Source organism: Corynebacterium sp. HMSC036D03 (assembly GCF_001836185.1).
Lineage (GTDB): Bacteria > Actinomycetota > Actinomycetes > Mycobacteriales > Mycobacteriaceae > Corynebacterium > Corynebacterium simulans.
The window spans coordinates 113,709-169,430 of sequence record NZ_KV827737.1; the positions used below are offsets into that span (position 1 = coordinate 113,709).

The window sequence follows — 55,722 nt, forward strand, 5'->3', positions numbered from 1 at the left end:
TAAGGCCACCGATGCCGTACATCGCGCCGCGCTGGGCGATGGCGGTTTCTAGGACCTCGTTGATGGTGCCGCCAAGGTCACCGGATACGGAGTCGGAAATGTAATCCTGGACCTGCTGCATGAGGTCAGGGCGGCTCGCCAAGACCGTTGCGGCAACTGCCACCGTAAGCATGAATAGCGGGAAGACTGCCAGCACCGAGAAATAGGTGATGCCGGCGGCGAACTGGTTGCCGCCGTTTTCGCCGTAGCGGCCCAGCATGCGCATGATGTGGTCGATGAAAGGCGACTTATCCCGCACCTTGTCTACCGGACTTGGGTCATCAGCGTAGGCGCGTTCGATGCCGTAGTCGTCCGTCTTGGAAGAGTCTGTTTGGGTGGTGGTAGCCACGGGCAACATGTCCTTTTCACGTATGAGTTTTCACATATAAGTTCAGACTACCCAGGTTAGCGTGTCATACCACCACCGCGCAGAATTGCTGGCTTTTACTTACGCAGTCGGGGGAGGAATCCGACTGCCTCGTAAACCTTCTCCACGAGCGGTTCTGCAATCTCCGAAGCCGCCTCTGCGCCTTTAGCCAGCAGGCGTTCCAGCTCGCCGCGGTCCGCCATGAGCTCGTCGTAGCGCGACTTCAAAGGAGTAGTAAACGCCTCCAGCGCATCGGCGGTATCCACCTTGAGGTGGCCATAGCCCTTATCGGCGTACTTCTCCACCAGCGCATCAATCTTCTCGCCCGTGAGCGCAGACTGGATGACCAGCAAATTAGACACGCCCGGCTGCTTTTCGCGGTCGAAGGCCACAACGCCCAAGTCATCGGTGACCGCAGACTTGATGCGCTTCGCGGAAGTCTTAGGCGGATCCAGCAGGTTAATAAGGCCCTTTGGGTTATCTCCCGACTTCGACATCTTCGAAGTCGGCTCCTGCAGGTCATAGATCTTCGCAGCGCCTTCCGGAATGAATGGTTCCGGAACGCGGAAAACCTCGCCGTATTTGTTGTTAAAGCGCTCCGCCAGGTTGCGGGTTAGCTCCAGGTGCTGGCGCTGGTCCTCGCCCACCGGCACGTAGTCCGGGGAGTACAGGAGGATATCGGCTGCCATCAGCATTGGGTAAGTAAACAGGCCAACCGTTGTGCGATCCGAGCCGTGCTTTGCAGACTTATCCTTGAACTGGGTCATGCGGGAGGCCTCGCCGAAACCGGTCAGGCACTGCAGCACCCAAGTCAGCTCCGTATGTGCCGGAACGTGGGACTGAACAAAAAGCGTGGACTTTTCCGGGTCAATGCCCAGCGCAATAAGCTGTGCGGCACCCGCGACGGTGCGGTTGCGCAACTCCTCCGGATTCTGCTCGACGGTAATCGCGTGCAGATCAGGGATGAAGTAGAAGGCCTCGTAGCCGTTTTGCAGATCGATCCACTGCTTCAGCGCTCCCAAGTAGTTACCCAGGTGATAGGAATCAGCCGTGGGTTGGATACCGGACAGTACGCGGGATGGATTCTGCTCATTCATGGTTATTCACTCTACCCCGGCAGCTGCAGCGCGCACCCAAGAGATCAAAAATGCCCCTTCCCCAAAGGCAGGAAAGAGGCATCAAAGATGCGCAGGCTTTAAAGCTTGCGGGAGGTTGGCGCATGAACGTCGAGCATAACTGCCCAACCAGCGACCATGAACGCGCCGCCGACGCCCTGGAGGATAATAGGAGCCAGGAAGGCGAAGGACGGACCTACGATGGTCCACCACCAAATACCCAGGCCGAGCAGTACGGCGCCGAGCACGAAGTAAATAATTGCGCGGGTCATTAGGTTCTCCGTATACGAACTTAAGGGTTTAAAGACTGATCCAGTTTAACACCGCTTAGCGATACTGCACCAGCAAAGGGGAATGATCGGACCACCGCTCCTCCACGCTTGGTGCTTTTTCCACCCAGCTTTTTTCTACACGGGAGAGCAAGTCCTTGGTCGCCGCCTGATAATCGATGCGCCAGCCTGCGTCATTATTAAAAGCCTGGCCGCGATAGGTCCACCAGGTATATGGACCATCAGCCTCTGGCGCCAAGCGCCTTGCAACGTCGTACCATTTGACGTCTTCCTCCCCCGGCACGCGGGTGGACCAGTCAGTCTTGGTCGCATACTCCACGACGCCCAGGTAATCGCCCAACCCCTTCTTCGGTTGCGGCGCGTCGTCCGGGAAGGTGCCAAAGACGTGATCCATGAAAGCGCGCTCTTCCGGCAGGTGGCCCGACTTCTTCTCGTTGGCCTTGTTGTTTTTCAGATCCTGCGCGCGATGGCAGATATTCCAGTCACCGCCGATAACTGCCTGCGGGTAAGCCTCTGCCAGCTCAGACAACACGCCTGAGAACTCGTCGAGGAAAAGGTACTTTTCATCGAGCTTTGGCGAATCCGTATCGCCCGAAGGCAGGTACAGCGACGCCACTCGAACGTCCTTGCCCTCTGGGTCCTTAACGGTAGCCGCAATGAAGCGACCGGCATCGAGGAAGGAACCGAAGCCAACGGTGACGTCGCTAAGCGGCGTGCGCGACAAGATTCCCACGCCCGCGCGCCCCTTAGCGGCAGCCTCTGCCTGCTCGAGGTGCCAGCCGGCCTCCAAAGCTGGGGCAAGCGCCTTCTCCGTCTCCTTCGGATTCGCGCGGACTTCCTGCATGAGGACAACGTCCGCCGCAGTCTCAGCAAGCCACGCATTCATGCCTGGGTTGTTTTCATTGCGCTGCCTGCAGGCGGCGCGAATTCCGTTGACGTTAACGCTTGCGATAGTAAAAGTCATGCGCGCCAGTCTACTTACGCGCGAGCAGACAAACCGCAACCGCCACCGCGGCTAGTGCCGTGCCCGCCAGCGCCGGTGGATGCCTGAGAGCTCATAGCCTCTCTAGCTTTGTTCGATGATCTTGCTATAAACACCGCTTCGCTTGGCGGTTACCTGCGTGATGAACCAGACGACGATACCGCCCGATGCGAGCACCGCACCGACAAGCGAGGTGGCGTTGTAGTCAAAGCCCACACCGACGACGAGTCCGCCCAAAGCCGCGCCCGAGGCGTTCGCGATGTTCAACGCGGACTGGTTGAACGCGGAAGCCAGGGTCTGAGCATCGCCGGCAACAATCATGAGGCGCAGCTGCAGCGATGGGATAAGGACGGAGCCGAAGAAGGCTAGGAAACCGAACGCGGTGGCGGCCACCCACAGACTATGGGCGCCGAAGAAGAAGATAAGGGAGGTCGCAACCAAGCAGAGGAGGGCGAAGACGATAGAGTATTCGGTGTTGCGGTCAGCAAGCGCGCCGCCAACCGCGTTGCCGATGGTCATTCCGATGCCGTAAATCATCAGCACCGCCCAGGTCCAGTGCTCTGGCATTCCCGCAACTTCGGTCATCGTCCAGGTGATGTAGGTGTAGACGGCGAACATGCCGCCGAAGCCGACGATGCCCATGATGACAGAAAGCCATACCTGCAGGTTCTTCAAAGCGCCCAGCTCAGTGGAGATATCCGTCGAAGGCATCTGGGTCATGTGTGGGAAAAGGAAAAACAGCAGAATCATCGTCGCCAGCGCGAGCAGGACGACGAGGAAGTAAGCCGCGTGCCAACCCAAGCTCTGGCCCAGCGCCTGGGCTGCTGGCACGCCGACGACCGTGGCAACGGCCAAACCCATGCCGATTGCGGCCATCGCCTTACCGCGAGCGCCTTTCGGCGCCATCGCCGCAGCCGAGAGGTTGGCCACGGAGAAATAAGCGCCGTGCGGCAAGCCTGCGATAAAACGGGCAATAAGTAACGTCGCCAGGTTCGGCGCCAGTGCCGTCAGTAGGTTGCCAATCAGAAGAAATGCGATCAGCAAAATGATCAGTCGACGGCGCGGGAATTTGCCCGTTACCGCAGAAATCACCGGCGCACCGACCACAACGCCGAGCGCGTAGACCGAAATCAGCGTCGAGGCAGCGTCCTCCGTAATGCCGAAGTCACCTGCGATAAGCGGCAGCAAGCCCATCGACACGAACTCGGTGGTGCCAATCGAAAACGCACCCAGCGCAAGGGCGAGGGTAACCAGCATACGGCGGGCATTGGAAATCTCGGTTTGGCGGGGGACGCGGGGCTTGGGTGCGGCGTCGGCAAGCAAGGCATCGGCACGCGAAGCATCGGCAGGCGAAGCATCGGCACGCGAAGCGTCGGGACGCGAACTATCGGCGGACGCGGCGGTAGAAGAAACAGGTTTCACGTGCGGAGACCTTAGCGCGGGGCAGACAGTGTGCGTAAGTCGGAAAGACTGAACTGGGTTATTCCCACACCGTCGGACTTTTGTGTCAAAGCTCATACCGAAGAAATTGCGCAACATAGTCGTTGCATAATAGGCTTGCCTGAGTTAGAACAGGATTACCTTATCCAGTAATTACTGCTGATCCACCAAGCAAGGAGATCTCCCCCTCGTACGTGCACAAAGCATCATCGCCTCCGTCGCAGCGGCAGCCACGCTATTCAGCGTCACCGCCTGCTCGTCCGAAGAATCGACCAGCAACGAGTCTGTCTCCTCTGCAGACAACGCGAACTCGGCCGCTTTCCCCGTCACCATCGAGCACGCTTTCAGTGAGACCACTATCGAGAAGGCGCCTGAGCGCGTAGCCACCGTTGGCTGGGCCAACCACGAGGTCCCCCTTGCCCTTGGCGTTGCACCAGTGGGCATGTCCAAGTCCACCTGGGGCGATGACAACGGCAACGGCATCATGCCGTGGACCGAAGAAAAGCTAAAGGAGCTCGGTGCTGAAACCCCGACGCTTTTCGATGAAACCGACGGCATCCCCTTCGAGCAGGTCGCCGATACCCAGCCGGACGTCATTCTGGCCTCCTACTCTGGCTTGACGCAAGAGGACTACGACACGCTGTCCAAGATCGCTCCCGTCGTGGCCTACCCCGATGTTCCATGGGCTACGTCCATGGAAGAGATGGTGGAGATGAACGCTGAGGCCATCGGCAAGGAAGACGAAGGCAAAAAGCTTGTCGACGACCTCGATAAACAAACCGAAAAGGCCCTGAGCAAATATCCAGACTTAAAGGACAAGAAGCTCCTGTTCACCGCATTCGGCGGCACCACTGACGCCTCCAAGATTGGTTTCTTTACCACTGAGGATCCGCGCATGGGCTTCCTTGCTGAACACGGTCTCGGAACCCCGGACATCGTAGAGAAGAACTCCAAGGGCGCGAAGCAGTTCTGGGTTGAGGTCTCGGCCGAAAAGCCGGAAGAATTCAACGACGTCGATCTCGTCGTGGCCTACTCCTCCGGCAACGCGGCGGATGACAAGAAGGCTTTGGAGGAAATGCAAAAGGATCCACTTAAGGGCAAGATTCCGGCCGTCAAGGCTGGCCACGTTGTTTTCCTCGACAACGGCCCACTTGGTGCTTCTGCTAACCAATCTCCGCTTTCTATTCCATGGGGTATCGATAAATACTTCGAGCGCTTGAACTCCGGTTTGCAGGGCTAATTCCATGACGGCTAAAAAGACCGCCGTCAGCATCGGACTATTGGCCGCCACTGTTGCCGCAGTGGTGGCTTCGGTCATGTTTGGCGTGCGCACGATTTCCCTATCCGACGCCCTCTCAGCGCTTAGCGGTTCCACTGCCACCGCCAGTGAGGCCGCCGCCTACTTGCGCGTGCCCCGCACCGTTTTGGCACTATTCGTCGGAGCTGCACTCGCCATGTCGGGCACCACGTTGCAAGCCATGACCCGCAATCCCCTCGCCGACCCCGGCATCTTCGGCATCCTGTCTGGTGCTTCCCTCGCTGTGGTCGTGGGTATCGCGTTCTTCGGACTCTCGCGCCCTGTTCCGACGATGATTGTGTCCATCATCGGTTCTTTCGCGGCCGCGGCGTTTGTTTATTTCGTCGGTTCCCTAGGCCACGGAGGCGCTACTCCCCTAAAGCTCGCGCTGTCCGGCGCCGCTACAGCCGCGGCCTGCTCGAGCTTGGTCAGCGCCGTGCTTTTGCCCCGCACCGATGTCATGGACCAGTTCCGTTTCTGGCAAATTGGCTCCGTTGGCGGCGCCCAGTGGCCGCATATCGCTATGGCCCTGCCTTTCCTAGTGCTGGGTCTTGTCATCGTGTTGGCCTGTTCGACAGCGCTCAACGCACTTGCGCTTGGCGACGACGTCGCCACCGGCCTCGGCATCAACGTCCTGCGTGCGCGCCTAATCTCCGTTGTCGGGACAGTCATCTTGTGCGGCACGGCCACGGCGCTCGCCGGCCCCATCGCTTTTGTGGGACTTATCGTCCCGCACGTGATGCGCTTGGCCCTAGGAACCGACCATCGACTTCTCCTGCCGATGACCGGCCTCGCCGGCGCCTTCCTGCTCGTCGCAGCCGATACTTTGGGCCGCATCGTCGCACGCCCCAGCGAGATTGCCGTCGGAATCCTCACCCCGCTTATCGGAGCGCCATTGTTTATTTGGATCGTCCGTCGCACAAAGGTGCGTGATCTCTAATGCAAACACTCCAGCAGCAGCGCCGTGCCCGCACTCGTTCTTTTGCCTGGTGCCTTAGCGCGCTCATCGCTCTCATCGTAGTGTTGTGGGCCGCCAGACTCATGTTTGACGAGACCTTCTACGGCCCCCAGAAGATCCTCCAGGTCTTACTCGGAGAGACCGTTCCCGGCGCTTCCTTTACCGTCGGCGAACTACGCCTGCCGCGGGCCACCGTGGCCGTGGCTGCAGGAATCGCTTTCGGCATCGCCGGTGTGACCTTCCAAACCATGCTGCGCAACCAGCTAGCCTCGCCGGATATCATCGGCATCTCCTCCGGCGCCTCAGCCGCAGGCATTACGGCAATCGTCTTTTTCAATGCTTCCCAAACCACAGTCTCGATTTGGTCGCTGCTGTGTTCCCTCGCTGTTGCCGGAGCCATCTATTTGTTGTCGCTCAAGTCAGGTTTTACTGGCACCCGCCTGATTCTCATCGGCATCGGTATGTCCGCAATCTTGCAGGCCTGGACGAACTTCGTGCTATCGAAAGCACCGTCTTATGACCTGCCCACGGCCACACGGTGGATTACGGGCTCACTCAACACCATGTCTTGGCAGCGTGGCCTCCCCCTCCTCGTGGCGGTAGTAGTCATCGCGCCGGTCATGGTTATGCTCGGCCACAAACTCAACGTGCTACGGCTTGGCGACGACCTCGCCGTCGGACTCGGCCTCCGCCTTAACGCTGTACGCGTTACGGCAATTGTCGGTGCGGTCATCCTCATCGCAGTGGCCACCGCTTCGACAGGCCCCATTGCATTCGTGGAATTTATGGCAGGGCCAATCGCCACCCGGCTTTTCCGTCAGGGACCTTCGATGATCGCTCCCGCCGGTGCCATCGGCGCCATCCTAGTTCTTGCTGCGGACATGGCCGGACAATACTTCTTCGGCACCCGCTATCCGGTCGGAGTCGTCACCGGTGCGCTCGGCGCTCCCTTCCTTATCTATTTGCTTACCCGTACCAACCGTTAGGACACCGTCGCCACAATGAAACAATCAGCACAACTTTCCGCGCAGGAAATCACCCTAAGCTACGGCGAGCACGACATCTTAAGCGATCTATCCCTCTCGCTCGCCCCAGGAAAGATAACCTCCATCGTCGGCCCAAACGGCTGCGGTAAGTCGACCCTCCTACGTTCGCTCTCCCGCCTGCTAAAGCCAACACACGGCGACATTTTCCTAGACGGTAAGGAGATTGCCGACATCCCGACCAAACAGCTCGCCACGTCGCTGGGCTTGCTACCGCAATCACCAATCGCGCCGGACGGAATCGTGGTCGCGGACCTCATCGGCCGCGGGCGTACTCCGCACCAGGGGCTGCTTGGCCGCTGGAGTCAGGAAGACTACGCAATTGTGGAAGAATCGATGGAGCTGACGGGCGTCGCCAGCCTGGCGCAGCGCTCCATCGATGAGCTCTCGGGCGGCCAACGCCAACGCGTGTGGATCACCATGGCACTAGCCCAGCGCACCGACATCTTGCTCTTGGATGAGCCCACCACCTATCTCGATATCAAGCATCAGCTCGAAGTCCTCGACCTGCTGGTGGACTTGAACGAAAAGCATGACACCACCATCGTGATGGTCATCCATGACCTCAACTTGGCTGCCCGGTACTCCGATGCGCTCATCGCTGTTAAAGATGGCACGGTCTACGCTCAAGGCACCCCGCAGGAAGTTTTGACACACCAGACCGTGCACGACGTGTTCGGTGTTGACTCGGTCATCGTTGATGATCCAGTCTCGGGGCTGCCGGCTGTCATGCCGATTGGGAAAAGGAGGGTGAAATAAGTGGCCTATCAACCATTCCGCGCGACCGTCGTCGACTCCACGCGGATTTCGCCAAGCTTTCAACGCGTACGCCTGTCTGGATTGAAAGAAATGGGCCCTGCAGGTGCGATCCACGATCTGCGCATCAAGCTGATCATCCCCGGCCCTGCCGGCCTGCCTGAACTGCCTGCCGCAGAAGATTGGTTCAGTTCCTGGCAAAAGCTCGACCCGGCTACCCGCGGAGCGATGCGCACATATTCTGTACGCGATTTAGACCGCGAAAACGGCATCCTCACCGTCGACTTCGTCCTGCATACTGCCCCTGGGCAAACCGGGCCAGCATCTTCTTGGGCACACGCGGCCAAACCCGGCGATAGCATTTACGTGATTGCTCCCCACGCCACCGACGCCCCAGGCCCCGGCATCGAATTCCAGCCCGGCGAGTCCCGCGAAATCCACATTCTGGGCGATGAAACCGCACTGCCTGCAATCGCCCGCATCCTCGACGAATGGCCGGCGGGGCTGACCGGCACCGTGCACATTGCGGTGCCCTACTTCCAGGATGCCCAAGCACTCGCTGCTCCAGCCGGTGTCAAGGTGGAATTCCTCCCGCACGACGAAGCCTCACTTATCGGCGCCCTCGCCCACCTCGCAGGTCTTCCCTCTCCCGCCCCTGCCGATAAAGACTTACAACCGAACTCCTTAAGCAGCGTCGTGGAGCGCGAAATCCTCTGGGAAACCCCCGCCTATTCCTCTTCCGGTGAAGAACTAGGCGAGCGCGCTGCAAGCGATGCGTATTGGTGGATTGCGGGAGAAAGCGGCGTCGTCAAGCGTATGCGTCGATTGCTGGTTAAAGAGGCCGGCGTGCCCCGTTCGGCTGTGTCTTTCATGGGATATTGGAAGCGTGGGGTCTCTGAGGGGTAGTCGTCAACGCCGCGAATACTAAGTAGGTATTCTGGTAGGTCGAAACATTTTCACGTTTTAATTAGGAGAATCATGGCAAAGATTATCTGGACCCGCACGGACGAAGCTCCGCTGCTTGCAACCTACTCTTTCAAGCCGGTTGTTGAGGCCTTCGCCTCCACCGCAGACATCGAGGTAGAAACCCGCGATATCTCCCTGGCCGGCCGCATCCTGGCGCAGTTCCCGGAGCGCCTCGGCGACAAGAAGGTCGAAGACGCCCTCGCTGAGCTGGGCAAGCTGGCTAAGACTCCGGAAGCTAACATCATCAAGCTGCCGAACATCTCCGCTTCCCTCGTCCAGCTAAAGAAGGCAATCGCTGAGCTGCAGGCTGCAGGTTACGACGTCCCGGATTACGAGGACGCGCAGGAGGCCTACGCTGTGGTTACCGGTTCCGCTGTGAACCCGGTGCTGCGTGAGGGCAACTCGGACCGCCGCGCTCCCATCGCAGTGAAGAACTTCGCGAAGAAGTACCCACACAAGATGGGCGCTTGGTCTGCTGATTCCAAGACCAACGTGGCCACCATGTCTGATAACGACTTCCGTCACAACGAGAAGTCCGTCATCCTGGAGCAGGATGACACCCTTTCCATCAAGCTCGTTGCTGAGGACGGCACTGAGACCGTCCTGTTGGAGAAGCTGCCGGTTCTAAAGGGCGAGGTTGTTGACGGCACCTTCATTTCCGCAAAGGCTCTGGATGAGTTCCTGAAGGCTCAGGTTGCACGCGCTAAGGAAGAGGGCGTTCTCTTCTCTGCTCACTTGAAGGCCACCATGATGAAGGTCTCTGACCCGATCATCTTCGGCCACGTTGTGCGTGCTTACTTCGCTGATGTCTTTGCACAGTACGGCGAGCAGCTTGAGGCCGCTGGTCTCAATGGTGAGAACGGCCTTGGCGCTATCTACGTGGGCCTGCAGTCCCTCGAGAATGGCGAAGAGATCAAGGCCGCATTCGACGCTGCTCTCGAAAATGGTCCGGACCTGGCTATGGTCAACTCCGCTAAGGGCATCAGCAACCTGCACGTCCCATCTGACGTCATCATCGACGCTTCCATGCCGGCCATGATCCGCACCTCCGGCCACATGTGGAACAAGAATGATGAAGAGCAGGACACCTTGGCTGTCATCCCTGATTCTTCTTACGCTGGCGTCTACCAGGCAGTTATCGATGATTGCAAGGCGAATGGCGCTTTCGATCCTTCCACCATGGGTACCGTTCCGAACGTCGGCTTGATGGCTCAGAAGGCTGAGGAGTACGGTTCCCACAACAAGACCTTCAAGGTGCCGGAGAACGGCACCGTGCAATTGACTAACTCCGCTGGCGACGTCCTCATCGAGCACGACGTCGAGGCAGGCGACATCTGGCGCGCTTGCCAGACCAAGGATGCTCCGATCCAGGATTGGGTCAAGCTGGCTGTTAACCGCGCTCGCCTTTCCGGCATGAAGACCATCTTCTGGCTGGACCCGGAGCGCGCACACGACCGCAACATCACCTCCTTGGTTGAGAAGTACCTCCAAGACCACGACACCGAGGGCTTGGATATCTCCATCGCCTCCCCGGTCGAGGCAACCAAGATCTCCATCGAGCGCATCCGTAAGGGCGAAGACACCATCTCCGTCACCGGCAACGTGCTGCGTGACTACAACACCGACCTGTTCCCAATTCTCGAGCTCGGCACCTCCGCAAAGATGCTGTCTGTGGTTCCGCTGATGGCTGGCGGCGGCCTCTTCGAGACCGGTGCAGGCGGATCCGCTCCGAAGCACGTTCAGCAGGTTGAGGAAGAAAACCACCTGCGCTGGGATTCCCTGGGCGAGTTCCTTGCTCTGGCTGAGTCCTTCCGCCACGAGCTCAATGCGCACGGAAACACTAAGGCAGGCGTACTTGCCGACGCCCTCGACAAGGCCACCGAGACCCTCCTCGACGAGGGCAACTCCCCGTCCCGTAAGGTCGGTGAGAACGACAACCGTGGTTCTCACTTCCACTTGACCCTCAACTGGGCGAAGGAGCTGGCTGCTCAGACCGAAGATACTGAGCTGGCCGAGACCTTCAAGCCGGTTGCTGAGGCACTCGAGGCTAAGAAGGACGAGATCCAGCAGGGTCTGCTCGATGTTCAGGGCTCCCCAGCTGATCTGGGCGGCTACTACGCACCGGACGAGGAAAAGATTTCCTCCGTCATGCGCCCGGTTGCTGCCTTCAACGAGATCATTGACGGTCTGAAGAAGTAAACCGTAACAATTCGGCTCCCTTCTCTTACGGAGGGGAGCCTTTTTGTTGCTCGAGTACGGCGCTGAGTTGAGCTCAGCGCTTAGGCTTGCTTGGTGCGTTTGAGCATCACTAACGCCATTGCGCGGTGTCTGGGTCGATTCCCGCGGCGTGTGCGGCGGCGTTAATCGCGTCTTGGAGCCACTGCGCAAGACCTGGCGCCTGGGAATCGTAGTGAGCGCGGAAACGCTCGTCGGCGGTGTAGCCGCGCGCGATAAGCACATGTTTGGACTTCGATACCGGAAAGTGCTCACCTAACAATTCGCGGTGTCGCTCTACCAGCTGTAAAGCTTCCGGCGCTGCGGGGTCCATTCCGGCCGTACAAGCAGCGGCTAGCTCACGCTCGAGTTTTTCATGGCGTTGCTTAAGCTCTTCCCAGTCTGCCACGTTGCGGCGGGCTGCATTGCGCTGGGAGATAGCCCAGTCTTCCGTATCGCCATAGGTTTCTTCGGCTTCGGCGTGGTGTTCGGCGAAACTATCGCCAAGCACTGCCGCAATCTGCGAAACCGAGAGATTGTTGTTATTCATGGTTTCCTCCAAAAGGGCATCGAGTGCGCGCACTTGTTCATCAAGGCGGCGTTGTTTTTCCATGAGCATCGCCTGTTGGCGGCGTAGGTGTTCCACCGGACTATCTCCCGCTTCCAGGGCCGCAGCTATATCTTTAAGCGGCATCCCCGTAGCGCGGTAGACCACAACTCTTTGCGCCCGTGCGATGTCTTGCTCCGAATAAAGCCGGTAGTTAGACCACGTACGAGCGTTCGGTATAACAAGTCCGCGTTCTTCCCAGTAGTGCAGAGTACGTACGCTGACTCCCAGAAATTCTGCGGCTTCGCCTACTTCCATGTGTATGCTCATACCAAAATTTCACTCCCTTACGTCGCGTGAGAGTCAAATCACTCCGCTTCAGCCCCTTATTGGGTACATTGCTCACTTATGAGTAATCCACTACTTTCTCCGTCTACTCTGCCCTACCAATTGCCACCTTTTGCCGAGATTAAAGAAAAACACTTCCTCCCGGCTTTTCACAAGGCTCTTCAGCTTCATGATGCCGAAATCGCCGCCATCGTAGATAATCCCGCCGACCCGACGTGGGAAAACACCGTCGAAGCACTAGAGAGCTCCGGACAAGACCTGGAACGCGTCATTGCTGTCTTTGCGAATCTCTCCGGAACCGATATCACCGACGGTATGGAGGCCATCGGTTCGCAGCTATGGCCAGAGCTTTCCGCCCATCAAGATGCGATCTATCAAAATGCGGTTCTCTACGCCCGTTTGAAGGAAGTGGGCGTAGACACGCCCAAGGACGAGGAATCCCAACGTCTATATGCTCATTTGCTGCGTACGTTCGCTCGCAAAGGCGCGGACTTAGATTCCGCAAGCAAGGCCCGGCTTTCGGAAATCAATCAGCGTCTTTCGACTCTGTCTGAGGAATTCGGCCGAACGCTGATGGAATCAACCCGAAAACTCGCGGTGGAGCTCACGGAACAGGAGTTGGAGGGCCTGCCGGAGGAGAGGAAGGCCTCCGCGAGCGCGGATGCAAAAGCTCTGGGTCGTGAAGGCTTCGTGATTCCTCTAGAGCTGCCAACTGTGCAATCGGAGCAGGCCCGTCTCGTGCAGCCGGAGGCTCGTGCGAAGCTTTATGAGGCGTCTGCTCGCCGCGGCGAAGGAAACGCAGAAGGTCTCATCGAGGCCGTACAGCTACGTGCCGAGCGCGCGGAACTTTTAGGATTTACCTCGCATGCCGACTATGTCATCTCTGAAGAAACTGCCGGAAGCGCCCAGGCGGCTCGCGATATGCTCTTCCAACTAGCACCTGCGGCTGAGGCCAACGCAGAAGGTGAACAGAAGTTGCTCGCCGAGGCAGCGAGCCTGCGCGATGAGGACTTTAGCGCAGCGGATTGGCCATATTGGGAGTCGCAGGTGCGTGCCCGTGATTTCGCGCTGGACGAGGAAGAACTACGCAATTACTTCCCACTCGAACAGGTCTTGGAGGAAGGTGTATTCGCTGCTGCAAATCGTCTTTATGGCATCGTGGTTGTCCCACGCGATGACTTGGAGGGATATGCCGAGGGCGTGCGCGTGTGGGAGGTTTTCGACGAGGGCCAGGATCCCGCAACGGACAAGGACAATGGCATCGGCCTGTTTGTCACTGATTACTTCGGCCGCCCCACCAAACGCGGCGGGGCATGGATGAGCGAGTTTGTGGGTCAGGCAGGTCTGCTGGAGCGCAAACCGGTGATCGTGAACGTCATGGGAATTACCAAGCCAGCCGATGGTTCACAGCCGCTGCTGAGCTTGGACGAGCTGCGCACCGTCTTCCACGAGTTTGGCCATGCGCTGCATGGTTTACTCTCGGATGTCCGATACCCCACTTTCGCAGGTACAAACGTCCCCCGAGACTGGGTCGAGTTTCCCTCGCAGATTAATGAGAACTGGGCATTGGAGCCGGCACTGGTGAAGCGTTACGCCCGCCACGTGGATACCGGCGAGGTCATCCCCGATGCACTCTTGCAGGCAGTTTCGGAAGCCAGCGAGTTCGGCCAGGGCTTTGCCACGGTGGAATACCTAGCGGCCTCGATTGTGGACTTGGCGTGGCACTCGCTTTCATTCGACGAAACCGCAGACCTCAAGGCGGCGGAGGTTGCGCAGTTCGAGAAGCAAGCCCTAGCCAAGGCCGGGCTGAACAACCCGCTTATCGCGCCGCGCTACCGTTCCCAGTACTTCAACCACATCTTCGCCGGCGGATACTCTGCAGGCTATTACTCCTACCTCTGGGCCGAGGTCCTCGACGCCGATGGATTTTCTTGGTTCAAGGAAGAAGGCGCCGGTGACTCGGACGAGCAAGCTCGTGCAGCTGGCGAGAAATTCCGCAAGCTCATCTTGTCCAAGGGCGCATCGCGCGATTTCACCGAAACCTACCGCGAACTGCGTGGCCGAGACAAGGACGTCGAGCCGCTGCTCAAGCGCCGCGGCCTCGCTGGTGCTTAAGGCATGCGTGTAGGCGCAATCGCCCAAGCGATTGCGCTAGTTCTGGCAACTACAGCTGGGTTACTGCTAGGTAACGAAGGTAGGCGGAGCTTCGTACGGTGGCTGCCATGCCACCCGCCCGCCGATGCGGAGCATGCGCCCGCGTTCGGGAGGCGCATTCGGGTCATCGCCGTTTACACCGTTGTGGTAGGAACACAGCGGAACCATATTTGAAACGTTGGTTTCGCCACCGTGGACCCAAGGCTCGATGTGGTGTATCTGGCAACGCTCAGCCGGAACTTTGCAATCCGGCCAGGCGCAGGTGGGGTTTTCTGCTGACAACATCTTTCGCTGCTTCGGCGAAGCAAAGCGCGACATGCGGTATAGATCCACCGGCCCTTCCTCGCGGCTAATCAAGGTAACGAATCCCTCGCCGGAAAAAGTACGCTCAAGATACTCCGCACCAGTCATTGTGGCACCGGAGGTAGTGCGCAAAATAACATCGCCATCATCGCGACCATTACCGCGCTGCAGCTCGCAATAATCCTCGAGATGGACTACCACCATCGTGGTAGCCTGCGTGCGCACTCCGCCCTCGGACTGCGATTCCAAGAAGCTCGCGCCGGGGCGAGACTGGTCGATGCCTTTGAATACATCCGTAATTCCCATCGAAGAACCAGTGACAGTCAGCGTGGCCAGACCATTGGGGTGCTGGCGCAAAGTAGCACGTTCAGATGCTACCCGCGGCGGCTGCATCTCCTTCAAGCGTTTGCGCGCGAGCCTTTCTACCTCTGGCGACGCCGCCGCGCAGAGTTCGACGCGCAAATTCCACGCCGCGACTTTCTTCTTAACTCGCGAAACAAAATGTTCGATGCGCCGCAGGGTGCTCAGGCTATGCTGCTGGTTTCGCGCGTGTGCAACGGCGGTGCGTTGCTTCTTGCTAAACGACGTCGGCCCAAAATAGGTGCTGTGTAGCGCCAGAAGCTCGGCGGCATCAGCAGACGTGGCACCTAAAGAAATCAGCTGTGCGGCAGACATGCCTTCGCACTCAGCGACGAGGTCAACGCCTCGGCTGAGTGCTGCAAGGTATGTCTTAAGGCTCATAGCCATCAAGCTACCCAGGCCTTCTACCAGCCACAACGCCTTGGCGCCCAGGATGGTCAAATTCGCAGCTATCTGACGGTTTATAGCTACACGCTTAAGCCTGCCAACCATCGCGCGTGGATGCGGTCATCGCCATTTTCTTCTGGATGGAAGCTCAAAGCGATGACGTTGTCTTCCCGTACTCCCACGACAACTGGAGTTCCGTCACTCTCAGGAACGGTGGCAATTACTTCCACCCCTGTGCCATGCGAGGTAACGATAGGCGCGCGGATGAAAGACGCCTCCACAGCCAGCTCCTCCTCATCCAAGCGCACGGGCACAGTGCGCTCTTCAGAGAAGCGCTGGTTCCCGAATCCATTGCGGCGCACGACGACGTCAAGTACACCGAGACTCTGTTGCCCAGGCGCCGGATTCTCCAGTTCACGGGCCAAGTAAATCAGTCCGGCGCAGGTGGCGAGGACGGGTAGGCCGGCACGGATGGCGTCGCGAAGCGGCTGCGCGAGCTCGAAGGCGCGGGCAAGGCGGTCGATGGTGGAAGACTCGCCGCCTGGAAGCACGATGCCATCAAGGCCATCCAATTCCCGGGGCAAGCGCACGCGGGTTACGTGTGCGCCGAGAGATTCCAGAATCGCCACGTGCTCCTCGACGCCGCCTTGCAAGGCCAGCACGCCAATCGTCAGCGCTTTGCCAGGCTTCGCCGCATTATCCGCCTTTTCCGCCGTATCTGTCTTACCAGCCACGTTCAGCCAAACGGTGCGGAGCCGGAACGTCAGCCACGTTGATGCCTACCATCGCCTCGCCGAGACCGCGGGAAATCTTCGCCAGCTCAGCTGGCTGGTCATACAGCGTGGCCGCTTTAACGATGGCCTCCGCGCGAGCAGCCGGATTGCCAGACTTGAAGATACCGGAGCCGACGAAGACGCCCTCGGCGCCCATCTGACGGACGAGTGCGGCGTCGGCAGGCGTTGCGACACCACCGGCAACGAAGAGCACGACCGGCAGCTTACCGGTCTCTGCCACCTCTGCGACAAGGTCGTACGGAGCCTGCAGCTCCTTGGCTGCGACATAAAGCTCATCGCGATCCAGGTGCTGTAGGCGGGCAATCTCGCCACGAATGGTACGCAGGTGCTTTACTGCCTCGGAGACGTCGCCGGTACCGGCTTCGCCTTTGGAACGAATCATCGCAGCACCCTCAGTGATACGGCGCAGCGCTTCGCCCAGGTTGGTAGCACCGCAGACGAAAGGCACGTCGAAGTCCCACTTGTTGATGTGGTTGACGTAATCGGCCGGAGATAGAACCTCGGACTCGTCAATAAAGTCCACACCGAGCTCGGCCAGGATCTGCGCCTCAACGAAGTGGCCAATACGAGACTTTGCCATCACCGGGATGGAAACCGCATCAACGATTCCCTCAATAAGGTCTGGGTCCGACATACGAGCGACGCCGCCCTGCGCGCGGATATCCGCTGGCACACGCTCCAAGGCCATGACGGCTGCAGCACCAGCATCTTCGGCGATCTTTGCCTGCTCCGGGGTAACGACATCCATGATGACGCCGCCCTTGAGCATATCCGCAAGGCCGCGCTTGACGCGGGTGGTTGCAATCTTGGAAGTATTTTCCGTCTTATTTTCAGTCTTGTTCTCAGTCTTGTTCTCAGTCTTGTTTTCAGCCATGCGGATCATCGAACCGCATAAAGTGGTCCACAACAAGGTCCAATCTAGGCCATTTGGATTAGACCACTTTAAGATGAGGATATGAATTTAGGCCTCGACCCGGACGATTCGCGGACGCTGCCAGTGCAGATTGCGGCAGCCATCCGCGAGATGGTTGCCACTGGCGCACTGCTGCCAGGCGAGCAGATAGATTCAACCCGCACCTTATCGGCGCAGCTAGGCGTCTCGCGCGGAACTGTGGTAACCGCTTTCGATCAACTCATCGCCGAGGGCTACCTCATCGCAAGCACCGGCTCCGGAACCCGCATCAATCCTCGCCTCCACCCCACCAAAGCCCCCGCGACCGCCCCGAAATCGCACACCCCACCGCCCCTCAACCGGGTGGAGCTAACCCCCGGCCTACCCGATACAACGAGCCTCATCACCCCCGAATGGCGTGCTGCCTGGCGCAACGCCGCCGCGCTTGCCAACGCTCCCCTTCTAACCCAAGAAATCGGTCACCACCTCCGCCACATGCGCGGCCTTGCGGTAGATCCGGATCGCATCCTCGTCACCGCCGGTGCGCGTGAGGGGCTTGCGTTGTTATTGCGGGGCGTCGCTAAGCAGCTGCGTATTGGCGTGGAATCGCCGGGTTATCCCAGTCTGCGCAAGGTACCGGAGGCTTTAGGCCATACCCTCGTGGAAGTACCTACCGATTCAGAGGGTGTGCGTGTTCCGCTAACGGACCTAGATGCGCTCATCGTCACTCCGAGCCATCAATATCCGTACGGCGATTCCCTCTCGGCTGCTCGTCGAACGGAGCTGGTGCGGTGGGCACGGGAGACGGGGGTACTCATCATTGAGGACGATTTCGACTCCGAACTGCGCTACGTAGGCCAACCTTTGCCCGCGCTGACTGCCCTCGAGCCCGAGCACACGGCGCTGTTGGGCACGTTTAGCTCGGTGATCTCCCCGACCATCGCTTGTGGATATCTCGTCGTCCCGGAGCACCTGCGCGAGCCGCTTGTGCAGCAGCGTCAGCTTTTTGGGCAGCCCGTGAGCTCTATTACCCAAGATGCGTTGGCGGGGTTTATGGCCAGCGGTGCGCTGCGCCGCCACACCGGCAAAATGCGCCGCGCTTACCGACGCCGCCGTGACCTAGTCACCGCCACCTTCCGCACGCTACCTGGCGTCGAGCTGCTGCCGATTCGCGGTGGTCTGCACGCTGTGTTGCTCTGCGAACGCCCAGCGGCAGCGGTGGTCACACGGGCAGCGGAACAGGGAATCGGACTTACTGCACTAGCTGATTACTGGGGCGGAGAGGAAGCACCGAACGGAGTCGTATTGGGCTTTGGCCACCTCAGCGACTTGGAATTGGCGCTAGCACTCGCTGCGGTCGCAGAAGCCGCATCTCTTTAATGGGTAGGATCTCGCACTGATTGCGCACTCATGCGCGTGCGCAGCCAACCTGCCTACGAGCATGCCTGGCGGCACTGAGCCGCGTGCAGGAAAAGCCGAAAGGGCCACGCATAGAACGTGACCCTTTAGTTGCTGCGCTAACGGTTTACTGCGGCTGCCTAGGACGTTACTTATCCTCAGCCTTTTTAGCGCCGGCTAGCTGCGAGAAGTTCTCGTTGAAATCCTTAAATCCCTTCGAGAAGGTGCCGAGGTTATCCATGAAGCCACCCATGATGTCCATCGGCAGTGGGAAGACGATGGTGGAGTTCTGGTCTGCGCCTAACTCCAGCACCGTCTGCAGGTAACGAAGCTGCAAAGCCGCAGGAGCCTTACCCAGCTCCTCCGCGGCTTCTCGCAGCTCGCGGGAGGACTGCAACTCGCCGTGTGCGGAGATGACCTTGGCGCGACGCTCACGCTCGGCTTCTGCCTCGCGGGCAAGGGCACGCTGCATCATTTCTGGGATTTCCACGTCCTTGATCTCCACGATGCGGGTGATTACGCCCCAGCGCTCGGTCTGGCCGTTGATGATATTCGCAAGATCCTCGTTGAGTTCTTCGCGGTGTGCGAGGAGATCATCGAGATCCGCGCGGCCCAACAGGCTACGCAGAGTCGTTTGCGCGATTTGCGACGTAGCGACGGCATAGTTTTCCACTTCCAGCACGGCCTTGAGCGAATCCGTCACCTCGAACATGACCACGGCGTTCACACGCACGGAGACGTTGTCCTTGGTGATGATTTCCTGCGGCGGGATGGTAAGTGTCACCACGCGCTGGTCCACGCGCTCGAGCTTATCGATGCCCGGCCACATGAAATGCAGGCCCGGCTCCATGAGCGGACGCAGATGACCGAATCGGAAGGCCACTCCGCGCTCGTACTGTTTGATAACTTTCAGCGAGTACATCAAAAAGACGATGATGAGCGCGACGATGATGCCGATGACGATCGGCCAGAAAACGAGTGCTGACATTAGCTAGCTTCTTCCTTCTTGCGTTCCGAGCGATAACGGCTGGACTTGCCGTACTTCGAACCATAGCGGTCGATTTGGGCGGCCAGCTCGGCTTCACGGTTGTCCATTTCGGGGACGACGATCTGCGGCGCATTCGATGGTGTATTCCACAGGTGGCGTGCCAACGGATAGACACCAAGACCGGTAATCACCAAGACGGTGGCAAGGGTGATAAGCACCTCGGACAGCGAGTGGTTGGTAATTAGGGACGACAGCGGGAGCAGGTAGCCCATAGCGGCCACCGCGAGGGCAATTCCGCGGTGGAAACGACCAGAGTCGGAGTGTGGCCATGGGTCGAGCTGCCGGGTGACTTCCCTGCCATGGTGGGAGACCGTGCAGGCATCCTTTACTGGACAGGTATTGCACACCGTGGGGTTGGCGCGGTAACGCATGACGCGGTTTTCCGGGTCAAAGCTCGACGGCCAAAGCCACTGATCCTCAGGGCACTGCCAGGCGTCGTGTTCCTCCAAGTAGCGGAAAGTGCCAGCGCGGTTAGCCATGGTGCGGTTGGCGGTTTGCTTCGCCATAGCATCAAAGCCCCACGCTACAACCAGAAGAAACAGGCCGTAGCACACCGCCAGGAGGGTAAAGATTCCTGGAGCTTGCATTATGTGTCCCTACTTCTTCTGATCCGGCTTATTCTGATTTGGCTTCTTCTGGCCAGGATTACCGTCCGCCCGCTTGTCGGAGCGGTAGGTGCCGCCCCACTTGGTGCGCGATTCGAACTCTGGGTCCTGTGGGCCAGAAGCTGCAGAATCGCCGCGGCCCGAGTCCGGGGCTTGCTCTTCAACGAAGGCGCCACGCTCGTCGATGTAGCCATAGCGGCGGCCTGCCACTCGTCCAGTGCTGTGCGCGCCGTCGCGGGTATCCACACGACCCTTTCCGCCGGAGACAAGGCCGACGCTGGAGGCAGCGCCCGCGACGGGCACCTCGCCGGCGTGATCGTCGTCGTCAGGCGCGATGATGCTAAACAGCGGATCCTTCGGGTGCTCTTCGATGGTCGGGATTTCCTTGTTAAACAGCACGCCCTTGAGCGCCATCCATAGGAACGGGATGATGCCGGCTAAGAACATGACGTCGCCAGGCATGCGCAGCCACTCCATGATGAAGTTGCCAGGCTCGGTGATGTAGCCCAGGGAACGTGCCTCGACGTATCCGGAAGCCACGGATTCGTAGAGCTGCATAACGCCCAACGGGAGCAGCGAAATAACAACCATCCACAGCAGACCGATGTTCTGCAGCCAGAAGGACCACGCCATGGCCTTGTCGGACCACTTTTCCTTCGGGATAAGGTAGCGCAGCGCGAACACGGACAGGCCGACGGCCAGGAAGCCGTATACGCCCATCATTGCGCCGTGTGCGTGGTTTGCGGTCAGCGCGGTACCGATCTCGTAATAAGAGACGATCGGCAGGTTGACTAGGAAGCCGAAGATGCCGGCGCCCAAGAAGTTCCAGAAGCCAACTGCAACCAGGAACATAACTGCCCAGCGGTGTGGGAATGGGCGTTCGCCGGAGGCGCGCTGACGGGAACCGAGCTGCATGAAGGTCCAAGCCTCAACGGTCAGCAGGGTCAGCGGCACGACCTCGGCAGCAGAGAAGAAAGCGCCAAGTGCCATGTGCTCAACCGGGGTACCGGAGAAGTACAGGTGGTGCATAGTGCCCAAAACGCCACCGGTGGAGTACAAAATAATGTCCAAGAAGATGATGCCGAGGGCGATCTTCTCGCGGATGACGCCGAGAAGCACGAAGACATAGGCCACCATCACGGTGGTAAACAGCTCGAGGAAGTCCTCCACCCACAGGTGGACGACCCAGAAGCGCCAGAACTCGGCAACAGAGATATGGGTCTCGGAGCCAGCCAGGTTACCCACTGCATAGAAAGCAGGGATGGCGATGCCGGCGTAGAAGAACAGCCACGGCATATTGGACTTGTGTTCGTACTTCAGGCGGCCGCGCAGCTGGCGGAAGATGATGCCAATCCAGACAAACATGCCCACAGTGAGCAGAATCTGGAAGAAGCGCGGCAGGTCAAGGAACTCCCACTGCTGGGAGAACAGGGTGCCTTCCTTGATGTAGCCCATGGTGGACAGCCACTCGAAGGCCATGGAGCCAAAGACCACAAACGCGATGGCACCGAGCAGGAACCAAACCAGCCAGTGCTGCTTCTTCGGTTCCTTCTTGCCCACGAAAGAGGCCAAGAAAATACCGGCAGCAAGCAGGCCGCCTGCAGTCCATAGCAGCGACAGCTGGAGGTGCCAAGTACGCGAGACGTTATACGGCAGGATCTCCTGCAATGGGATACCGAAGAAGCCGGTTAGCTCCGTGCGGTAGTGCTGTGAGGCTGCACCCAGGAGCGCCTGGATGAGGAAGAGCAATGCGATGACAAGGACAAACCATGCCACGACCTTCTGCGACTTGGTAAGACCTACCTCGCCCGGCTGGGTGAAGTCGAGGTTTGGCGCCTCTTCTGCGTGCCAACCAATGGACTTAGACCAACGGCCATAAATCGCGAAGATAAGGCCGGTGCCGCCGATCAGCGCGATGAGCGAGAGCACAGACCAGACCACGAGGTCTGCGGTCGGGCCGTTATCCACGCGTGGCTCAGCCGGCCAGTTGTTGGTATAGGAGTAATCGTGGCCCGGGCGCTCTGCCGCAGAAGCCCATGCAGTCCAACCGAAGAAACCAACAAGGTTGTTGATCTGCTTTTTGTCTGTAATGAACTCAGATGGAAGTCCCTTGTTATGAGAGTCTTCGCCAAAGTACTTCGCGTAGTAGTCCTTGTTGGACTCGAAAGCAGCGATTTGGTTATCGGTCCACTTCAGTACACCAGTTGCTTCGTCGTAGCGGTTGGTGCGGAACTCCTGCTGGACTGCTTCTTCTGGAGTCGCGTCCGGGGAGATGAAATCGGGATAACCGTTGGCGTCGTTAAGCTCGCGTGCCTTATCCAAAGACATGCGGAGGTATTCCGCCGTGTAGTCAGGGCCTAAGTAGGCGCCGTGGCCCATGACGGAGCCGTATTGCTGCAGGCCGCGGGTTTGGTAGAGAGCCTGACCGTTCAGAATCTCATCCTTGGTCAGGATGGTCTCACCGGTGGTTTCGGAAACAATCTTTTCCGGAAGAGGCATAGACGCGTTGTAAGTGCGGTACGCCAAGAAACCCATGACTAGAAAGCCAAAGATCATGACTAAGGCGACGCCCTGCCCCCACACGCTGCTGAGCTTAAGGACCGGCTTGCGGCGGTCCTCGTGGCTAGTAGTGGTGGACATATATTTTCCTGTCTTCTCAATGTGCTGACGCTTAGACTGCGCGCCAAGGTGTCCCGAGGCAGAAGGCACCCACACCGATTATGGACGGAAAAACTAGAGTTAAATAGCTGGGCGCGCGCCCACCTTCCCCAAAGGCGGTCATACGGAAGGTTGACATCCGCCAATAGCTAGACCATTCCCCCATTGCTGACTTTCAGCTAATTTTTATATCTCCCCAAGTAAAACGCAATAATGTACGTCGACCACACCTCCCGATTTGCTTTATCTTTAAAGCGATTTCCCAACGATGTTAATTCGATCACCATTCGCAAAGCACTGCAAAAATCAGAGTACATAGAGGTTAACGCCACCAACCCCAACCTCAAAAGTTGTTTAATTCGGATTTTGTCGTATTATTTTAAGCATGACTTTCGCAGAGCACACCAAGCGCAACTGGCTAATCACCCTCTTTGCCACCATCTTCCTTGCGGCGATTGTTTCGATGATTTTTCTGAACGACCCACACCAAACCGTCACGGTCGCAATGGTCTTCATTGCGGCTGCCTTACTACTCTTCGGCGGAATCCTAGGCGGCTGGTACCTCATCCATCAGCGCGCGGGCTCCCAAAAATAGACACGCGCTAAACTCACACCGCGACTAGCGGTCGGCTACCTGCCGACCGCTTTGTCTGTTTTTATTCATTTCACTTGCTGGGCAAACGTCAAATTTTCTCCACATCCATGCCCATTATGAACCGCTTGGTCTAGTCTTTGCTCATGGCTACAAAATACGACACCAGCAACTTAGAAAACCTCGCCCTCGCTACCCGCTGCCTGCACGTAGGCCAGGATCTCGACGGCTCCACCAACTCTCGCAACATTCCGATTTACCAAACCACCTCCTACGTCTTTGATTCGGCCGAGCATGCCGCCGCTCGCTTTGCGCTTGCCGACGCCGGCCCCATCTACACCCGGCTGACAAATCCCACGGTGGACGCACTCGAGCGTCGTCTAGCGGCGCTCGAAGGCGGCGTAGCCGCAGTCGCCTTTGCCTCTGGCCAGGCGGCAGAAACCGCCGCCATCGAAACGCTGGCTGGCGCGGGCGACCACATCGTGGCCTCCCCTCGCCTCTATGGCGGAACGAATAGCCTTTTTACCCATACGCTGCACCGTCTCGGCATTGAAGTAACTCTGGTCGAGGAACCCGATGATCCGCAGTCATGGCAGTGCGCTGTGCGCGGAAATACCAAGGCTTTTTATGGAGAGACCTTCGGCAACCCGGTGGCAGATGTGCTGGATATTCCGGCAATCGCTGAGGTAGCGCATGCAAACCAGGTGCCGCTGATTGTGGACAACACCATCGCTACCGCGGCACTGGCGCGCCCGTTAGAGCTCGGCGCGGACGTCGTCGTCGCCTCCACCACCAAATTCTATTCCGGCTCGGGCTCGGCCATCGGTGGCGTCATCGTCGACGGCGGCACCTTTGACTGGACCGTTCAGCGCGACGGCAAGCCGGTGTTTCCGTTCTTCACCGAACCCGACGAAAGTTACCATGGCCTGCGCTTCGCAGACCTCGGCGAACCGGCTTTCGCACTGCGCGCCCGCGCTGGCATCCTCCGCGATACGGGCGCCGCAGTCTCGCCTTTCAACGCTTGGCTGACCTTAACCGGGCTGGAAACTTTGGAGCTGCGCGTGCAGCGCCACAACGAAAATGCCCAGGCAGTTGCGGAATTCCTCGAGGCGCATCCGAAGGCGGCCAAGGTCAATTACGCCGGCCTCGACTCGAGCCCGTATAAGACCACCAAGGAAAGGCTCGGCTACCAATACACCGGTTCGGTACTTTCTTTCGAAGTGGCCACCGAGTCAGGCGAACCCGCAGCGGCCACAGAAACCGCCTGGAAGTTCATCGATTCCCTCAAGCTGCATTCCAATCTGGCCAACATCGGTGATACCCGCTCGCTTGTGGTGCATCCGGCTACCACCACCCACTCGCAATCCAACGAGGAGGGGCTGCGAGTAGCTGGCATCACCCAAGCCACGATTCGCCTCTCCGTTGGTATCGAAGCAATCAACGACATCATCGCTGACCTCGAGCGCGGCTTCGCGGCCATCTAATCAAGAAGTCGCCATGACTGTGCCCAACTTGGCTTGTGAAGGTGAGCTCGAAGAAGTCGGCGTCGGCAAGCTGCGTACTGAAGCAGGCGCTGAAATTCCCGAGGTGCGTATCGCGTATCAACGGTGGGGCAAATTCGCCGGTGACCCGCACGGCAAGAATAACGTGCTGCTCATCGAGCATGCGGTGACCGGCGATTCCAACGTGGCCGACTGGTGGGCCGACCTGCTGGGCCCAGGCAAGGCTTTGGATACGCGGAAATGGTGCGTGATCGCCACCAATGCGCTGGGCGGCTGTGCTGGTTCCACTGGGCCCGCCAGCGCGCATCCCGACGACGGCCGTGCCTGGGGTTCGCGCTTCCCCGCGCTATCGATTCGAGATTTGGTGAGAGCGGAAAGGCAATTCCTAGAAGTCCTCGGAATCACCCAGGTCCATGCCATCATCGGTGGCTCCATGGGCGGGGCGCGCACACTGGAGTGGACGCTGCTGTACCCGGAATCCATAACCGCGGCCTGCGTCATTGCGGTATCAGCGCGGGCTTCGGGCTGGCAGATTGGCATTCAATCCGCACAGATTTCTGCCATTGAGCGCGACCCGTTCTGGCACGGCGGGGATTACTACGCAAGCGGCAAAACGCCTCGCGAAGGGCTCGCCGCCGCGCGCCGGATTGCCCACCTCACCTACCGCGGCGAACAGGAAATCGACGAGCGCTTCGGCGTCCAGGCACAACGCGGCGAGGATCCGCTCGGGCCTTACCGCGCGGGGAACCAGCGTTTCGCGGTCAACTCCTACTTGGACTATCAGGGAGAAAAACTCGCCCGCCGCTTCGACGCCGGCTCCTATGTAACGCTGACGGAGGCGCTCAACCGCCACGACGTCGGCCGCGACCGCGGCGGCCTCAACAAAGCGCTAGCAACATCGACTGTTCCCACGATGGTAGTCGGCGTGGACACGGACATCCTCTACCCGTATCACCAGCAGGAACATATCTCGCGCAACATTGGCAACCTGCTGGCCATGGCGAAAATCGTCTCCCCCGTCGGCCACGATGCTTTCTTGGCCGAAGCCCGCCAGATGGACCGAATCTTGCGTAACTTCCTTACGCTCTCGGCACCTGACGGACTGGAGTTGGAAACGGCGTTTAGCGGCAGCGAGTACTACATCTAAGACCCCAACGCATCGACTGAAACCGACAAAAACACCATCACGGCACCAATAACGCCGCTAAAGCACGCATCAAAACGGCGCGATCGGACCGCGAGGATGCCGACGATTTTCGAGTCACAGCTAAGCCGCACCAACGAAAGCCAAAGCAGGCCTGCACCAAGGACTACCGTGGCGCGGCGCCAGTGCTCGGAAATCGCGAAAACCGCAGAAAGCGCAACGGCGGCACAAAATAGCCCCACGGCCGCCCACTGCACGGACGCGGGTAGGCGGGAGGGCCGCAGGTTGGCGTCGTGCGGGTTATCGAGGTTTAGCTCCGGGGCCATCTACTGCTGGCCCGCCAACTTTTCTGCGCGCTCCACGATGTTAGACACCAGGAATGCGCGGGTCAGCGGGCCGACACCGCCCGGGTTCGGCGAGACGAAGCCGGCCTTGTCCCAGACGTCTGGTGCGACGTCGCCAGCCAACTTGCCATCAACGCGGGAAACTCCGACGTCGAGAACCGCGGCGCCTTCCTTGATCATGTCTGCGTTGAGCATATGTGCCTTGCCGGCCGCTGCGATGATGACGTCGGCAGCGCGCGTCTCGGCAGCCAAGTCCTTGGTACCGGTGTGGCAGAGCGTAACGGTGGAATTTTCACTGCGGCGGGTAAGCATCAAGCCGATCGGACGGCCAACAGTCACACCACGGCCGATGACGACGACCTTCGCTCCATCCAGCTCCACGCCAAAGCGACGCAGCAGGTGAATGCAACCATTCGGGGTGCACGGCAGCGGGGCATCCTCGTTCAAAACCAGCTTGCCCAGGTTGACCGGGTGCAGGCCATCGGCGTCTTTTTCCGGATCAATCTTGGCCAGGATCTTGTTTTCATCCAGGTGCTTAGGCAGCGGCAGCTGCACGATGTAGCCGGTGCAGCCGTCGTCTTCGTTTAGCTCGTCGATGACCTTTTCCAGCTCCTCCTGGCTAATATCCGCCGGAAGGTCCTTGCGGATGGAGTTGATTCCCAGCTGTTCGCAGTCGCGGTGTTTCATCTTCACGTAGGAGTGCGAGCCCGGGTCATCGCCCACCAGCACGGTGGCCAGGCCAGGCTGGATGCCCTTTTCCTTGAGGGCCTCGACGCGGGTTTTCAGATCCGCGAAGATCTCGTCGCGGTACAACTTGCCATCTAGTTTGGTTGCGCTCATGCGCTCCATCCTAGACTTATGCCCATGAGCCAGCTGCACATCGTCTTTGATAATCCCGTGATCCCCACCAATACCGGCAACGCAATCCGCACCGCCGCCGTCACTGGAGCGTCCCTGCATCTCATCGAACCGCTCGGATTCAACTTCGATGACAAGCACCTAAAGCGCGCCGGCCTGGACTACCACGACCTTGCTGACCTGCACATCCACAAGGACTTCGACGCTTGCATGGACGCACTGCCCGGCGCGCGCGTGTTTGCTTTTAGCACGCATACCGATAAGTGGTTCACGGACGTCGAGTTCCAAGAAGGCGATGTCCTACTCTTTGGCACCGAGCCCACCGGCTTGCCGCCAGAGCATCTTAATCACCCACGTATCACCGAGCAGGTGCGCATCCCGATGGTCCCGGCGCGCCGTTCGATGAACCTGTCTAACGCGGCGTCGACAGCCGTGTATGAGGCTTGGCGCCAGCTGGGGTTTAAGGGCGCTGTCTAGGACAATTGTCACAACGATTAGGTAAACCATCATTCGGTTAGGGTAACTTTATAACCGAATTTGAAAGGATGCCTAGTCATGTTGCCTTTGCACGTACGCTCAGGCGAGTCGACCTCCCACAACTCGGCCTACTCCCTGCCTGTCGGTTCTACCGTTACCCTGCGCCCCGAATGCCTGGATTGCGTGCATAATCCGGCCATGGCCCGCCGCTTGGGCGAGCTGGGCATCCGCCCGGGAGCATGCCTAACCGTCGGCGCGCATGTGGCAGGTGGCGCGCGCATCGTCGCGGTTGGCTCCTGCCGCTACGCCATTGACCGCCAGACGCTGCAATCAATCGGGGTTTAGTGATGAGTGCTGTAACGCCCAGCTGCCATGGAAATCCGGGCGGGGCGCTGGCTCCCGCGGGCGCTGCCATCATCGCCATGGTGGGTGCTCCGAACTCCGGCAAGTCTACGCTTTTTAATGCGCTAACCGGTTCGAAGGTGCAGACCGGCAACTGGCCGGGCACGACCGTGGAGGTCAGCCGCGGCGCATGGAATATTGCGCATTCGTGTTGCCCGGCCGAGGTTGCCGATCTCATTGACTTCCCCGGCAGCTATTCTTTGGATCCGCTCAGCCCGGATGAGGCGCTCACGCGCACCATGCTTTACGACGCCGCCCCTGCCGAGCGCCCCGATCACGTCATCGTCGTGGTCGACGCGACTGCGGTTGCGCGCGGGCTCAACTTGGCGTTTCAGCTCGCAGAGCTTCCCTACCGGCTCAGCATCGCGCTGACCAAGCTGGACGTGGCACAAGACCAGGGCTTACAGGTGGATGCCGATGCGCTCGCGAGGGCCACGGGAATCCCGGTGGTCTGTGTGGATGGCCGCCGGCGGGAAGGATTGGAGCGCCTGCGTGAGACGGTGCAGGTTTCCCTCACTAAGGAGCCACAGGTCCTGCGCGAAGACGCCAGCATCGACGCCCGCTTTGCGGATCTCGACGCCGCCACCAAAGCAGCGGTGCACACGCAGTCCCAGCCGGTCACGCGTTCGCAGCGCCTAGATGCGATAGCGCTGCACCCGGTAGCGGGCCCGTTGCTTTTCCTCGCGGTGATGTGGCTAGTCTTTCAGATAACCACCACGGTGGCCGCTCCTCTGCAAGACGGCTTGGAGGCGCTCGTCTCAGGGCCCATCTCTGACGCAGCACGCCACCTGCTGGAGGCAATCGGCCTTCAGCATCCGCTGGTAGAGGGCTTGCTTGTCGACGGCCTTATTGGCGGCGTCGGCATGGTCCTCACCTTTGCACCCCTGATGGCGCTGATGTTTTTGTGCCTGGCCGTGCTGGAGGATTCTGGCTATATGGCCCGCGCGGCAGTGGTTACGGACCGTTTCATGCGCGCCATCGGCCTGCCAGGCAAGGCATTTTTACCTATAGTTGTAGGCTTTGGCTGCAACGTTCCTGCCATTGCTGCGACCCGCGTGCTGGGTTCGCCGCGGCATCGCATCATGACCTCGCTGCTTATCCCGTTTACCTCCTGCTCTGCCCGGTTGGTGGTCTTCGTGATGCTGGCGGAGACCTTCTTCCCGGGTCATGCCGGCAGCGTCGTTTTTTGTATGTACGTCATCTCCATCGCTCTGCTTATTCTGGTGGGATTGGTGCTGCGCGGCACGTTGTGGCGGGCTGTGCCGCAGGACCCGCTGGTCATCGATCTTCCGACGTACCAACTTCCCACCTTCCGCCTCGCCATGTCGGTGATGTGGACGAGGCTGAAGGGATTTCTGCAGACTGCCGGCGGCATCATCGTCTCCACGGTGGTGGTCATCTGGCTGCTCATGGCGATTCCCGTAGGCGCTGATGGGGTTTCCCTGTCTGACTACAAGTCGCCAGCTCCTGAGGATTCAGCTTATGGCGCTATCTCGCGCAGCATCGCTCCGGCCTTTGCCCCGGCGGGCTTTGATTCTTGGTCGCTCGCGGGCCCGCTAGTGACGGGGTTTGTGGCCAAGGAAGCACTGATTTCCACGTGGTCGCAGACCTACGCAGTAGACGACGTCACCGACGCCGCACCCGAAGAACAGGCATCGAGCCCCTTAAGCGAGAAGGTGCGCGCCGACTTCGCCACAGCCTCCGACGGAAATACGAACGCTGCAGTGTGGGCGTATATGCTCTTCCTGCTCGCCTATACCCCGTGCGTGGCAACGCTGGCTGCCCAGAAACGGGAGATTGGCTGGCGCTGGACACTCTTCGGTTTCGCGGTGCAACTATTTACCGCTTGGGCCTTGGCCGTGGTCGCCTTCCAGCTCTTGAGGCTGCTATGACCTCGCCCATTGCTCAGGTAAAGGACGCGATTTCCTCCGGCACCACCACCCGCGCCGGAATCGCGCACGTAACGGGCCTTAAAATCGGCACGGTCAATCTTGTGATTTCACACCTGCTCTCCACCGGGGAGCTAAACGCCGAAACGCTCAACTCCTGCCCCACCAGCGGATGCGGTTCCTGTACTGCTGCAGCCCACTGCGGCACAGCCTCCGCCAACCCCGGACGAAAGCGCGGTCCAGTCTTGCTTAGTCTGCGCCGGCCTCGCCCGGCGCCGGCATCGTAGCCTCGTGCTCCATCGAAGGCAGTTGGCGTTGCCGCAGGCGGGTGAGAAGCTCGGCGGCGTCGGCAAGCGCAAGCTGCTTTCCCGCCATTCCAACGGGACCCTTAACCAGATCGAAGCGGATGTTTTGCACGCCCAGCAGCTGATTGAGCGGGCCGGCTTGGACCGTCAGTTCCTGGATATGCGGAGTGCCCACGACCATCACCCGACGCGACAGTCTTCCTGAATGCACAACGGCGACGTCCTCGCCCACCAACGTGACCGCCTGCTGGCGCACATCCACCGGCGAGGCCAACCAGGCCTTACGCGGCGACACATAGGTGGGGTGGGTGTGCCCCTCTGGCTGGGCGTAATACTCGATCTGCGCGGCATCAAGATCGGAGACCAGCTCTAGTACGCGCAGCGCCTGCTCCCGCGTGCCCACCGGCAAGATGCGCGTGGAGCCCGACTGCTTGCCGCCGCCCACCGCGCCGTACCCGGCCACGGAAACCTGCACCTCGTACCAGCCAAACATGCGCCACAGCAGCGGCTGGGTAACCCGCACCGCATGAATGCGCGAACGCCGGATCGTCTGGCGGCGGCGGTCAGCCAAGCCGTAGGAGATGTTGAGTACCTCATCGTGGCCGTCGTAGCGGGATTGGAAGCGCCACGAGGTATCGATGAGATTCCAAATATTGGGCACAAAGCCCACCACGATGGGCACCGTGGCGGCGCGGAAATCCGGCAAAGCGAGGAAAATCGCCATGACTACAACCGCAATCAGCGTGGGCAAACGCAGCGCCTCCGCCGCCAGCGTGCGACCAACGGGGATTTCTGGAATCAGCTGCCAGCCCTGCTCTTCCGCCGGAGCTACCTGCCCGACCGCCTCGGAACCGGCATCCTCCGACACCGCCGAACGGCTATGCACGTGGGTCAGAAGCTCCTCGCGCAACGCCATGGCCTCTTGCCTGCGCAGAAAGGAAATCTCAATGACAGAGGCCGTGCCGCCGGCTGTTTCCACGCGCACTGCAGCCAGACCAAATAACCGCGCGATGACGGACTCCACCACGTCGACAGCCTGAATGCGGTCATAGCGTGCGGAGCGAAAAGACGTGGAAATCACGCCGTGGCGCAGCGCCACCTCATCGGGGCCGAGCTTATAGCCCAGCTTGCGCCACCAGATGGCGGAGACATACCAAATGCCCAGGCAGACCACGACGAAGCCGCCGAGCCCCGCGAGCGTTCCAAGGCCAATGTCACTCCAGTGCCCGCCGCGCAGGTAGGCCGCGATGTCGGAGAGCATCTCCAAGTTGAAGTTGAGCACGCAAATGGCCAGAAACGCGAAGATAACCGACCAAAAGCGCAGCAGCGGCGTCAGCCGGTGCACACGGCGATAGCCTTCCCTATCAACTGGGGCGCGGTCCTTGCCCAGCCGGTGCCGTCCGTTCACAGTCCGCTCATCCTCTCGCGCGCCTTCACGGCGAGGCGCTCGCGCAATGCATCGGCGTCAGCGGCTAAAAGGCCTGCAATTTTCGCATCTGAGCTTGTCGACGCCGTGTGAATCTTCACCCTTTTCAGCCCCAAGGACCGCTCGATGGGGCCGGCGGAGACGTCCACGAACTGGATGCGGCCGAACGGAACAATGGTCAGGCGGTACCACAGCTTGCCGCGGGTAATCACCAGCTCATCGTCAGTCTCCTTCCACCCCATATTCGCCACCTGCGCGGGGATAAGCCAGAGCAAGTAAACGAACCACACTCCCCAGGCTCCGGCGAACCAGTACCAAAATGAGCTGGCGAAGTATCCCGCAACCGCGAAAGCGATAGCAAAGCCTGCCGACCAGCTCAGGTGGTGAATATAGCGAGCTGTGGTCAGCTTCCGGGAGACCGGATGCATGTCTGGAGGAAGGGCGGAGCGCATGCCGCCTATGCTAACAAAGCCTCAGATTTCTTTACAAAGTGTTGGGTTTATGCAACACTTTGGTTTATGTCCCCAAAGAAAAAGCCGTCTTCCCCAATTTTCAATAGGGTTCGGTTGCTCCGAGTCGAGAGGGACATGTCGCGCGCCCAGCTTGCCGACGCCGTCGGGGTCAACCCCCAAAGCATCGGCGCCCTTGAGCGTGGCGATCACTCTCCCAGCCTCGACCTCGCATTCAGCATCTGCGAAGTATTCGGCCTCCCTGTCGAAGCCGTCTTCTCCCGCACCGAATTCCAGCCGCTATCCACCGAGATCTATCGAAAGGACTAACTGCTCATGGCAACCACAGCTGCTAAAGCTCGCGTCACAAATCGCAACCGCCTCATACGCCTCGCCGACGTCGGGCTTGCAATCATCGTCTTATCCATCCCGCTGCAGTTCTGGGACGATTTCACGTCCTTCATGCTGGCCTGCTTGGGTAGCTGTGTAACCGGCTTCGGCGTGTCCAAGCTACGCAAGACTATCGACTCCGCCGACCTACCCACTATCGAACTCGACGAGTACATGCTGCAACTTCATATAGAGGCCCGCGAAGATGGACTTAAGCTCGCCTTGTTTTCTTCCATGTTCATGTTCGTGGCCTGCGGCGCTATTGCTCTTGGAACCCGCTTTCTTGATTCCATGGACGGAATCTTCGTGGCCAGCTTGTTCTTCAAGCTGATCATGCTGCAAATGCTGTGGGTTCCATTCACCGTGGCCAAGTCTCTGGCAGGCAAATTCAACCGCGACGAACTAATTTCTGGGGATTAATCATGCCTATCCGCACCAAGTACTTCTATTCCAGCTTCGTCGGACTGTTCATTGCACTCGCCGCTATAGCAGTCAATCCCTTCTCCAACGTCATTGCGATGTTCTTGTGGGTCGGCGGCCTTGCCTGGCTCGTTATCTGCCTGGGGCGCCTTCAAGTTCTAATCGGAAAAGACAATATGGACCCAGCCTTCGCAGACGAATATCAGCGCAGCCGCATCGATCGCGCGCGCAGCAACGTCTTCAAGTACGCGTATTTTGCCCTCGGCAGTTTAATGGTGCTGATGCTCTGTCTGCCGTTGCTCGACCTAGTTGGACAAGACGTTCCATGGCCGGAAATCGTGCGCTGCCTAGGCATGCTTGCCGGCGTATTGATGTTCGGGGCATCGCTGACTCTGCTCGGCACGATCGCCCTTGGCATGGACACCGATAATCGTGCCGAACTCGTAGCTTCCTAGACCCCTTTTTAAGTATCCTGCTCCCAGCCGTCGACAACTTCCTGGATGTCCGCGTGGCCTAGGTCGCGTGCTTCCTGCTTGGAGATGTACTCGCCGGATTCGTAGTCATAAGGGATAGGCTCGCTACTTAGAAAAGGCCAGGTAGAGCAGGAAGAAAAGCAGGCCCGCTGCCAGCGCGGGGTGAATGTTATGCGGCTTTACCTGAATACGGGGGGATTTCTCGCACCGGCCTAACGGAAATCACGCGAGCCGCGGGAGAGCCACTCACCCATGGCAAGCGGCTCCAGCTTGTCTGCCACCACATTGACCGCGCCCGTGGCATTTTGCACGATGCCACGAATAACCAGCGCTTTAGACGTCCTGGCCACGGTCTTGTTGAGCTGCCACAGCCCCGGTGAGACCATCACGTTCATCAAGCCGGTCTCATCCTCCAAGCCCAAAAAGATGACGCCGGCGGCAGTCTGCGGACGCTGCCTATGCGTCACGATGCCCGCAATCCGCACCCGTGTACCGTCTGGAACCTGCCGCAGCTGTGCGGCGGTGCAGACATGGGCGTCGTTAAGCGCGGCGCGCACGAGCTCCATCGGCTGTTTGTCGTGGGTAACGCCAGTACTGGCGACGTCGGAAGCCATCAGCTCGAAAGCGCTCATGCCAGGCAGGCTCGGCGCAGAAATAGCCGAAAGCCCTGCAAGCATGCCCGCCTTTTCCGTGGCCGCCACCCCCGCCTGCCACAGCGCCTGACGCCGGCTTAGCCCAAAGGTCTCCAGCGCACCGGCACTGGCCAAAGCCTCCACATGCTCCACGCTAAGCTCCGCCCGCCTAGACAGATCCGCGATGTCTTGAAACGGCGTCTGCGCGCATGCATCCTCGATACGCTGCGCGGCCTTCTCCCCCAACCCCTTGATGAGGTTAAGGCCCAGCCGGATCGCCACCTCGCCGCCGTCTTGGACCACCGCACGCGCCTGGCACCCCGAAGCGTTCACGTCCAGCGGAAGAACTTCCACGCCGTGCCGCCGCGCATCCTGAATGAGCGATTGCGGCGAATAAAAGCCCATCGGCTGCGCCCGCAGCAGACCCACGCAAAACTGCGCCGGATAGTGATACTTCATCCACGCCGAGAAGTAGACCAACGAGGCAAAAGACTGCGAGTGCGACTCTGGGAAGCCATAGGCTGCAAAGGCCACGATCTTGTTCCACAGTTTGTCCGCAACCTCGCCCTCGATGCCATTCGTCTGCGCGAGCCCATCATAAAACGCTGCTTGAGCGCGGCCATCCGTGCAGGCGAGCGCTTCGAGCCCATCGCACGCCGCAGGTCATCGGCCTCCGCTCCGGAAAAGCCTGCGGCGTCGACGGCAATCTGCATCAGCTGCTCCTGAAACAGCGGAATGCCCAGCGTCTTGCCCAGAGACTTCTCCAGCACCGGGTGGTCATAGGTCACAGCCTCCTTACCGTCGCGGCGGCGCAGATAAGGATGCACCGAACCGCCCTGAATCGGGCCGGGACGAATGAGCGCAACCTCCACCACCAAGTCGAAGAACTTCTGCGGGCGCAAGCGCGGCAGCGTGGACAGCTGCGCGCGCGATTCCACCTGGAATACCCCCACCGCATCGGCGCGGCAGAGCATGTCATAGACCTCTTTTTCCGCTAGGTCGAGCTCCCACAGATTCACCTTGTACCCGGTGGTCTCCTCCACCAAGTCCTGCATGTGGTGCAGCGCCTCCAGCATGCCAAGGCCCAGCAGATCGAACTTCACCAATCCGGCCGCCGCGCAGTCATCCTTATCCCACTGCAGCACCGAACGCTTTTCCATCCGCGCCCATTCCATCGGCACCACGTCCGCAATAGGACGGTCACACAACACCATGCCGCCAGAGTGAATGCCCAGGTGGCGCGGTTGGCCGAGGAATTGCTCCGCCAGCTTAACGACGCCCTCCGGCGGCTCCGAAAGCCCCTTCGACCAGGAATCGGCGCTGCCTTGGGGAAAGCCCAAGGCACGCGCTGCATCGCGAACAGCGCCCTTGCGGCGATACGTAATAACGTTGGCCACCTGCGCTGCGCGCTCGCGGCCATGCTTGTCATAGACGTATTGAATGACCTCCTCGCGGCGGCCGGATTCGATGTCGATATCGATGTCCGGTGGGCCATCACGGTCTGGCGAAAGGAAGCGCTCAAAAAGCAGCCCCGCGGAAATCGGCTCGGCGTTAGTGATGCCTAAGGCAAAACACACCGCGGAGTTCGCCGCCGAGCCGCGACCTTGGCACAGGATGTTGGAGCGACGGCAAAAATCCACGAGGTCACACACGATGAGGAAATACCCTGGAAAGGTCAGCTGCTCGATAACGCCTAGCTCGTACTCGATCTGCTTCCACGCCCGCGAGCGAATCGCAGCCGGGCGCGAGGCATAGCGCTCTTCTGCTCGCTGCCAGGTCAGGTGCGTCAGCCAAGACATCTCGGTATGGCCTTCAGGCACCTCGAAGTCAGGCAGGTTCGGCGCGAGCGCATCCCAGGTGAAACTGCACTCCTTTAATACTTTGACAGTCTCAGCGATGAGCTCCGGCCGCTCCGGAAAGAGCTGCGCCATCTGCTCGCCTGAGCGCAGCCAGCCGGCACCCATCGGGGGCACATCGGGTTCTGCCTGGTCCAGAGATTTTCTTTGGCTAAGCGCACGCTTTGCCGCGGCTAGGCGCGCTTCCTGCCGTGTGGCGGCAGCGGGTAAGGCAGTGGCGATGGCGCGCAGATTATTGCATTTATCCAGTTCAGCGTGGCGATCTGCGTCCTCAGGAGACATCGTGCAGGAATATTCAAGTACTATGCTGTCTATTTTTATTCTTTCGAGCACATGATCGATTTTGTCCAACCATTGCCAGTCCAGAAGGAACAGGCAATAATCTTGCAAACGCTCCGCAATTACTTCCAACGGCGGGTAAGCCACCTCGCCCTTCACACCTGCATCCATGCGCGCTTGGGCAATCAATCGCGATAGCCGGCGGTACCCCTCGGGGGTGCGGGCGAGGACGACAAGAGGGCCGTCGACAAGCGAAAGCTCCGCCCCAAACACCGCCGGCAGCCCCGCCTTAGCGGCGGCTTCGGCAAATTTCATCAGGCCATAAAAACCGTCCTTATCCACCAGCGCAAGCCCCTCTAGCCCCAGCTGCATCGCGCGCGCCACCAGCTCCTCCGGCTCCGAGGCGCCGCCCAAAAAACTATAGGAAGAAACCGCATGCAGCTCCGCGAAAGGCACGGCCGAGACCCCGCGCTCGAGACCCTCGCCCCGCTCCCCCAAGTGCTCCACCGAAACGGGCGTTGCGGCAGGACGGCCGGAAAGAATCCGCTCCACCCGCGACCAAGACAGCGCCGCCCCACCATTGAACCTCATGGGGAAAAGATATGATCGAAACTATGTTCTAGTCAATTTTTCAGTCTCACCCAAAGCGATATAGACAAAGCGGTTCAATCATTGCTAGGTTTCTTGCAACAAACGTTATTTCACTCGAAGGGACACCTCATATCATGCGTATTCGCCGCGTTCTCGCTGCTTCCTCCGCAGCCGTCATCGCAGCCACCAGCCTGGCTGCTTGCTCCTCTGGCGATTCCGACGGCAAGATCGTCGTCGGCACTACCGACGCCGCTAAGAAGGCATGGTCCGCCTTCGAGGACGAAGCCGAGGCACAAGGCCTTGACATCGAGGTGCAGAACTTCTCGGACTACAACACCCCGAACCAGGCGCTTGACCAAGGCGAACTGGATACCAATAACTTCCAACACCTGAAGTTCTTGGCGGAGTTCAACAAGGGCAACGGCACCGACCTCGTTCCGATCGTCGCCACCGAAATCGTGCCGCTGGCATTGTTCTGGCAGGGCCACGACTCCCTCGACGGCATCGAGGGCCAGGAAGTCGCCATCCCGAATGACACCACCAACCAGGGACGCGCCATCAACGTCCTCGTACAGGCCAAGCTGGTTACGTTGAAGAAGGAAGGCCTCATCACCCCAGGTCTGCCGGATATTGACGAGGCAAAGTCCAAGGTCAAGGTCGTGCCTGTCGACGCCGCGCAGACCCCCACCGCCTACGGCGAAGGCAAGCCAGCCATCATCAACAACTCCTTCCTCGACCGCGCCGGCATCGACCCCACCACCGCCGTATTCCAGGATGACCCGAACTCCAAGGAGGCAGAGCCTTATATCAACGCCTTCGTCGTTCGCGCAGAAGACGCCAACAACGAGGAGATTAAGAAGGTCGCCGAAATTTGGCACTCCCAGGCCGTCCAGGACGCCGTCGCAGAGGATTCCAAGGGCACTTCCGTTCCGGTTCAAAAGTCTCCGGAGGAGCTGAAGAAGATCCTCGACCGCGTGACAGAGCAGAGCTAGCGCCGTGCAGCTGAAAAAGATTGCTGCGCTGGCTGCGGCAAGCATTGTTGCAGCCACGGGCCTTGCGGGTTGTTCTTCCAAGTCCTCCGAGTTTGCTGCCGGCACCGCAGAGGATCCAATCATCATCGGCACCACCGATGCCGAGCTTCCGGAGTGGGACGTATTGAAAGATCTCGCCGCCAAGGAAGGCATCGAGATCGAGATGAAAAGCTTCACCGACTACGCCACCCCGAACCAGTCTCTGGCGGAAGGCAGCACCGACACCAACAAGTTTCAGCACCTGAAGTTCCTGGCGGAATACAACGCGGGCAACGGCACCAACCTCGCTCCGGTGGCCTCCACGCAGGTCTACCCGATGCCGCTGTTTTGGAAGGGCCACAAGGATATAAAGGGCATCGAGGGCCAGGAAGTCGCCATCCCGAATGACGCCACCAACCAGGGCCGCGCCATCAACCTGCTGGCCGCCAACGATCTGGTGACTTTGAAGGAAAAAGGCAAGCTAACCCCGGATCCGGCCGACATCGACGAGGCCAAGTCAAAAGTCAAGGTAACCCCGGTCGATGCTTCCCAGACTCCGTCGGCATACGGCGAAGGCACCCCTGCCATCATCACCAATTCCTTCTTCAAACGCGCGGGCATCAACCCTGCTGAGGCAGTGCTTTACGACGACCCCGAAGCTCCCAGCGCCGATCCCACCATCATGTTCGACCCATACATCAACGTCTGGGCAGTACAAGAAAAAGATAAGGACAACGATAAGGTCAAGCGCTTAGCGCAGCTGTACCTTTCACCAGAGGTCAAAAAGGCAGTGCAGGAGACCACGGGCGGCACCACCATCTTCGTGGATCGTCCGCAAAATGAACTCCAGGAAATCCTGGATCGCTTGGAGACTTCCTCCGCCGAGTAAGGTCTTAAAAAGGTTTTAGCCAGTCACAACAATATGAAGGAAACGCCTCACGTGACAGATAATCCCGGTGCCAAGCACGGCACCCGCATTGAGTTCCGCAACATCACCAAGGTCTTTAAAAATAACAAGACCGAAACCAAGGCGCTTGACGACGTCTCGCTGACCGTCGAGCCCGGTGAAATCGTCGGCATCATCGGCTTTTCCGGCGCGGGGAAGTCCACGCTGGTGCGCATGATCAACGGCTTGGATAAGCCCACCTCGGGCCGGCTCCTACTGGATGGCACCGACATCGTCGGCATGCCGGAGTCCAAGCTGCGTGGTATCCGCCGCAACATCGGCATGATTTTCCAGCAGTTTAATTTGATGACCTCGCGCACCGCGGCAGGCAACATCGAATACCCGCTGCGCCTAGCCGGTATGCCGAAGGAAGAACGCAAAAAGCGCGTGGAGGAGCTCCTGCAGTTCGTGGGCCTTGGCGATAAGGGCTCGAATTACCCGGAGCAGCTCTCCGGCGGTCAGAAGCAGCGCGTGGGCATCGCTCGCGCGCTGGCGACCAACCCTTCGCTGTTGCTGGCTGACGAAGCCACCTCCGCACTCGATCCCACCACCACGCACGAGGTGCTGGATCTGCTGCGCAAGGTCAACCGCGACCTGGGTATTACCATCGTCGTGATTACCCACGAGATGGACGTGGTTCGTTCCATCGCGGATAAGGTTGCCGTCATGGAAGCCGGCCGCGTCATCGAGGCCGGCAGCGTCTACGAGGTCTTTTCCAACCCGCGCACGGAGGTCGCTTCCAAGTTCGTTGCCACTTCCCTGCGCAACACCCCAGACCTGGTAGAAGCAGACGACCTCCTCGCCCACGAGGGCCGCCTTTTCACCATCAACCTGACCGAGAACTCCGGCTTTTTCACCGCATCGGCACGCTTGGCGGAAAAGGGCGTGTCTATCGCAGTGGTCCACGGCGGTATCACGACTCTGCAGAAGCATTCCTTCGGCAAGCTCACCGTGCGCTTGAACGGTAATGCCGCCGCCATCGAGGAGTTCTACCGCACCCTGCAACGCACCACCGAGATTGAGGAGATTTCCCGATGAACGTGACCTACCAAGCTGCCGCTGATTGGGATCGCTTGGGCGATACCCTCATCGAGGCCATCCAAGACACCCTCATCATGGTCGCGACGACCCTGGTGGTCGCAGGCCTGCTCGGCCTCGTTTTAGGCGTCTTGCTCTACACCACCCGTCCAGGTGGAATCCTGCAGAACAAGGTTGTCTACTTCATCATCAATATCCTGGTGAACTTCATCCGCCCCATCCCGTTCATCATCCTGCTGGCCTTCGCGCAGCCGCTAACCGTGGCGGTCCTCGGCGGATCTATCGGCCGCGAACCTGCGACCTTCGTCATGGTCATCGCAGCCACTTTCGCCGTGGCCCGCATCGTGGAGCAAAACCTGGTCGCCATCGACCCCGGCGTCATTGAAGCAGCCCGCGCGATGGGTGCTTCCCCTTGGAAGATCATCACCTCGGTCATCGTGCCGGAAGCCCTTGGCCCGCTGGTTCTGGGCTATACCTTCCTGTTCATCGGCATCGTAGATATGTCCGCAATGGCCGGCTACGTCGGTGGCGGCGGCTTGGGCGACTTTGCCATCGTCTACGGCTACCGCGCCTTCGAGTGGGAGGTCACCGTGGTGGCCACCCTGATTATCATCGTGCTGGTTCAGGCAGCGCAGTTCTTCGGCAACTGGCTTTCCGCCAAGATCATGCGCCGTTAATATCCCCCGCGTGCACACCCACTGCGTGCCACGCCTTTGAGGTCTTCGGACAGTCTCCACACGAGGAGATGACCCCGGAGACCTCTTTTTGTTCCAGCTCTACCCGCCAGGTGCGGCCGTCGTCATGGTGCACGGTATTTTCAAGCGCGTGCAATTGCCCATAGCGCAAGGCCTCCCCCGCCTCGATCAGCTCCCGCGCGACTGCCAGTTCCGCCACCTGCCCGCGCGGATCATAGAGCCCGCTGCCGCGATTGCCCGGGTAGAAATACTCCCCGCGACGCGCCGCCAGCAGCATCTCACGCGCCGCCTCAACGTTAAGCCTGCCAAAGGAATAACCCCACGGCATCAAAAGAATCGACGGAGCGAAACGATGCCCCTTCGTGTGCGAGGTCTCCCATACCTCCTCCGGGAAACTTGCAGCCAGCTCCGCCGCAAGCGGGCGCCCCTTGACCGCACAGCACACGTCCCGACGCCCGTGGGTACAAATCAGCACAAGCGGGCGGGAAAGAACACCGTCTTCCGGCACCGCAAAATCCAACCCCAAGATGCCTTCCGGGCCGTCTAGGAGATGCTCCATATAAACTCCGCGCTCGGCCCAGACCACGTAGCAGCGATGCTTGCCGTTAATGCTGCGGCCTTCCTTGCCGGGCTTGCGGATAAGCTGCAGCCCTGCCACGCCTTTGAGCTTGGATTTAAGTTCAGCAGTGAGTTCCGGGCCGAAGGTCCCGCCGTCTAAGACATCGCGCGACCAGCCGTTTGGCCACTCGAAGAGCACAAATACGCTTTCTTTCTTGGCAGTGCCCGGAAGCGGCTCAACCTGTACGTCGGAGCAAAAAGTCATGTGCCACAGCTTACCTGCCATCAAAATGAAAATGATGACAACAATGTGGTTAAGAATCCTGCCTTGGCTATACAGAGTCGGTGGCTAGGCAATAGTCTGTTTTCATGCCGAAATTGTCCTCCCTCGTGCCTGCTCTCGCTGTCCTTACTCTCGGATCTGTAGCTTTGGTAAGTTGCGCTAGCGACACAGAGGATAAATCCAGTCTCGCGTTCACAGAGGCGGTATCTACTACGTCCTCTGTCGAAGGCGCCCCCACGACCTCTGCTCCAGCCGGTGTAACCCCGCTTGGCGTCACCAATCTCAGCCGCAAGACAGAACGCCCCGCGGTGCCTTCCCAGCTGGTTGTCACCGATGTTCGCGTTGGCAATCACGATGGCTTCGAACGCGTCGTCTTCGAATTCACTGGGGAAGGCAGCCCCGGCTGGTTCATCGACTACACAGACAAGCCTCTGCAGCAGGGTTCCGGCAACGCCATCGACTATGAAGGCGCCACGGCTCTCAACGTCAACATCGACGGCACCGTTTATCCCTTCGAAAAAGACATGGCCGATCCCAATCTCGGCTCCACCCCCGGCGCAGGCGGTTTTATCACCGAGGTCAAAAGCTCCGGTACATTCGAAGGCCGCTCCCAGTTCGTGGTTGGCCTAAAGGAACGCCACCCATATTCCGTGCAGGTCCTGGAAGAACCCACCCGCCTGGTCATCGATTTCCTCGCTGCCACCTAGCAATAGGACGCCTCCACGCTCCACCGCCCGGCCGCCCAGACCAGCAGCCAGGCCCGCTGATTCTGCGTGCCTTGGCCTACCACTTGCAAGCGTGCGAGCCTTTGAGCTTCCTCTCCCCACCACGCAGTATCCACCGGCCATGGCCCAGCCCAGCCGATGACCTGATAGCGCTTGTTACCCCAGCTCAACGCCACTGGCGCCGCGCTCAATAGCGCTTCGGCGGTGACGTAGACGTCGCGGGAGGAATCGTCGAGAAGCCGGATGCGCGAGGCAGGGTGCGCCAAACTTGCCGGCAGCGGCGAGGGAATTCGGCCTGGCCAGCTGCCCTGCGGAGCGGGGTCGCGCTGCTCGCCGTAGGGGACGTACTCGATGCGCTCTGCCACCCCACGCCCGCCGGCCTCCCGCGGCTGCAGTACTCGATCCACGCCCAGCTGCGATTGCACGCGCGCGATGACCCGCTTGGCTTTGTCATTGCTCTTCGTCTGCCCCCACAGGCCCTCGCCCTCCGGCGCCGCGGTTTCTACCGGTTCCAACGCCAGCCTGACGACGCCGCCTTCCGCGCCCGCCCGCGCCGAGCTCAGCCAGCCATCCAGCTGCCAGCGGACGCGATCGGCCGTTGCGCTTTCATCCAGGGCCTCCTGGGTACGCCACACGCGCTCCAGCACCGCGCCGCCTAGAAACTCCGCGACGACCCGCAAACGCACGCACGTCTGCCCTGCCTCCGCGAGCACGCTGTGCAGCTGCGCCGCCAACTGGCGCGCTGCAAAGGCCGCGGCGTCCACTCGCTCTAAGGGTTCTTCATAGCTGACCTCCACCACCAAATCCGGCCGCGCAAGCTCCGGCGCCACCCGCCTATCCGGGACGGCATTAGCTATGTCATGACAACGCCTGCCTGCCTGCCCAAAGCGCGTCATTACTTGCCTAGCCGGCAACGCCGCCAGCTCACCAAGGTTGCTAATCCCCAGCTGCCGCAGCTGTTCTACTACTTCTTTCGCACAGCCCAAAGACACCTCTGCGGCCAGCACGCTTAAGGGCTGGCCCGCCAAAAACTCCCGCGAAGCGCCCTCCGGCACCACCGCGCCCAGGCCATTGTGGCGGGCAGCGATGAGCGCCGTGGCGATTTCGTCTGCTACCCCGACGGTGGCGTCGAGGCCGGCGCGGGAGGCGGCGTCGACAAGCATGTGCACCGCCGTGTCCTCACCGCCGTGGAAACGCCCCGCCGCAGCAGCATCCACGATGACCAGGCCCGGACGCAGCACCTCGATGGAGGAAGCCACCGCATCCAAGCCGGTGGCAATCTCGGCGAAGGCAGCGCCATCACGATCCGCGTTAAGCTCCTCGACGCGCAGCTCTGGCAGCACCGCCTGCGCCTGGCGCAAGCGCATCCCGCGGCGCACGCCGGCTCGGCGCGCGAGGCCATCGCATACAACGACCTTGTGCTGCGCCACGATAGCTGTAGCCCGCTCCCGCGTTGTGCCTCCCCGCGCTGCACCTACCCGCACCGCCTCCTGCATCCGCAGCGCCTGGACCGGCCAATCTGGAAACCACAGCGCCGCGACCCTCATACCGCCTCCAGCCGACGCCGCTGTCCGCACGTCACCGTGCCGCGCCGCGCTCGCACGCCCTTGGACTCCACGTTTACTGCAATATCCACGCCGTTAATGCGCCCACTTCCGCGCCCCAGCCCGCGGAAGCTGGTGACTTCCGCTTCGATTTCCGTGGTGGTTCCCGGCAGTCACACGCCCACCGTCACCACGGCCGCCTGCCCGCCGCGGATCCTCGCCAGAACGGGCCGCGCTTTCGACGGCGTGACTTCCCCAACCCCGCGGTGAATAACGACATCGAGGCCTTCCGCCAACACTCCCGTCACCGACCACGGCTCAGCGCCGGGATCCGGGACGACAATCACGCGGCGCAAATCCCCCGACTCGGCCACTTGTGCGAGAGACAGTTCCGGCCAGCCGACGACGCCGACGTGTCCACCCTGTGCGCTAATATGACAAACAAGCTCGATGATAAGCGCAGGACACTCCCCGCAATACACCGCACTGCGCCGCGCGAGACCCCCACCAGGAAGCAGCCTGGCCAGGGAAGAAGGCACCTCCACCACTTCCTCATCTGGCTGCACTGCCGGGGTGATTCGAGGCGCTTCCAGCTTGTGCATCTGCGCCCGCAAAGCGGCAATCTGGTCCGCGCGACTCTGCCCCGCGGCCACCTCCGCCATGCGAACACTTGTTTGATTCATGCCTCCATTATGGCCCTTCCCCCACGCTCTTGCAATTGCAGTGATAGCGTTAACCGGCATGACTGCCCATGCCAGCGATATCCGCCACCTCGAGACCCCAATCCCCACCCCACACTGGGTACGATTGGGCGCTTCCCTCCTCATCGGCGCCGCCGTGGCTGTGTTGGTCAGCGATGTCCACTTCGGCATCGCCATCGGGGTTGGCCTGCTTTTTCTCATTGCGGCCTTCACCCTCGTTTTTCTGCACCCCTACCGCACGCAACTGCGGGCCTACGCGGACAAAAAGAACGTGACGATGCTGCCGAATATCAGCCAGCTCATCCCCCTGACGCTGCTATGGCTCACCGTCATGCTCGCCCCTCTTTTCGCACTTCCCGTCTGGGGCGTGGCCGTGACCTGGCTGCTGATTTCCGGCGCCGCCTTTTTCGTATTCCCCCACGTCGACGGCACCCGCAAACTAGCTTATGCCTAGCCAGCTTCGTTAAAGCTATCGAGCTCCGTCGGGTCCGGCCAGTATTTCCTGGTCAGGCTATGCTCAACCGGCACCTTCTTTGGCCCGTCGGGGGTAAAGCGCATGCCGACGTGGCCGTCGAAAAGCGTGATGCCATCGCCGCGGGTATCAAAAAGCATCGTGCCAACGGCCGTAACCTGCTCATCCTGGAGCGCTTCGTCCGCGTGGAAGAAACTATCGTCGACATCCTTCGGGAAAACACCGAAAGGCATGGTCAGCTGGATGCTGGCCGCCCGCTCGGCTTTATCCGACGGCGAGGTCAAGTCAAAGTCTGCCTCAGAAGGAAAAGGCGTTCCCTCCTCTGCCGCGCAAACCAGAGAAAAGTTCTCCCAGCGGCATACATAATCTGACTCGCGGGCAGGAATGCGGAAAGGCCTTTGATCTCGCACCAACTCATCGCGGTTTTCATCCCACGGCTTCACATTCACGTTGCCCAGCCCCACCGGGCGCCCGCCATCGCTGCCTGGCAATGCGCGCTCGAAATCCAGGTAGGCATCGTCGTAGCCGTCATAATCAGATTGCAGCTTCTCCAGGCCATCGCCCACGACCAGTTTGTCACCATCTAGGGAGTAAGAGACCTTCTGGCCCTCCGCGTAGGTCACCGTGGCCTCGGTGCCCTCGATGTCGACGTCCTCGACGCGCGGGGCAATCTTAATAACGGAGTCTTTAGCCAAATCCTCACCCGCGAAGAAGAGCACCGCCTCGCCTTGATCCTGGGAAGGCTCGGACTTGCCCTCGCTGTTGTAGCGGCCGACACGGTCGTCGATAGACACGACTGCGTAACTCATCGGCGCGCACGGGTCGAACTGGTTATCCACCAGCCCCAGATCATCTCCCATTCCGAGGGAATGCCCGCGCGGGCTATCCAGCCCCACCTTGCGCTGCATCAGGTAATAGCCAGCATAGGTATCGCCTAGGTCAAAGAAAGGATCCGCGCATCCTTCAGCACCTTCCACGGTGTCCTTATCGGCCTCGCCGCTCCACAAATCAACCATGTTGAACTCCGGTTCCTTGGAGTCAGACGCAGCGTTTGGATCAAAGAGCGGCTCATCTTTTGAACCCGCAGCAGAGCACGCAACAAGGCTAAGGGATAGGGTCACGCAAGCAATAGGGAGAGATAGACGCATGCAAAAACTTAATCCAGATCATGGCTAGCCGCCCAGCGAGTCAACTGATGACGATTCGACTGCTGCGTCTTGCGCAAGATATTCGACGCGTGCGTCTCCACCGTCTTCACCGAGATAAAGAGACGCTCGCCAATTTCGCGATACGTGTAACCGCGCGCGAGCAGCCGCAGCACCTCGAGCTCGCGCCGTGTTAGCGCGTCGACCGCCGGGTCCACGGATTCGTCCGGCGCACCGGGCTTCGACTCGGCAGGCGCACCCGATGCGAATGCATCGAGCACAAACCCCGCCAACCGCGGCGAGAAGTACGCATCCCCCTCATGCACCCGGCGCACGGCCGCGGCCAGCTCCGGGCCTGAAATATTCTTCGTCACGTAGCCCCGAGCGCCGGCACGGATGAGCGCGATGACGTCCTCCGCCGCGTCCGAGACACTCAGCGCCAGGTACACCGGGCCCGAGGCGCCACGCAGCACGGCCAACCCGCCGCCGTCCGGCATATGCACGTCAAGCAGCACCACGTCCGGGTGCGCCGACTCAATCCCTGCGACCGCTTCGGCGACGGTACCCGCGTCACCTACAACTTCGATATCGGCAGCCTGAGCGAGCTCCGCGCGCACGCCGGCGCGGAAGACGGAGTGATCATCGACGAGGAAAACGGAAACCATGGCTACAAAGCTACCGTGAGCTCCACCTCTGTGCCTTTCCCCAGCGTCGATGTCACCCGTGCGGTGCCCCCGGCGCGTTCCATGCGCCCGCGGATAGAGTCCCGGATTCCGTGCCGGTCCCCGGTCACCGCGTTCGGGTCAAAGCCCGCGCCACGGTCGCGCACAAAAATGGACAGCTCGCCGGCTAAGTTTTCTGCATACACGTCCACCGTATCGACGCCCGCGTGCTTACTGGCGTTGACCATCGCTTCCCGCGCCGCCTGCACCGCTAGCTTCGTGGGCTCGGTAAGCTCGATATCTTCGCCCACCGTCACCGGCGCAATCCGCACCTGGAACAGGTCTTCGACCTCGCCACACGCCGCGGCCAGCGCGCCAAAGACCGTCCCCGGCGCCGCCGAGGGGGCGTCAAATAGCCAGGCGCGCAGCTCGCGTTCCTGCGATCGCGCGAGCCGCGCGACCTCCGCCGGATCCTCCGCGCGTTTTTGAATGAGCGCCAGGGTCTGCAGCACCGAGTCATGCAGGCGCGCCGCCATGATCGCCTGGGCTTCCGATGCCGCCTTCTCCGCGCCCTCATCCGCCACCTGGCGCCACAGCTTGAGCACGAGCGGCACCACGAGGGCGCCGAGGCCGACAACGGTCAGCGCGACCGCCGCCAACGCCGGAATAAAGTCCGCGCCGCCGTCCCACCGCGCGATGGTAATGACCACGCCGGACAAGACGAGCACACTACCCGCAGCAATACTCAGCTTGCTCGATACGTTCTCGAGCCCGCGGTCATAGGCTTGCCACGTCACGAGCGCGCCCGCGCCTACGATGACCAGCGGCAGCAGCATGTTGGCTCCGCTGGCCAGCGCGCTGACGACCGCCGCCACGGCAATGAAGACAAGCAACCAGTTAGCCCGGAAGTCGAAGCGGGAGGCGGGCGCGGGGGCATCGGCAGGCTTGGTCGCAACCCATACCCCGGCGTAGAGGAACGCGCCGAGGCCGCCCAAGGCGCACAACGCGGTCAAGGCCAGACGCACGAACAACACGTCAACGCCCAGGTGCGCCGCGACCCCCGCGCCCACGCCCGCCACGACGCGGCCGTCCTGGGGACGTGCCAAAGTCGGGAACGCGGGCTGAGTCGCGCGCGAAGCATAGGGAGAACTCATGCGCTTAATCTTCGCACGGCTGCACCCCGCGCGGATCGGGGTAAACCCTGAAGTTCAAAAATCAGGGCGTTCCCCGATGGTGGCGTACCTCGCGGTGCGTCACGATATAGGTATGAACACCGCGACTCTCAACCAGATGTGGGACACGCGCCCGCCCCGCATCCCGAGAAACCAGGGCGGCAATGCCATGATTGCCGGTGTCTGCGAAGGCATCAGCGTGCGCTACCAAATCGACCCGGTCCTCGTCCGCGTGGCTTTCGTTGTTACCGCGCTCGTCCTCGGCGGCGGCATCGCGCTCTACGCCCTGGCATGGATGTGCATGCCGCTCTACGGCAAGGCCACCGCACCCGTCCAGGACCTCTTTGGCAAGGCCGACGGCCCAAAGTCCGAATCCAGCCTCGCCATCGGGCTCATCATTCTCTTCGCCGCCACGGCCGGCTTCGGCCCGCTGTTCGGCGAGAAGCAAACCCTCTCCACCGTCGTCATCTTCATCCTCGCCGCCGTAGCCTGGTACGGACTGCACCAACGCCAACCCATCCCGCCCGCCGGCGTCCTCGCGTCGCCGATCCCCGATACCACCCCGGGCCCCGATATGTCCGCCTTCACCCCCGTCGAAGGCTACCCGTTTCCGCCGGGGCGCACGACCCCACCGTCCTGGGATCCCCTGGGCACGGTGCCCGAGGCCTGGCATCTGCCCGACCCAGCGCCCTACAAGCAGCCTGAGCCAAAGAAGAAGCACCGCGAAGGCGTCATTGCGGCCATCGCGATTTCCGCCGCCGTCATCGCCGGCCTCGGCTTCGTGCTCACCATGACCAGCGAGGACGAGACCTCCAGCGACGTACGGTTTACCCCGCACGATGGCGCGGAGCTGCAGGACCTCTACGACAATGGCATCGGCAAGCTCACGCTCGACCTGCGTGAGCTGGAGCTCGACTCCCCGCGCACCGTGACCGTCGACAACGGAATTGGTGCCACGGAAGTCTACCTGCCGGACAACCTGCCCATCGCGATCGAATGCGACGCCGGCATTGGTGAGAGCAACTGCGTTCCACGCACAGATCCAGGCGCTAAGCTGACATTAATTATCGATAACGGAATTGGCACTACTACTATTCACGAATAATGAAAAAGAAGACTATCGCTATCACGACCGCCGCCCTCGCCGTCCTCACTGTGGGCGGTGGCGGCGCCTACTACCTCACCTTCGGCCCCGACGGCGTGGTGCTCACCGCCGCCGATGTCACGACCGTCGCGGCGAAGGACATCACGCAGTCCGTGCCCGCCACGGGCTCGATCGCACCCGCCCGCGAGGTCTCGCTCGCCACGACGCAGACCGGGCCCATCGTCACGCTCGACGCGAAGGTCGGCCAGCGCGTCACGGCCAACCAGCGCCTCGCCTCCTTCGACACCTCTGCTACCGAACGCGAGCTCCAAAGTCAGCGTGCCGCTCAGGCCGCGGAAGAAGTCGGCGCGTTCAATCAGGTCGAGGACGCGCAGCTCCAGCTCAACCAGCTCCAGGACGCGTTGGATCAAGGCCTCAACGGCGAGGTCAATGCCGCCCGCGCCTCCGTGGACACCGCGCAGCACAGCTTCGACGACGCGCAGCAGGCCGTCGCCGAGTCCCGCGCCGCCGCAGATCCTTCCGTCGCCGAAGCCGCCGCCGCGGTAGACACGGCCCGCGCTGGGCTGCGCACCGCGAATAACGCATCGCTCCAGGCCGCGCTCGCCTCGCTCGGTGCTGCTGGCGAGGCCACCGCAGACAGCGCCACCATGGCCACGTCGCTGCTCGCCTCGACCGAGGCGGATGACGCGGTCAGCGACGCCCAGAACCAGGTTGACCGCGCCGAGGAGTCCTACGCCCGCGCGCTCGAGGCCGTGGACCGCGAGGTCGGTGCCAAACAGCGCGCCGCCAACGCTGCCTACGCCCAGCTTTCCGATGCCCAGCTCGCCCAGCGCGCCGCCGAGCTCAGCGCCCAACAGCAAATCGACGCGCAGTCCCAGGCCGTCAACCACGCCCTCAAGTCCGCCGCGGGCGCACGCGTCGCCGCCGAGGAAGCCAATGCGAAACTCGAGTTCGACATCTCTGGTTCTCAGCTATTTTCTCCGCTTAACGGAGTGATCACGTCCGTCACCGCGCAGCAAGGCCGCCCCGCCGAGGGGCCACTGCTCGCGATCGCGGATGACTCGTCCCTCCTCGTCAAGGCAACGGTCAAGGAAGCCGACATCGCGGATATCGAGGTCGGCGACCGCGTCACGTTCACCTCCCCCAGCCAGCCGCATAAGGAATACACGGGCACCGTGTCCTTCATCTCGCCCGTCTCCGCCGCCCCCGCCGCGCCCGCCGCGCCCGCCGAGGCCGCCGGCTCCGGGGCCTCCGCACCGGCGGCGAGCGGCACCGGCACGGGTTCGGGGAAGGCCGAGTTCCCCATCGAAGTCCGCGTGGACGGCAACCGCGAAGGCCTGCGTTTAGGTTCCACGGCAAAGGTCAAGGTCGTCACGCACGAGGACAAAGACGCGCTGACGGTTCCGCTCAGCGCGCTCATCGATGGCGACAAAGCCGTGCTCGTCGTTTCCGACTCCGGCACCATCGAGCGCCGCGACGTGAAATTGGGCACCCGCACCGATTTCGAAGCCGCCGTCACCTCTGGCCTCCACCGCGGCGACCGCGTACTCACCCAGGGCGCGGCCCACGAAGGCGACGTAGGCCAACAGGCATCCCTGCCCGACGCAGCGAGCGGAGAGAAATGAGCCTCATCGACATGCGAGGCATCGTCAAGCGCTTTAACGAAGGCACCGATGCCGAAATCACCGTCCTGCCCGGCTGCGACTTTCAGATGGAGCCCGGCGAGTTCGTCGCCGTCATTGGCCAGTCCGGCTCCGGCAAATCCACGCTCATGAACATCATTGGGCTGCTCGACCGCCCCACCGCAGGCGAGTACTTCCTCGGCGGTGAGGACGTCTCCACCTACGACGATGACGCGCTCGCCCGCCTGCGCGCCGACAAGCTTGGCTTCGTCTTCCAGAACTTCAACCTCATCGGCCGCATCACCGCACTCGCCAACGTGGAGATGCCCATGGTCTACGCCGGCGTGCCCCGCCGCGAACGCGCCCGCCGCGCCGCCGAGCTCCTCGACCTCGTAGGCATGTCCGAGCGCGCCAGCCACCTGCCCAACGAGCTCTCCGGCGGCCAGAAGCAACGCGTCGCCATCGCCCGCGCGCTCGCCAACAACCCGGAGGTCATCCTCGCCGACGAGCCCACCGGTGCCCTTGACTCCCAGACCGGCCGCCTCGTCATGGACCTCTTCCACGAGCTCAACCGCGAGCGCGGCACCTCCATCGTGTTTATTACCCACAACCCGGAGCTTGCCGCCGAGTGCTCGCGCACCGTAACCATGACGGACGGGGTGCTGAAATGAATCTCACCGAATCTTTGCGCATGGCGCTCACCTCGCTGCGCACCAATAAGATGCGCTCGCTACTCACGCTGCTGGGCGTCATCATCGGCATTGCCGCCGTCATCGCGATCCTCACCCTCGGCTCCGCGCTCAAGGGCCAGTTCACCTCTGACCTCGACAAGGTCGGCGCCAATAACTTCCAGGTCCAGGTCAAGGAACGCACCGACGAAGGCGAGACCGACTACCACGTCGAATCCTCCGTCGACGACCCCGATTCCCTCCTCACCCCCGAACAGCTCGAGCAGGTTCGCACGGCACTCGCGCCCGACGTCGAGAGCGTCATCATCGGCGAATCCGACACGTATCCGGGCGACCTGGAGTTGGAGGGGGCATCGGAAAGCTCAGCGGTGATGGTGAAACCAACCAACCCGGACTACGTGACGGCCTCGCAGTTCACCGTCCGCACCGGCCGCGCGCTCACGGACGACGACATCGCGGCCGACCGTGCCGTGACCATGCTCTCCGCCACGACCGCCACCGAGCTCTTCGGCGACGCCGACCCGGTGGGCCAGACACTGAATTTTGCCCCGCTCGACGGCACGGATCTGGAGCTCACCGTCATCGGCGTCTACGACACCCCCGACACCGGCGCGCTCATCGGTGGCGGCGAGGCCGAATACGCGCTCGTGCCCTATACTCTCGCTGCCCAGCTTTCCGATGCCCCTTTAGCCGGCGAGGCCTTTTCCTCCGTGTCCCTGCGCGCGGCGCCCGGCACGGACAAGGCCGCGCTCGGCGCGCGGCTCCAAGCGGCCTTCGACTCGATGTACGCCGACAACGAGGAATACCGCGTCGAGGTCACCGACTTCAGCAAGGACCTCGCGAGCCTCAACCAGCTGCTCACGGCGTTGTCCGCGGCAATTGCGGCAATCGGCGGGATCTCGCTGCTCGTCGGCGGCATCGGCGTTATGAACATCATGCTGATTACCGTCACGGAGCGCACGCGCGAGATTGGCGTGCGCAAGGCGCTCGGCGCGCGGCGGGGTGACATCCGCCTGCAGTTCGTGACGGAGGCCATCATCGTGTGTCTCATCGGCGGGCTCATCGGCGTGGTGCTCGGCTCTGTGGCGGGCATGATCGGCTCGTCGCTCATGGGCTACTTCGTGTTCCCGCCGCTCGGCGCGATTGTGGTCTCGCTGCTCTTCGCGCTCGCCATCGGGCTCTTCTTCGGCTACTACCCCGCCGGCAAAGCGGCAAAACTCGACCCGATTGAGGCGCTGCGCTACGAGTAGCCTGGCTGCATAATTCATTTCGGCAACGACTACAACGAAACCGCCCATCCCGCCGTCCTCTCCGTGCTCGCGCCCGCCGCAGCCGTGTACTTCATGGTGGGCGGCACGCAGGTCAACACCCCGGCCCAGGAGGCCGGGCTCTCGAGCAAGTACGTCTGCCAGTTCTTCGAGGAACACGACGGCCTACGCGCGGTGCGTTTCTGCACGTCCTGGTCCACGCGCGACGAGGACGTCGACGCGCTCTGCGCCTCCATCGCCCAACTCTAGGTCTACCCCTGTTCGAATACCCCTGTTCGACAAATACATTGGACAATCGGTTGCAGGCTTTCCGACGCCTCCTTAACCTCCGTGGCATGACCGTCTCCATCTTCGATGCCCTTGCTCTCGGCGTCGATTCTCTCAAGGAAGCCGCCGGCCTCACCGTGGCTGAACTCCGCGACCGCGGCCTGACGCTCGCCGACGCCACGTTCATCCACCCCTTGGCCGCCGTCTATTGGCGCACTAAGCCCAAAGGCATCGCCGAGGCCCGCAAAGCCGCCCGCGCTGCCGGCCACAGCCTGCGCGTGCTCGCCCGCATCGAGGTGCTCGCCGCGCGCTGCGACGACCCTAACGCCGCCCGCATCACCTTGTGTGGAACCGCGGAGACCAAGCTCGATGAGGTCGGCGCGAGTCTTGCCAAGCCGAAAACCCGCGTGGAGTCCGCCCGCCATACCTATGGCAAAGACGGCTGGCACCGTTTGGTGATTAACACCCAAGACCCGTGGCTGATGGACATGCTCAGCGCGCTGCCCGGCGACGACCTGCTCGACGGGTTCAAACAGTTCGTCGCCGACGGAGAACAAATTCAGGCCCCAGCCCGTGCTGCGCACGTAGTTATTCGTCTCGACGAGCATGAGGAGTACCTCGCCGAGGGCAAGCTCATTCGTGCCACGGATGGCACGGTGCGCCCGGCTCGTTTGCTTGTGCAGGAGAAGTTGGCGGAGGTCGGCTACGTTACGTTGGTGACTGATTGGGGTGAGCCGGTGGATTGCTTTAAGTCGACGCCGATCTTCAACGAGAAGCAAACACTCATGGCGTTCGCGCTGCATCCGCAGTGTATTCACCCGGGATGTGTGACCCCGGCTCTGTTGTGCGAGCGTGACCATTTCATCCCGCGGAACAAGGGCGGCGACACGAACGTCGCGAACCTTGTGCCGCTGTGCCGGTTCCATAACGGACGCAAGGCCGACGGGGATTCGTATACCCACGATGCCAAGGGCAATTACTGGTACGTCACGCCCTACGGCAAGCGCTACCTCTGCACCGTGGACTAACCCCCACAAACGACAACCCGCCCCGAAAGGCGGGTCATTCGACATGCCGTTTTAGTTTTTCGTGCCGCCGAAAACGTCGGACATGGCGGTGGCGTCGAGGGCCGCATCGATGTCAGTGACCTCGTTAGCGGTGAGCACGATGTCGGCGGCGGCGAGATTCTCACGCAAATGCTCGGGCTTGCGGCTGCCGGGATGGGCACCGCGCACTTCGCGATGAACTGCGCACCGAGCTCCTCGCCCACTCCCCGCTGCTGGCGTTTAGCACCCATGTGTCCAGGCTCCGCCCAAACCGCGTGTCCATCTCGCTTACCGATGCCCCCGGCCCGCACGCCGCGGCGCCCACGCGCGAACTCTACGAGGCGCTCGTTCGCGACTAGGCTGATTCGACGTGAAGCCACAACATACTCCTGCCGAACGCCGCGCTGCCGGCAAAGCAGCCCGCAAGCACACCCCGCGCCGTACCCTCGGCTCGTGGCAGCCTGCCGAGGACCGCGACCCTTTGGGTATCATCCACGCGCAGGCTCCGGCGCGCGTCGCGGAGCTGCTGCCGCTGCGCTACGCGCGGATGGGGGAGTCGGCGTTCGCGTTCTACCGCGGCGGAGCGGCGATTATGGCGGCGGACCTCGCGTCGTTGGCTACCTCGGGCATCACGGTCCAGGCCTGCGGAGACGCGCATATCTCGAACTTCGGGCTCTTCTCTGCGCCGGATCGGCGCACGGTCTTCGACCTCAACGATTTCGATGAGACGTTGCCCGGTCCCTGGGAATGGGACGTTGCGCGACTGGTGACCAGCGTGGAAATTTGCGCGCGCGAGCGAGGCTTTGATCCGGAGGAGCTTGTCGAGTCCACCGTTGCCGCCTACCACCGGGCAATGTCTCGTTTCGCGGACATGGGCAACCTCGACGTGTGGTACACACGCTTCGAGATGGAGGCGACACTCGATGAATTCGGTGGACGACTGGGCAAGAAGTCCGTCAAGAGCGTGCGCAAGCTCATCGCGAAGGCCCGTGCCAAGGACAGCCAGCGTGCGGTGGGCAAGCTCACAGAGGTCGTCGACGGGCAACGCCGCATTATCTCGGATCCGCCGGTGCTCGTGCCGCTGCGTGATCTCGTGGAAGGCCCCGAGCGCGAGCTTGCCGATGCCGTCGTGCGCGAAGCGCTGAGCTCCTATCTCGCCACGCTCGCACCAGAGCGAGCCAGCTTGCTGCGTCAGTACCGCTACCAGGATGCAGCGATGAAGGTCGTGGGCGTGGGCAGCGTGGGCTTGCGTGCGTGGATGGTGGTGTTCGAGGGCAACGGCGAGCACGACCCGCTTGTGCTGCAAATCAAGGAGGCGCGGCCGTCAGCACTCGCCCCCTATCTCCCGGCAAGCGAGTACGCTCATCATGGTCAGCGCGTCATCGAGGGCCAGCACGCCATCCAGGCGACGGCGGATATCCTGCTCGGCTGGACGCAGGTGGGCGACCACCACTTTTACGTGCGCCAACTTTGGAATGGCAAGGGTTCCATCGATCTCGATGACCTCAGCGCCGAGGAACTCAACGCGGTCGCCGTGCTCTCCGCCGTCACGCTCGCCCGCGCCCACGCCCGGACCGGTGACCGACTAGCCATCGCGGGTTATCTGGGTAAAGGTACCGCCTTCGAGCGCTCCGCCGCCCGGTTTGCGCGGGCCTATGCCGACCAGAACGAGGCCGACTGGCAGGCGTTTCGCGCCGAATTCCTCTAAAACGCGCACAGCGCCCCGCCGAGATCGGCGAGGCGCTGCGGGGCGGGCGGGATTATTCCCACTCGATGGTTCCTGG

General features: G+C 61.0%; 54 protein-coding genes and 1 pseudogene (2 of these 55 running past the window's edge). 31 read left to right on the plus strand and 24 right to left on the minus strand.

Annotation, left to right across the window (positions count from 1 at the left end; all coding sequences use genetic code 11):
• From HMPREF2692_RS05255 to HMPREF2692_RS05275, 5 genes are all read right to left on the minus strand, one after another.
• Positions 1 to 388, minus strand: the 5' end (the start) of a protein-coding gene (locus tag HMPREF2692_RS05255; protein ID WP_061920839.1) for a YhjD/YihY/BrkB family envelope integrity protein. It extends 695 nt beyond the left edge of the window; the window shows 388 of its 1,083 coding nt (coding positions 1–388); it begins with the start codon at positions 386 to 388; its stop codon lies off the left edge, out of view.
• A gap of 95 nt (positions 389 to 483) precedes the next feature.
• The gene (gene trpS, locus HMPREF2692_RS05260) at positions 484 to 1,503 is read right to left on the minus strand and encodes a tryptophan--tRNA ligase (protein WP_061920716.1); all 1,020 of its coding nucleotides are present in this window, start codon (positions 1,501 to 1,503) and stop codon (positions 484 to 486) included.
• Between the two features lie 98 nt (positions 1,504 to 1,601).
• Positions 1,602 to 1,793: a hypothetical protein gene (locus HMPREF2692_RS05265; RefSeq protein WP_049147434.1), complete on the minus strand. Its 192-nt coding sequence runs from the start codon at positions 1,791 to 1,793 to the stop codon at positions 1,602 to 1,604.
• A 55-nt stretch (positions 1,794 to 1,848) separates the two neighbouring features.
• Positions 1,849 to 2,775, minus strand: a complete 927-nt coding sequence (locus tag HMPREF2692_RS05270) for an exodeoxyribonuclease III (RefSeq protein WP_061920713.1) — start codon at positions 2,773 to 2,775, stop codon at positions 1,849 to 1,851.
• Between the two features lie 102 nt (positions 2,776 to 2,877).
• Positions 2,878 to 4,050, minus strand: coding sequence for an MFS transporter (locus tag HMPREF2692_RS05275; RefSeq protein WP_083323818.1), 1,173 nt, complete (start codon positions 4,048 to 4,050; stop codon positions 2,878 to 2,880).
• A gap of 388 nt (positions 4,051 to 4,438) precedes the next feature.
• On the opposite strand from HMPREF2692_RS05275, the gene HMPREF2692_RS05280 reads away from it, so the two are divergent.
• The 6 genes from HMPREF2692_RS05280 to HMPREF2692_RS05305 all read left to right on the plus strand — a co-directional run bounded on the left by HMPREF2692_RS05280 (position 4,439) and on the right by HMPREF2692_RS05305 (position 11,452).
• Positions 4,439 to 5,473 carry an iron-siderophore ABC transporter substrate-binding protein gene (locus HMPREF2692_RS05280; RefSeq protein ID WP_070432696.1) on the plus strand — a complete coding sequence of 345 codons (1,035 nt, stop codon included), beginning with the start codon at positions 4,439 to 4,441 and terminating at the stop codon, positions 5,471 to 5,473.
• A gap of 4 nt (positions 5,474 to 5,477) precedes the next feature.
• Entirely contained in the window at positions 5,478 to 6,470 is a 993-nt protein-coding gene (locus tag HMPREF2692_RS05285) for a FecCD family ABC transporter permease (protein WP_070432695.1), read from the plus strand.
• Entirely contained in the window at positions 6,470 to 7,474 is a 1,005-nt protein-coding gene (locus HMPREF2692_RS05290; RefSeq protein ID WP_062042088.1) for a FecCD family ABC transporter permease, read from the plus strand. Before HMPREF2692_RS05285 ends, HMPREF2692_RS05290 begins: the two co-directional genes overlap by 1 nt.
• Before the next feature lie 15 nt (positions 7,475 to 7,489).
• Positions 7,490 to 8,290 (plus strand): ABC transporter ATP-binding protein, encoded by an 801-nt coding sequence (locus HMPREF2692_RS05295; RefSeq protein ID WP_061920704.1) that lies wholly within the window; start codon positions 7,490 to 7,492, stop codon positions 8,288 to 8,290.
• The gene (locus HMPREF2692_RS05300; protein WP_062035784.1) at positions 8,291 to 9,193 is read left to right on the plus strand and encodes a siderophore-interacting protein; all 903 of its coding nucleotides are present in this window, start codon (positions 8,291 to 8,293) and stop codon (positions 9,191 to 9,193) included.
• A gap of 72 nt (positions 9,194 to 9,265) precedes the next feature.
• On the plus strand, positions 9,266 to 11,452 hold the full coding sequence (locus HMPREF2692_RS05305) for an NADP-dependent isocitrate dehydrogenase (RefSeq protein ID WP_070432703.1): 2,187 nt from the start codon (positions 9,266 to 9,268) through the stop codon (positions 11,450 to 11,452).
• Positions 11,453 to 11,561: 109 nt separating this feature from the next.
• On the opposite strand, the gene HMPREF2692_RS05310 is transcribed toward HMPREF2692_RS05305, so the two are convergent.
• On the minus strand, positions 11,562 to 12,344 hold the full coding sequence (locus HMPREF2692_RS05310; RefSeq protein ID WP_062035786.1) for a MerR family transcriptional regulator: 783 nt from the start codon (positions 12,342 to 12,344) through the stop codon (positions 11,562 to 11,564).
• Positions 12,345 to 12,422: 78 nt separating this feature from the next.
• Between HMPREF2692_RS05310 and HMPREF2692_RS05315 the strand changes: the two genes are divergently transcribed.
• On the plus strand, positions 12,423 to 14,477 hold the full coding sequence (locus HMPREF2692_RS05315) for a M3 family metallopeptidase (RefSeq protein ID WP_062035787.1): 2,055 nt from the start codon (positions 12,423 to 12,425) through the stop codon (positions 14,475 to 14,477).
• Between the two features lie 66 nt (positions 14,478 to 14,543).
• Here the strand turns inward: HMPREF2692_RS05315 and HMPREF2692_RS05320 are convergent, their stop codons facing one another.
• From HMPREF2692_RS05320 to pdxS, 3 genes are all read right to left on the minus strand, one after another.
• Entirely contained in the window at positions 14,544 to 15,560 is a 1,017-nt protein-coding gene (locus tag HMPREF2692_RS05320) for an HNH endonuclease signature motif containing protein (protein WP_062039135.1), read from the minus strand.
• Positions 15,561 to 15,646: 86 nt separating this feature from the next.
• Positions 15,647 to 16,240: a pyridoxal 5'-phosphate synthase glutaminase subunit PdxT gene (gene pdxT / locus HMPREF2692_RS05325; RefSeq protein WP_070432702.1), complete on the minus strand. Its 594-nt coding sequence runs from the start codon at positions 16,238 to 16,240 to the stop codon at positions 15,647 to 15,649.
• A gap of 49 nt (positions 16,241 to 16,289) precedes the next feature.
• Positions 16,290 to 17,234 (minus strand): pyridoxal 5'-phosphate synthase lyase subunit PdxS, encoded by a 945-nt coding sequence (pdxS, locus tag HMPREF2692_RS05330; RefSeq protein WP_256381212.1) that lies wholly within the window; start codon positions 17,232 to 17,234, stop codon positions 16,290 to 16,292.
• Positions 17,235 to 17,315: 81 nt separating this feature from the next.
• Between pdxS and HMPREF2692_RS05335 the strand changes: the two genes are divergently transcribed.
• Complete coding sequence (locus tag HMPREF2692_RS05335; protein ID WP_070432693.1) at positions 17,316 to 18,632, plus strand: MocR-like pyridoxine biosynthesis transcription factor PdxR; 1,317 nt, start codon at positions 17,316 to 17,318, stop codon at positions 18,630 to 18,632.
• Between the two features lie 166 nt (positions 18,633 to 18,798).
• Here HMPREF2692_RS05335 and HMPREF2692_RS05340 read toward each other — a convergent pair whose 3' ends face one another.
• Genes HMPREF2692_RS05340 through HMPREF2692_RS05350 form a run of 3 tightly spaced genes read right to left on the minus strand, consistent with a single transcriptional unit; the run spans position 18,799 to position 22,943 of the window.
• The gene (locus HMPREF2692_RS05340; protein WP_061920695.1) at positions 18,799 to 19,638 is read right to left on the minus strand and encodes an SPFH domain-containing protein; all 840 of its coding nucleotides are present in this window, start codon (positions 19,636 to 19,638) and stop codon (positions 18,799 to 18,801) included.
• Positions 19,638 to 20,285: a hypothetical protein gene (locus HMPREF2692_RS05345; RefSeq protein ID WP_061920693.1), complete on the minus strand. Its 648-nt coding sequence runs from the start codon at positions 20,283 to 20,285 to the stop codon at positions 19,638 to 19,640. The genes HMPREF2692_RS05340 and HMPREF2692_RS05345 overlap by 1 nt, the downstream gene beginning before the upstream one ends.
• 9 nt (positions 20,286 to 20,294) lie before the next feature.
• A complete protein-coding gene (locus HMPREF2692_RS05350; protein ID WP_070823046.1) occupies positions 20,295 to 22,943 on the minus strand; it encodes a nitric-oxide reductase large subunit in 2,649 nt (882 codons plus the stop codon).
• 403 nt (positions 22,944 to 23,346) lie between these two features.
• Here HMPREF2692_RS05350 and HMPREF2692_RS05355 point away from each other — a divergent pair, with 403 nt between their 5' ends.
• The 3 genes from HMPREF2692_RS05355 to HMPREF2692_RS05365 all read left to right on the plus strand — a co-directional run bounded on the left by HMPREF2692_RS05355 (position 23,347) and on the right by HMPREF2692_RS05365 (position 26,202).
• Positions 23,347 to 23,556 (plus strand): hypothetical protein, encoded by a 210-nt coding sequence (locus HMPREF2692_RS05355; RefSeq protein WP_061920689.1) that lies wholly within the window; start codon positions 23,347 to 23,349, stop codon positions 23,554 to 23,556.
• Between the two features lie 143 nt (positions 23,557 to 23,699).
• Positions 23,700 to 25,037, plus strand: a complete 1,338-nt coding sequence (locus HMPREF2692_RS05360) for an O-acetylhomoserine/O-acetylserine sulfhydrylase (RefSeq protein ID WP_061920687.1) — start codon at positions 23,700 to 23,702, stop codon at positions 25,035 to 25,037.
• Between the two features lie 13 nt (positions 25,038 to 25,050).
• Positions 25,051 to 26,202, plus strand: a complete 1,152-nt coding sequence (locus HMPREF2692_RS05365) for a homoserine O-acetyltransferase MetX (protein WP_062035792.1) — start codon at positions 25,051 to 25,053, stop codon at positions 26,200 to 26,202.
• Here the strand turns inward: HMPREF2692_RS05365 and HMPREF2692_RS05370 are convergent.
• Both HMPREF2692_RS05370 and HMPREF2692_RS05375 read right to left on the minus strand, forming a co-directional pair.
• A complete protein-coding gene (locus HMPREF2692_RS05370; protein ID WP_061920683.1) occupies positions 26,199 to 26,525 on the minus strand; it encodes a DUF3017 domain-containing protein in 327 nt (108 codons plus the stop codon). The genes HMPREF2692_RS05365 and HMPREF2692_RS05370 overlap by 4 nt on opposite strands.
• The gene (locus HMPREF2692_RS05375; protein WP_061920681.1) at positions 26,526 to 27,383 is read right to left on the minus strand and encodes a bifunctional methylenetetrahydrofolate dehydrogenase/methenyltetrahydrofolate cyclohydrolase; all 858 of its coding nucleotides are present in this window, start codon (positions 27,381 to 27,383) and stop codon (positions 26,526 to 26,528) included.
• 24 nt (positions 27,384 to 27,407) lie between these two features.
• Between HMPREF2692_RS05375 and HMPREF2692_RS05380 the strand changes: the two genes are divergently transcribed.
• The 4 genes from HMPREF2692_RS05380 (at position 27,408) to HMPREF2692_RS05395 (ending at position 30,456) form a co-directional block, all read left to right on the plus strand.
• Positions 27,408 to 27,878 (plus strand): tRNA (cytidine(34)-2'-O)-methyltransferase, encoded by a 471-nt coding sequence (locus HMPREF2692_RS05380; protein ID WP_061920678.1) that lies wholly within the window; start codon positions 27,408 to 27,410, stop codon positions 27,876 to 27,878.
• Positions 27,879 to 27,956: 78 nt separating this feature from the next.
• Entirely contained in the window at positions 27,957 to 28,223 is a 267-nt protein-coding gene (locus HMPREF2692_RS05385; RefSeq protein WP_061920677.1) for a FeoA family protein, read from the plus strand.
• A gap of 2 nt (positions 28,224 to 28,225) precedes the next feature.
• Positions 28,226 to 30,172, plus strand: a complete 1,947-nt coding sequence (gene feoB, locus HMPREF2692_RS05390; protein WP_061920675.1) for a ferrous iron transport protein B — start codon at positions 28,226 to 28,228, stop codon at positions 30,170 to 30,172.
• Positions 30,169 to 30,456: a hypothetical protein gene (locus HMPREF2692_RS05395; RefSeq protein WP_062035793.1), complete on the plus strand. Its 288-nt coding sequence runs from the start codon at positions 30,169 to 30,171 to the stop codon at positions 30,454 to 30,456. Before feoB ends, HMPREF2692_RS05395 begins: the two co-directional genes overlap by 4 nt.
• Here HMPREF2692_RS05395 and HMPREF2692_RS05400 read toward each other — a convergent pair.
• Both HMPREF2692_RS05400 and HMPREF2692_RS05405 read right to left on the minus strand, forming a co-directional pair.
• On the minus strand, positions 30,419 to 31,882 hold the full coding sequence (locus tag HMPREF2692_RS05400; protein ID WP_082787632.1) for a PH domain-containing protein: 1,464 nt from the start codon (positions 31,880 to 31,882) through the stop codon (positions 30,419 to 30,421). The two genes, HMPREF2692_RS05395 and HMPREF2692_RS05400, sit on opposite strands and share 38 nt — an antisense overlap.
• Complete coding sequence (locus HMPREF2692_RS05405) at positions 31,879 to 32,328, minus strand: PH domain-containing protein (RefSeq protein WP_070432689.1); 450 nt, start codon at positions 32,326 to 32,328, stop codon at positions 31,879 to 31,881. The genes HMPREF2692_RS05400 and HMPREF2692_RS05405 overlap by 4 nt, the downstream gene beginning before the upstream one ends.
• Before the next feature lie 90 nt (positions 32,329 to 32,418).
• On the opposite strand from HMPREF2692_RS05405, the gene HMPREF2692_RS05410 reads away from it, so the two are divergent.
• Genes HMPREF2692_RS05410 through HMPREF2692_RS05420 form a run of 3 tightly spaced genes read left to right on the plus strand, consistent with a single transcriptional unit; the run spans position 32,419 to position 33,614 of the window.
• Positions 32,419 to 32,679 (plus strand): helix-turn-helix transcriptional regulator, encoded by a 261-nt coding sequence (locus HMPREF2692_RS05410; RefSeq protein ID WP_061920672.1) that lies wholly within the window; start codon positions 32,419 to 32,421, stop codon positions 32,677 to 32,679.
• Between the two features lie 6 nt (positions 32,680 to 32,685).
• A complete protein-coding gene (locus HMPREF2692_RS05415; RefSeq protein WP_061920670.1) occupies positions 32,686 to 33,159 on the plus strand; it encodes a hypothetical protein in 474 nt (157 codons plus the stop codon).
• A 2-nt stretch (positions 33,160 to 33,161) separates the two neighbouring features.
• Positions 33,162 to 33,614 (plus strand): hypothetical protein, encoded by a 453-nt coding sequence (locus HMPREF2692_RS05420; protein WP_070823050.1) that lies wholly within the window; start codon positions 33,162 to 33,164, stop codon positions 33,612 to 33,614.
• Between the two features lie 230 nt (positions 33,615 to 33,844).
• Here the strand turns inward: HMPREF2692_RS05420 and HMPREF2692_RS05425 are convergent.
• Positions 33,845 to 36,990, minus strand: a pseudogene (locus HMPREF2692_RS05425) (error-prone DNA polymerase).
• 134 nt (positions 36,991 to 37,124) lie between these two features.
• Here HMPREF2692_RS05425 and HMPREF2692_RS05430 point away from each other — a divergent pair.
• From HMPREF2692_RS05430 to HMPREF2692_RS05445, 4 genes are read left to right on the plus strand one after another with little or no spacing between them, the layout of a single operon-like run.
• On the plus strand, positions 37,125 to 37,982 hold the full coding sequence (locus HMPREF2692_RS05430; protein WP_070432687.1) for a MetQ/NlpA family ABC transporter substrate-binding protein: 858 nt from the start codon (positions 37,125 to 37,127) through the stop codon (positions 37,980 to 37,982).
• A gap of 4 nt (positions 37,983 to 37,986) precedes the next feature.
• Positions 37,987 to 38,889 (plus strand): MetQ/NlpA family ABC transporter substrate-binding protein, encoded by a 903-nt coding sequence (locus HMPREF2692_RS05435; protein ID WP_070823053.1) that lies wholly within the window; start codon positions 37,987 to 37,989, stop codon positions 38,887 to 38,889.
• A 33-nt stretch (positions 38,890 to 38,922) separates the two neighbouring features.
• Positions 38,923 to 39,984: a methionine ABC transporter ATP-binding protein gene (locus HMPREF2692_RS05440; protein ID WP_201057414.1), complete on the plus strand. Its 1,062-nt coding sequence runs from the start codon at positions 38,923 to 38,925 to the stop codon at positions 39,982 to 39,984.
• Positions 39,981 to 40,661, plus strand: coding sequence for a methionine ABC transporter permease (locus HMPREF2692_RS05445; protein WP_061920659.1), 681 nt, complete (start codon positions 39,981 to 39,983; stop codon positions 40,659 to 40,661). The genes HMPREF2692_RS05440 and HMPREF2692_RS05445 overlap by 4 nt, the downstream gene beginning before the upstream one ends.
• Here the strand turns inward: HMPREF2692_RS05445 and HMPREF2692_RS05450 are convergent.
• A complete protein-coding gene (locus tag HMPREF2692_RS05450) occupies positions 40,648 to 41,502 on the minus strand; it encodes a sucrase ferredoxin (protein ID WP_061920825.1) in 855 nt (284 codons plus the stop codon). The two genes, HMPREF2692_RS05445 and HMPREF2692_RS05450, sit on opposite strands and share 14 nt — an antisense overlap.
• A gap of 104 nt (positions 41,503 to 41,606) precedes the next feature.
• Here HMPREF2692_RS05450 and HMPREF2692_RS05455 point away from each other — a divergent pair, with 104 nt between their 5' ends.
• The gene (locus HMPREF2692_RS05455) at positions 41,607 to 42,227 is read left to right on the plus strand and encodes an AMIN-like domain-containing (lipo)protein (RefSeq protein ID WP_061920657.1); all 621 of its coding nucleotides are present in this window, start codon (positions 41,607 to 41,609) and stop codon (positions 42,225 to 42,227) included.
• Here HMPREF2692_RS05455 and HMPREF2692_RS05460 read toward each other — a convergent pair.
• Together HMPREF2692_RS05460 and HMPREF2692_RS05465 are read right to left on the minus strand one after the other, a co-directional pair.
• Positions 42,224 to 43,792, minus strand: a complete 1,569-nt coding sequence (locus HMPREF2692_RS05460) for a DNA polymerase Y family protein (RefSeq protein ID WP_070432684.1) — start codon at positions 43,790 to 43,792, stop codon at positions 42,224 to 42,226. The genes HMPREF2692_RS05455 and HMPREF2692_RS05460 overlap by 4 nt on opposite strands.
• 170 nt (positions 43,793 to 43,962) lie before the next feature.
• Positions 43,963 to 44,472 (minus strand): hypothetical protein, encoded by a 510-nt coding sequence (locus HMPREF2692_RS05465; protein WP_371326280.1) that lies wholly within the window; start codon positions 44,470 to 44,472, stop codon positions 43,963 to 43,965.
• Positions 44,473 to 44,530: 58 nt separating this feature from the next.
• On the opposite strand from HMPREF2692_RS05465, the gene HMPREF2692_RS05470 reads away from it, so the two are divergent.
• Positions 44,531 to 44,944 carry a hypothetical protein gene (locus tag HMPREF2692_RS05470; protein WP_070432682.1) on the plus strand — a complete coding sequence of 138 codons (414 nt, stop codon included), beginning with the start codon at positions 44,531 to 44,533 and terminating at the stop codon, positions 44,942 to 44,944.
• On the opposite strand, the gene HMPREF2692_RS05475 is transcribed toward HMPREF2692_RS05470, so the two are convergent.
• Genes HMPREF2692_RS05475 through HMPREF2692_RS05485 form a run of 3 tightly spaced genes read right to left on the minus strand, consistent with a single transcriptional unit; the run spans position 44,941 to position 47,923 of the window.
• Positions 44,941 to 46,083, minus strand: coding sequence for a hypothetical protein (locus HMPREF2692_RS05475; protein WP_141744831.1), 1,143 nt, complete (start codon positions 46,081 to 46,083; stop codon positions 44,941 to 44,943). The genes HMPREF2692_RS05470 and HMPREF2692_RS05475 overlap by 4 nt on opposite strands.
• A 35-nt stretch (positions 46,084 to 46,118) precedes the next feature.
• A complete protein-coding gene (locus HMPREF2692_RS05480) occupies positions 46,119 to 46,772 on the minus strand; it encodes a response regulator transcription factor (RefSeq protein WP_061920647.1) in 654 nt (217 codons plus the stop codon).
• A 2-nt stretch (positions 46,773 to 46,774) separates the two neighbouring features.
• The gene (locus HMPREF2692_RS05485) at positions 46,775 to 47,923 is read right to left on the minus strand and encodes an ATP-binding protein (protein WP_070823056.1); all 1,149 of its coding nucleotides are present in this window, start codon (positions 47,921 to 47,923) and stop codon (positions 46,775 to 46,777) included.
• 112 nt (positions 47,924 to 48,035) lie between these two features.
• On the opposite strand from HMPREF2692_RS05485, the gene HMPREF2692_RS05490 reads away from it, so the two are divergent.
• The 7 genes from HMPREF2692_RS05490 (at position 48,036) to HMPREF2692_RS05520 (ending at position 55,646) form a co-directional block, all read left to right on the plus strand.
• Positions 48,036 to 49,046: a PspC domain-containing protein gene (locus tag HMPREF2692_RS05490; RefSeq protein WP_070823058.1), complete on the plus strand. Its 1,011-nt coding sequence runs from the start codon at positions 48,036 to 48,038 to the stop codon at positions 49,044 to 49,046.
• A complete protein-coding gene (locus tag HMPREF2692_RS05495; protein ID WP_070823059.1) occupies positions 49,046 to 50,671 on the plus strand; it encodes a permuted SH3 domain-containing protein in 1,626 nt (541 codons plus the stop codon). The genes HMPREF2692_RS05490 and HMPREF2692_RS05495 overlap by 1 nt, the downstream gene beginning before the upstream one ends.
• Positions 50,668 to 51,339, plus strand: coding sequence for an ABC transporter ATP-binding protein (locus tag HMPREF2692_RS05500; RefSeq protein WP_061920640.1), 672 nt, complete (start codon positions 50,668 to 50,670; stop codon positions 51,337 to 51,339). Before HMPREF2692_RS05495 ends, HMPREF2692_RS05500 begins: the two co-directional genes overlap by 4 nt.
• A complete protein-coding gene (locus tag HMPREF2692_RS05505) occupies positions 51,336 to 52,607 on the plus strand; it encodes an ABC transporter permease (protein ID WP_061920638.1) in 1,272 nt (423 codons plus the stop codon). The genes HMPREF2692_RS05500 and HMPREF2692_RS05505 overlap by 4 nt, the downstream gene beginning before the upstream one ends.
• A gap of 63 nt (positions 52,608 to 52,670) precedes the next feature.
• Positions 52,671 to 52,874 carry a hypothetical protein gene (locus tag HMPREF2692_RS13240; RefSeq protein ID WP_061920637.1) on the plus strand — a complete coding sequence of 68 codons (204 nt, stop codon included), beginning with the start codon at positions 52,671 to 52,673 and terminating at the stop codon, positions 52,872 to 52,874.
• 38 nt (positions 52,875 to 52,912) lie between these two features.
• Positions 52,913 to 53,920, plus strand: a complete 1,008-nt coding sequence (locus HMPREF2692_RS05515) for an HNH endonuclease signature motif containing protein (protein ID WP_141741017.1) — start codon at positions 52,913 to 52,915, stop codon at positions 53,918 to 53,920.
• Positions 53,921 to 54,308: 388 nt separating this feature from the next.
• On the plus strand, positions 54,309 to 55,646 hold the full coding sequence (locus HMPREF2692_RS05520) for a DUF2252 domain-containing protein (protein WP_070432347.1): 1,338 nt from the start codon (positions 54,309 to 54,311) through the stop codon (positions 55,644 to 55,646).
• A 52-nt stretch (positions 55,647 to 55,698) separates the two neighbouring features.
• Here the strand turns inward: HMPREF2692_RS05520 and guaA are convergent, their stop codons facing one another.
• Positions 55,699 to 55,722, minus strand: partial view of a glutamine-hydrolyzing GMP synthase gene (guaA, locus tag HMPREF2692_RS05525; protein ID WP_062042179.1) — the 3' end only. The gene runs 1,551 nt beyond the window's last position; 24 of the gene's 1,575 nt are visible here — the last part of the coding sequence; its start codon lies off the right edge, out of view — the gene reads right to left on this strand; the stop codon is at positions 55,699 to 55,701.

Bases quoted from the DNA above. Each gene is read 5' to 3' on its own strand.
- HMPREF2692_RS05320 (WP_062039135.1), bottom strand. From the start codon at position 15,560: ATGAGCCTTAAGACATACCTTGCAGCACTCAGCCGAGGCGTTGACCTC.
- HMPREF2692_RS05375 (WP_061920681.1), bottom strand. From the start codon at position 27,383: ATGAGCGCAACCAAACTAGATGGCAAGTTGTACCGCGACGAGATCTTC.
- HMPREF2692_RS05345 (WP_061920693.1), bottom strand. From the start codon at position 20,285: ATGCAAGCTCCAGGAATCTTTACCCTCCTGGCGGTGTGCTACGGCCTG.
- HMPREF2692_RS05340 (WP_061920695.1), bottom strand. From the start codon at position 19,638: ATGTCAGCACTCGTTTTCTGGCCGATCGTCATCGGCATCATCGTCGCG.
- HMPREF2692_RS05365 (WP_062035792.1), top strand. From the start codon at position 25,051: ATGACTGTGCCCAACTTGGCTTGTGAAGGTGAGCTCGAAGAAGTCGGC.
- HMPREF2692_RS05370 (WP_061920683.1), bottom strand. From the start codon at position 26,525: ATGGCCCCGGAGCTAAACCTCGATAACCCGCACGACGCCAACCTGCGG.
- HMPREF2692_RS05460 (WP_070432684.1), bottom strand. From the start codon at position 43,792: ATGAGGGTCGCGGCGCTGTGGTTTCCAGATTGGCCGGTCCAGGCGCTG.
- HMPREF2692_RS05380 (WP_061920678.1), top strand. From the start codon at position 27,408: ATGAGCCAGCTGCACATCGTCTTTGATAATCCCGTGATCCCCACCAAT.
- feoB (WP_061920675.1), top strand. From the start codon at position 28,226: ATGAGTGCTGTAACGCCCAGCTGCCATGGAAATCCGGGCGGGGCGCTG.
- pdxS (WP_256381212.1), bottom strand. From the start codon at position 17,234: ATGGCTGAAAACAAGACTGAGAACAAGACTGAGAACAAGACTGAAAAT.
- HMPREF2692_RS05430 (WP_070432687.1), top strand. From the start codon at position 37,125: ATGCGTATTCGCCGCGTTCTCGCTGCTTCCTCCGCAGCCGTCATCGCA.
- HMPREF2692_RS05455 (WP_061920657.1), top strand. From the start codon at position 41,607: ATGCCGAAATTGTCCTCCCTCGTGCCTGCTCTCGCTGTCCTTACTCTC.
- HMPREF2692_RS05295 (WP_061920704.1), top strand. From the start codon at position 7,490: ATGAAACAATCAGCACAACTTTCCGCGCAGGAAATCACCCTAAGCTAC.
- HMPREF2692_RS05350 (WP_070823046.1), bottom strand. From the start codon at position 22,943: ATGTCCACCACTACTAGCCACGAGGACCGCCGCAAGCCGGTCCTTAAG.
- HMPREF2692_RS05355 (WP_061920689.1), top strand. From the start codon at position 23,347: ATGACTTTCGCAGAGCACACCAAGCGCAACTGGCTAATCACCCTCTTT.
- HMPREF2692_RS05450 (WP_061920825.1), bottom strand. From the start codon at position 41,502: ATGACTTTTTGCTCCGACGTACAGGTTGAGCCGCTTCCGGGCACTGCC.
- HMPREF2692_RS05505 (WP_061920638.1), top strand. From the start codon at position 51,336: ATGAATCTCACCGAATCTTTGCGCATGGCGCTCACCTCGCTGCGCACC.
- HMPREF2692_RS05440 (WP_201057414.1), top strand. From the start codon at position 38,923: ATGAAGGAAACGCCTCACGTGACAGATAATCCCGGTGCCAAGCACGGC.
- HMPREF2692_RS05470 (WP_070432682.1), top strand. From the start codon at position 44,531: ATGACTGCCCATGCCAGCGATATCCGCCACCTCGAGACCCCAATCCCC.
- HMPREF2692_RS05290 (WP_062042088.1), top strand. From the start codon at position 6,470: ATGCAAACACTCCAGCAGCAGCGCCGTGCCCGCACTCGTTCTTTTGCC.
- HMPREF2692_RS05275 (WP_083323818.1), bottom strand. From the start codon at position 4,050: ATGCTGGTTACCCTCGCCCTTGCGCTGGGTGCGTTTTCGATTGGCACC.
- HMPREF2692_RS05485 (WP_070823056.1), bottom strand. From the start codon at position 47,923: ATGAGTTCTCCCTATGCTTCGCGCGCGACTCAGCCCGCGTTCCCGACT.
- HMPREF2692_RS05315 (WP_062035787.1), top strand. From the start codon at position 12,423: ATGAGTAATCCACTACTTTCTCCGTCTACTCTGCCCTACCAATTGCCA.
- HMPREF2692_RS05360 (WP_061920687.1), top strand. From the start codon at position 23,700: ATGGCTACAAAATACGACACCAGCAACTTAGAAAACCTCGCCCTCGCT.
- HMPREF2692_RS05465 (WP_371326280.1), bottom strand. From the start codon at position 44,472: ATGAATCAAACAAGTGTTCGCATGGCGGAGGTGGCCGCGGGGCAGAGT.
- HMPREF2692_RS05395 (WP_062035793.1), top strand. From the start codon at position 30,169: ATGACCTCGCCCATTGCTCAGGTAAAGGACGCGATTTCCTCCGGCACC.
- HMPREF2692_RS05385 (WP_061920677.1), top strand. From the start codon at position 27,957: ATGTTGCCTTTGCACGTACGCTCAGGCGAGTCGACCTCCCACAACTCG.
- HMPREF2692_RS05310 (WP_062035786.1), bottom strand. From the start codon at position 12,344: ATGAGCATACACATGGAAGTAGGCGAAGCCGCAGAATTTCTGGGAGTC.
- HMPREF2692_RS05270 (WP_061920713.1), bottom strand. From the start codon at position 2,775: ATGACTTTTACTATCGCAAGCGTTAACGTCAACGGAATTCGCGCCGCC.
- HMPREF2692_RS05415 (WP_061920670.1), top strand. From the start codon at position 32,686: ATGGCAACCACAGCTGCTAAAGCTCGCGTCACAAATCGCAACCGCCTC.
- HMPREF2692_RS05445 (WP_061920659.1), top strand. From the start codon at position 39,981: ATGAACGTGACCTACCAAGCTGCCGCTGATTGGGATCGCTTGGGCGAT.
- HMPREF2692_RS05420 (WP_070823050.1), top strand. From the start codon at position 33,162: ATGCCTATCCGCACCAAGTACTTCTATTCCAGCTTCGTCGGACTGTTC.
- HMPREF2692_RS05500 (WP_061920640.1), top strand. From the start codon at position 50,668: ATGAGCCTCATCGACATGCGAGGCATCGTCAAGCGCTTTAACGAAGGC.
- HMPREF2692_RS05305 (WP_070432703.1), top strand. From the start codon at position 9,266: ATGGCAAAGATTATCTGGACCCGCACGGACGAAGCTCCGCTGCTTGCA.
- HMPREF2692_RS05480 (WP_061920647.1), bottom strand. From the start codon at position 46,772: ATGGTTTCCGTTTTCCTCGTCGATGATCACTCCGTCTTCCGCGCCGGC.
- HMPREF2692_RS05490 (WP_070823058.1), top strand. From the start codon at position 48,036: ATGAACACCGCGACTCTCAACCAGATGTGGGACACGCGCCCGCCCCGC.
- HMPREF2692_RS05265 (WP_049147434.1), bottom strand. From the start codon at position 1,793: ATGACCCGCGCAATTATTTACTTCGTGCTCGGCGCCGTACTGCTCGGC.
- HMPREF2692_RS05410 (WP_061920672.1), top strand. From the start codon at position 32,419: ATGTCCCCAAAGAAAAAGCCGTCTTCCCCAATTTTCAATAGGGTTCGG.
- HMPREF2692_RS05405 (WP_070432689.1), bottom strand. From the start codon at position 32,328: ATGCATCCGGTCTCCCGGAAGCTGACCACAGCTCGCTATATTCACCAC.
- HMPREF2692_RS05495 (WP_070823059.1), top strand. From the start codon at position 49,046: ATGAAAAAGAAGACTATCGCTATCACGACCGCCGCCCTCGCCGTCCTC.
- HMPREF2692_RS05335 (WP_070432693.1), top strand. From the start codon at position 17,316: ATGAATTTAGGCCTCGACCCGGACGATTCGCGGACGCTGCCAGTGCAG.
- HMPREF2692_RS05285 (WP_070432695.1), top strand. From the start codon at position 5,478: ATGACGGCTAAAAAGACCGCCGTCAGCATCGGACTATTGGCCGCCACT.
- trpS (WP_061920716.1), bottom strand. From the start codon at position 1,503: ATGAATGAGCAGAATCCATCCCGCGTACTGTCCGGTATCCAACCCACG.